46 protein-coding genes (2 of these 46 only partly in view) are annotated in these 57,318 nt (G+C 71.8%); 19 read left to right on the forward strand and 27 right to left on the reverse strand.

Annotated features, from left to right (window positions below):
• From atpD to ACSRUE_RS25950, 5 genes are all read right to left on the reverse strand, one after another.
• A protein-coding gene (atpD, locus tag ACSRUE_RS25930) for a F0F1 ATP synthase subunit beta (RefSeq protein WP_437747860.1) crosses the window boundary here: on the reverse strand, positions 1 to 285 show its beginning. It extends 1,140 nt beyond the left edge of the window; 285 of the gene's 1,425 nt are visible here — the first part of the coding sequence; it begins with the start codon at positions 283 to 285; its stop codon lies off the left edge, out of view.
• Between the two features lie 242 nt (positions 286 to 527).
• Entirely contained in the window at positions 528 to 1,358 is an 831-nt protein-coding gene (gene rsmA / locus ACSRUE_RS25935; RefSeq protein WP_441285932.1) for a 16S rRNA (adenine(1518)-N(6)/adenine(1519)-N(6))-dimethyltransferase RsmA, read from the reverse strand.
• A 9-nt stretch (positions 1,359 to 1,367) separates the two neighbouring features.
• Entirely contained in the window at positions 1,368 to 3,038 is a 1,671-nt protein-coding gene (locus tag ACSRUE_RS25940) for a DUF58 domain-containing protein (protein ID WP_441285933.1), read from the reverse strand.
• Positions 3,039 to 3,044: 6 nt separating this feature from the next.
• Positions 3,045 to 4,022, reverse strand: a complete 978-nt coding sequence (locus ACSRUE_RS25945) for an AAA family ATPase (RefSeq protein WP_012237073.1) — start codon at positions 4,020 to 4,022, stop codon at positions 3,045 to 3,047.
• Positions 4,019 to 5,404: a DUF4350 domain-containing protein gene (locus ACSRUE_RS25950; protein ID WP_441285934.1), complete on the reverse strand. Its 1,386-nt coding sequence runs from the start codon at positions 5,402 to 5,404 to the stop codon at positions 4,019 to 4,021. The genes ACSRUE_RS25945 and ACSRUE_RS25950 overlap by 4 nt, the downstream gene beginning before the upstream one ends.
• Positions 5,405 to 5,731: 327 nt before the next feature.
• Here ACSRUE_RS25950 and ACSRUE_RS25955 point away from each other — a divergent pair, with 327 nt between their 5' ends.
• The 10 genes from ACSRUE_RS25955 to ACSRUE_RS26000 all read left to right on the forward strand — a co-directional run bounded on the left by ACSRUE_RS25955 (position 5,732) and on the right by ACSRUE_RS26000 (position 12,902).
• Entirely contained in the window at positions 5,732 to 5,914 is a 183-nt protein-coding gene (locus ACSRUE_RS25955) for a hypothetical protein (protein WP_157906850.1), read from the forward strand.
• 402 nt (positions 5,915 to 6,316) lie between these two features.
• On the forward strand, positions 6,317 to 6,583 hold the full coding sequence (gene rpsP, locus ACSRUE_RS25960) for a 30S ribosomal protein S16 (RefSeq protein ID WP_012237071.1): 267 nt from the start codon (positions 6,317 to 6,319) through the stop codon (positions 6,581 to 6,583).
• Between the two features lies 1 nt (position 6,584).
• Positions 6,585 to 6,836 (forward strand): KH domain-containing protein, encoded by a 252-nt coding sequence (locus ACSRUE_RS25965; protein ID WP_012237070.1) that lies wholly within the window; start codon positions 6,585 to 6,587, stop codon positions 6,834 to 6,836.
• A gap of 12 nt (positions 6,837 to 6,848) precedes the next feature.
• On the forward strand, positions 6,849 to 7,361 hold the full coding sequence (rimM, locus tag ACSRUE_RS25970) for a ribosome maturation factor RimM (protein ID WP_441285935.1): 513 nt from the start codon (positions 6,849 to 6,851) through the stop codon (positions 7,359 to 7,361).
• A gap of 40 nt (positions 7,362 to 7,401) precedes the next feature.
• The gene (gene trmD / locus ACSRUE_RS25975; RefSeq protein WP_441285936.1) at positions 7,402 to 8,196 is read left to right on the forward strand and encodes a tRNA (guanosine(37)-N1)-methyltransferase TrmD; all 795 of its coding nucleotides are present in this window, start codon (positions 7,402 to 7,404) and stop codon (positions 8,194 to 8,196) included.
• Positions 8,193 to 8,768, forward strand: a complete 576-nt coding sequence (locus ACSRUE_RS25980) for an RNA methyltransferase (protein WP_441285937.1) — start codon at positions 8,193 to 8,195, stop codon at positions 8,766 to 8,768. The genes trmD and ACSRUE_RS25980 overlap by 4 nt, the downstream gene beginning before the upstream one ends.
• A 71-nt stretch (positions 8,769 to 8,839) precedes the next feature.
• On the forward strand, positions 8,840 to 10,021 hold the full coding sequence (gene queG, locus ACSRUE_RS25985; protein WP_441285938.1) for a tRNA epoxyqueuosine(34) reductase QueG: 1,182 nt from the start codon (positions 8,840 to 8,842) through the stop codon (positions 10,019 to 10,021).
• Between the two features lie 72 nt (positions 10,022 to 10,093).
• A complete protein-coding gene (locus ACSRUE_RS25990; RefSeq protein WP_441285939.1) occupies positions 10,094 to 11,041 on the forward strand; it encodes a lysophospholipid acyltransferase family protein in 948 nt (315 codons plus the stop codon).
• An 89-nt stretch (positions 11,042 to 11,130) separates the two neighbouring features.
• Positions 11,131 to 11,856: a DUF72 domain-containing protein gene (locus ACSRUE_RS25995; protein ID WP_437766887.1), complete on the forward strand. Its 726-nt coding sequence runs from the start codon at positions 11,131 to 11,133 to the stop codon at positions 11,854 to 11,856.
• Positions 11,853 to 12,902: a hypothetical protein gene (locus ACSRUE_RS26000; RefSeq protein ID WP_441285940.1), complete on the forward strand. Its 1,050-nt coding sequence runs from the start codon at positions 11,853 to 11,855 to the stop codon at positions 12,900 to 12,902. Before ACSRUE_RS25995 ends, ACSRUE_RS26000 begins: the two co-directional genes overlap by 4 nt.
• A gap of 323 nt (positions 12,903 to 13,225) precedes the next feature.
• On the opposite strand, the gene rpmB is transcribed toward ACSRUE_RS26000, so the two are convergent.
• The 3 genes from rpmB to ACSRUE_RS26015 all read right to left on the reverse strand — a co-directional run bounded on the left by rpmB (position 13,226) and on the right by ACSRUE_RS26015 (position 15,724).
• Positions 13,226 to 13,450, reverse strand: coding sequence for a 50S ribosomal protein L28 (gene rpmB, locus ACSRUE_RS26005; protein WP_061608570.1), 225 nt, complete (start codon positions 13,448 to 13,450; stop codon positions 13,226 to 13,228).
• Between the two features lie 314 nt (positions 13,451 to 13,764).
• Positions 13,765 to 14,847, reverse strand: coding sequence for a hypothetical protein (locus ACSRUE_RS26010; protein ID WP_441285941.1), 1,083 nt, complete (start codon positions 14,845 to 14,847; stop codon positions 13,765 to 13,767).
• Positions 14,848 to 14,860: 13 nt separating this feature from the next.
• On the reverse strand, positions 14,861 to 15,724 hold the full coding sequence (locus ACSRUE_RS26015) for an N-formylglutamate amidohydrolase (RefSeq protein WP_441285942.1): 864 nt from the start codon (positions 15,722 to 15,724) through the stop codon (positions 14,861 to 14,863).
• Positions 15,725 to 15,882: 158 nt separating this feature from the next.
• On the opposite strand from ACSRUE_RS26015, the gene xerD reads away from it, so the two are divergent.
• On the forward strand, positions 15,883 to 16,773 hold the full coding sequence (xerD, locus tag ACSRUE_RS26020; protein WP_437766891.1) for a site-specific tyrosine recombinase XerD: 891 nt from the start codon (positions 15,883 to 15,885) through the stop codon (positions 16,771 to 16,773).
• Positions 16,774 to 16,788: 15 nt separating this feature from the next.
• Here the strand turns inward: xerD and ACSRUE_RS26025 are convergent, their stop codons facing one another.
• From ACSRUE_RS26025 to ACSRUE_RS26060, 8 genes are all read right to left on the reverse strand, one after another.
• Entirely contained in the window at positions 16,789 to 18,525 is a 1,737-nt protein-coding gene (locus ACSRUE_RS26025; RefSeq protein WP_441285943.1) for a serine/threonine protein kinase, read from the reverse strand.
• 4 nt (positions 18,526 to 18,529) lie between these two features.
• Entirely contained in the window at positions 18,530 to 19,159 is a 630-nt protein-coding gene (locus ACSRUE_RS26030) for a hypothetical protein (protein WP_441285944.1), read from the reverse strand.
• 163 nt (positions 19,160 to 19,322) lie between these two features.
• A complete protein-coding gene (locus ACSRUE_RS26035) occupies positions 19,323 to 20,366 on the reverse strand; it encodes a DUF4340 domain-containing protein (RefSeq protein WP_441285945.1) in 1,044 nt (347 codons plus the stop codon).
• On the reverse strand, positions 20,363 to 22,348 hold the full coding sequence (locus tag ACSRUE_RS26040) for a Gldg family protein (RefSeq protein WP_441285946.1): 1,986 nt from the start codon (positions 22,346 to 22,348) through the stop codon (positions 20,363 to 20,365). Before ACSRUE_RS26040 ends, ACSRUE_RS26035 begins: the two co-directional genes overlap by 4 nt.
• Positions 22,345 to 23,070 carry an ABC transporter permease gene (locus ACSRUE_RS26045; protein WP_441285947.1) on the reverse strand — a complete coding sequence of 242 codons (726 nt, stop codon included), beginning with the start codon at positions 23,068 to 23,070 and terminating at the stop codon, positions 22,345 to 22,347. The genes ACSRUE_RS26040 and ACSRUE_RS26045 overlap by 4 nt, the downstream gene beginning before the upstream one ends.
• Entirely contained in the window at positions 23,067 to 24,137 is a 1,071-nt protein-coding gene (locus ACSRUE_RS26050; protein ID WP_441285948.1) for an ABC transporter ATP-binding protein, read from the reverse strand. The genes ACSRUE_RS26045 and ACSRUE_RS26050 overlap by 4 nt, the downstream gene beginning before the upstream one ends.
• Before the next feature lie 260 nt (positions 24,138 to 24,397).
• Positions 24,398 to 25,288 carry a hypothetical protein gene (locus ACSRUE_RS26055; RefSeq protein ID WP_437766898.1) on the reverse strand — a complete coding sequence of 297 codons (891 nt, stop codon included), beginning with the start codon at positions 25,286 to 25,288 and terminating at the stop codon, positions 24,398 to 24,400.
• Between the two features lie 258 nt (positions 25,289 to 25,546).
• Positions 25,547 to 25,858: a cupin domain-containing protein gene (locus ACSRUE_RS26060; RefSeq protein WP_437766899.1), complete on the reverse strand. Its 312-nt coding sequence runs from the start codon at positions 25,856 to 25,858 to the stop codon at positions 25,547 to 25,549.
• Positions 25,859 to 26,168: 310 nt separating this feature from the next.
• Between ACSRUE_RS26060 and ACSRUE_RS26065 the strand changes: the two genes are divergently transcribed.
• Positions 26,169 to 27,227, forward strand: a complete 1,059-nt coding sequence (locus tag ACSRUE_RS26065) for a BMP family ABC transporter substrate-binding protein (RefSeq protein WP_441293129.1) — start codon at positions 26,169 to 26,171, stop codon at positions 27,225 to 27,227.
• Positions 27,228 to 27,421: 194 nt separating this feature from the next.
• Here the strand turns inward: ACSRUE_RS26065 and ACSRUE_RS26070 are convergent, their stop codons facing one another.
• From ACSRUE_RS26070 to ACSRUE_RS26090, 5 genes are all read right to left on the reverse strand, one after another.
• Complete coding sequence (locus tag ACSRUE_RS26070; protein WP_441285949.1) at positions 27,422 to 28,096, reverse strand: cysteine hydrolase family protein; 675 nt, start codon at positions 28,094 to 28,096, stop codon at positions 27,422 to 27,424.
• Entirely contained in the window at positions 28,093 to 29,682 is a 1,590-nt protein-coding gene (locus ACSRUE_RS26075; protein ID WP_441293130.1) for an ABC transporter ATP-binding protein, read from the reverse strand. The genes ACSRUE_RS26070 and ACSRUE_RS26075 overlap by 4 nt, the downstream gene beginning before the upstream one ends.
• A gap of 2 nt (positions 29,683 to 29,684) precedes the next feature.
• On the reverse strand, positions 29,685 to 30,380 hold the full coding sequence (biuH, locus tag ACSRUE_RS26080) for a biuret amidohydrolase (RefSeq protein ID WP_441285950.1): 696 nt from the start codon (positions 30,378 to 30,380) through the stop codon (positions 29,685 to 29,687).
• Between the two features lie 117 nt (positions 30,381 to 30,497).
• A complete protein-coding gene (locus ACSRUE_RS26085; RefSeq protein ID WP_441293131.1) occupies positions 30,498 to 31,427 on the reverse strand; it encodes an ABC transporter permease in 930 nt (309 codons plus the stop codon).
• Positions 31,427 to 32,527: an ABC transporter permease gene (locus tag ACSRUE_RS26090; RefSeq protein WP_441285951.1), complete on the reverse strand. Its 1,101-nt coding sequence runs from the start codon at positions 32,525 to 32,527 to the stop codon at positions 31,427 to 31,429. The genes ACSRUE_RS26085 and ACSRUE_RS26090 overlap by 1 nt, the downstream gene beginning before the upstream one ends.
• Positions 32,528 to 32,837: 310 nt before the next feature.
• Here ACSRUE_RS26090 and ACSRUE_RS26095 point away from each other — a divergent pair, with 310 nt between their 5' ends.
• From ACSRUE_RS26095 to pbpC, 4 genes are all read left to right on the forward strand, one after another.
• Complete coding sequence (locus ACSRUE_RS26095; protein WP_441285952.1) at positions 32,838 to 33,821, forward strand: hypothetical protein; 984 nt, start codon at positions 32,838 to 32,840, stop codon at positions 33,819 to 33,821.
• 276 nt (positions 33,822 to 34,097) lie between these two features.
• On the forward strand, positions 34,098 to 36,509 hold the full coding sequence (locus tag ACSRUE_RS26100; RefSeq protein WP_441285953.1) for a GH116 family glycosyl hydrolase: 2,412 nt from the start codon (positions 34,098 to 34,100) through the stop codon (positions 36,507 to 36,509).
• A 198-nt stretch (positions 36,510 to 36,707) separates the two neighbouring features.
• Positions 36,708 to 42,482, forward strand: a complete 5,775-nt coding sequence (locus ACSRUE_RS26105; RefSeq protein WP_441285954.1) for an MG2 domain-containing protein — start codon at positions 36,708 to 36,710, stop codon at positions 42,480 to 42,482.
• A gap of 3 nt (positions 42,483 to 42,485) precedes the next feature.
• Positions 42,486 to 45,071, forward strand: a complete 2,586-nt coding sequence (gene pbpC / locus ACSRUE_RS26110) for a penicillin-binding protein 1C (protein WP_441285955.1) — start codon at positions 42,486 to 42,488, stop codon at positions 45,069 to 45,071.
• Between the two features lie 109 nt (positions 45,072 to 45,180).
• On the opposite strand, the gene ACSRUE_RS26115 is transcribed toward pbpC, so the two are convergent.
• Both ACSRUE_RS26115 and ACSRUE_RS26120 read right to left on the reverse strand, forming a co-directional pair.
• The gene (locus ACSRUE_RS26115) at positions 45,181 to 46,455 is read right to left on the reverse strand and encodes a DUF1501 domain-containing protein (protein ID WP_441285956.1); all 1,275 of its coding nucleotides are present in this window, start codon (positions 46,453 to 46,455) and stop codon (positions 45,181 to 45,183) included.
• Positions 46,456 to 46,463: 8 nt separating this feature from the next.
• Complete coding sequence (locus ACSRUE_RS26120) at positions 46,464 to 48,806, reverse strand: DUF1588 domain-containing protein (protein ID WP_441285957.1); 2,343 nt, start codon at positions 48,804 to 48,806, stop codon at positions 46,464 to 46,466.
• Positions 48,807 to 49,243: 437 nt separating this feature from the next.
• Here ACSRUE_RS26120 and ACSRUE_RS26125 point away from each other — a divergent pair, with 437 nt between their 5' ends.
• Positions 49,244 to 50,545 carry a sigma 54-interacting transcriptional regulator gene (locus ACSRUE_RS26125; protein WP_437766909.1) on the forward strand — a complete coding sequence of 434 codons (1,302 nt, stop codon included), beginning with the start codon at positions 49,244 to 49,246 and terminating at the stop codon, positions 50,543 to 50,545.
• 64 nt (positions 50,546 to 50,609) lie between these two features.
• Here ACSRUE_RS26125 and ACSRUE_RS26130 read toward each other — a convergent pair whose 3' ends face one another.
• The 3 genes from ACSRUE_RS26130 to ACSRUE_RS26140 all read right to left on the reverse strand — a co-directional run bounded on the left by ACSRUE_RS26130 (position 50,610) and on the right by ACSRUE_RS26140 (position 53,636).
• On the reverse strand, positions 50,610 to 51,293 hold the full coding sequence (locus tag ACSRUE_RS26130; RefSeq protein WP_441285958.1) for a hypothetical protein: 684 nt from the start codon (positions 51,291 to 51,293) through the stop codon (positions 50,610 to 50,612).
• Between the two features lie 68 nt (positions 51,294 to 51,361).
• A complete protein-coding gene (locus tag ACSRUE_RS26135; protein WP_441285959.1) occupies positions 51,362 to 52,510 on the reverse strand; it encodes a GNAT family N-acetyltransferase in 1,149 nt (382 codons plus the stop codon).
• Complete coding sequence (locus ACSRUE_RS26140; protein WP_437766912.1) at positions 52,500 to 53,636, reverse strand: quinone-dependent dihydroorotate dehydrogenase; 1,137 nt, start codon at positions 53,634 to 53,636, stop codon at positions 52,500 to 52,502. Before ACSRUE_RS26140 ends, ACSRUE_RS26135 begins: the two co-directional genes overlap by 11 nt.
• Before the next feature lie 287 nt (positions 53,637 to 53,923).
• On the opposite strand from ACSRUE_RS26140, the gene ACSRUE_RS26145 reads away from it, so the two are divergent.
• A complete protein-coding gene (locus tag ACSRUE_RS26145) occupies positions 53,924 to 55,216 on the forward strand; it encodes a M18 family aminopeptidase (protein ID WP_441293132.1) in 1,293 nt (430 codons plus the stop codon).
• A gap of 9 nt (positions 55,217 to 55,225) precedes the next feature.
• On the opposite strand, the gene ACSRUE_RS26150 is transcribed toward ACSRUE_RS26145, so the two are convergent.
• Positions 55,226 to 56,278: an agmatinase family protein gene (locus ACSRUE_RS26150; RefSeq protein ID WP_437766913.1), complete on the reverse strand. Its 1,053-nt coding sequence runs from the start codon at positions 56,276 to 56,278 to the stop codon at positions 55,226 to 55,228.
• 419 nt (positions 56,279 to 56,697) lie between these two features.
• Here ACSRUE_RS26150 and ACSRUE_RS26155 point away from each other — a divergent pair, with 419 nt between their 5' ends.
• Positions 56,698 to 57,318 carry the 5' portion of a fatty acid desaturase family protein gene (locus ACSRUE_RS26155; protein WP_441285960.1) on the forward strand. It continues 324 nt past the right edge of the window, so 621 of the gene's 945 nt are visible here — the first part of the coding sequence; it begins with the start codon at positions 56,698 to 56,700; its stop codon lies off the right edge, out of view.

The raw sequence follows: 57,318 nt of genomic DNA on the forward strand, positions 1-57,318 counted from the left end.
GTTCAGGATCCGGCCGAGGCACTCGTTGCCGACCGGCACCATGATGGGCTTGCCCGTGTCGCGGACTTCCATGCCGCGCACGAGGCCGTCGGTGGAGTCCATCGCGATCGTGCGCACCGACGACTCGCCGAGGTGCTGGGCGACCTCGAGCACGAGGTTGTCTGGCTCGGCCGAGATGCTCGGGTTGCTCAGCTTGAGCGCGTTCAGAATCTTGGGCAGCTGGCCAGCCGGGAAATCGACATCGACGACCGGTCCGATGACCTGGGTGATCTTTCCAACAACCATGGAGCGGGAGTCCTCCTCGTGCGTGCTTTGACGAGTCGCGGGGCCCACTAGCACGGACCTGCGCGTCCGACTAGTGCCGTGTACCAGAAATTCTGCGGGATTCTTGACGGCTGCGTCGCTGCGGGCGCGCGGTAGTGGGCGTGTTTTCCGGGGGCTGGGCGCCACGCGGGACGTCCGGGGACGACGTCCATCTCGCATCCCTCTCCGGCTCCAGCGAGGGAGCGCCGGCGCGCGGCGGGCGCTCAGCGTCCTCTGGCGGCGGCGATCCGCGCAAACGCCTCCACGCTGAGCGTCTCGCCGCGAGCGTCGAGCGAGATGCCGGCGTCCTTCGCGTGCTGATCGAGCTCCTGGGAGGACCAGCCGTAGAGGTTCTTCCAGGCGTTCCGGAGCGTCTTGCGGCGCGCCGAGAACGCGGCGCGCACGGCCGCGCGGAAGGCGTCCGTCTCCTCGGCGCGCCGCGGGCGCCACGGCGTCAGCACGACGACCGCCGAGTCGACCTCGGGCCTCGGGTAGAACGCGCCGGCGCGCGCGATCAGGAGGCGGCGCACGTCGAACGCGGCCTGCACGAAGACCGAGAGTGCGCCGTAGTCGGCGCTGCCCGGGGCGGCGACCAGGCGATCCGCGACCTCGAGCTGCACCATGAACACCGCGCGATCGATCTGATGCGCGACGGTGGTCGCCTGCTCGAGGAGCCGGCCCGTGATGTGGTACGGGAGGTTGCCCGCCACCGCGTGCGGCCGCGCGTGGCCGGAGAGCGCGCCGACCCAGTCGACCTGCGCTGCGTCGGCCTCGAGCAGCGTCAAGCGGCCTTCCTCGAGAGGTCCAGCGAGCTGCTCGCGCAAGATCGGGACGAGGTCGCGATCGCGCTCGATCGCGACGACGTGCGTGGCGCGACCGAGGAGCGGCCGCGTGAGCGCGCCGAGCCCCGCTCCGATCTCGATCACCGCGCCGCCCTCCGTCGTCGTGGCCGCCTCGGCGATCCGGCGCGCCGCGTCGACGTCGACGAGGAAGTTCTGCCCGAACCCCTTCTTCGGGGAGAGACCGCGTGTGCGCAAGAGCTCTGCGATGGCCATGGCCCGTCCTCAGATCTGCGGTGGGTGCGCCCCGTCGTGGGCTATGTCTGCGGCTCTGCTGGGCGCGGCCGCCGCGCGCAGCCGCACCACGCGCACGCCGACCTTGCGGAGCGCGGCTTCGCGGCGGGTCTGAGCAACCCGCGCGCGGATGAGCACCGCCTCGGCCGCGATCGGCGCGAGCTCCTGGAATGCCTTGTTGGACGGCGTGGGGCCGCTCTGCCCCTCGTCGCCGTCGCTCTCCTGCGGTCGGGGCGCCTCCCAGGGAGGCCCGAGCCCTGGCTCGAGATCCGGGAGCGTCCACACCACGTGAACAGCCTTCCGCGAGAGCCGGCGCACGGCCTCAGAGAGCTGGCCCAGCTGTGCGTCGGCCGGAGGCGACGCGAGGACATAGACCATGCTCGCGCGCGGCTTGACGCGCGCGATGTGCGTGAGCGACTCGGCGACCGACACGGCGGGATCGCGCCGATCCGGCTCGGCGCGCGCGGGCGACTCGATGCCGTAGCTCGCGAGGTAGCGGCGCAGCGTCCGTTCGCGCTGCGAGCGCCCGAGCGGCGCCGGCACCGAGAACGGCGCACGCGTGCGCATCGACTCCGCGCGGGCCGCCAGCCGGTCGAGGTCGCCGCGGCGCAGGTCGTCGAGCCCGCGCGCGTCGAGCGGCCTGAGGTGCTCGATGACGCGCGCCGCGACGTCCGACTCGTCGAGCTCGCTCCGATCCGCGTCGTAGGTGCCGCACCCGACGGTGAGCGCTTGCGCGATCTTCTGGCCATGCCCTGGGCCGTGATCGGGCGCGATCGTCACGCGCGGGCCGGGGGCCAGCACGATGAGCCCGACGCGATCGCCGCGCCCGAGGTGCCTCGTCGCGATGGCCGCGGCCTCGTCGATCATGAGATCGAGCGGCGCGCGGCCGAGCGGGCCCGCCCAGAGCTCCACGGCCGCGTCGACGAGGACCCAGACCACATCCCGCTCCTCGCGCTCGAACTCCCGCACGAGCAGTGTGCCCCGGCGCGCGCTGGCCTTCCACGCGATCTTCCGGAACGGGTCCCCCGGCTGGTGCTCTCGCAGCTCGCGCAGGTCGTCTCCTTCGCCGCGTACGCGCCCGGGCTTGCCAGAGGCAGCGAGGAGGTGACTGCGTCCTCCGCGCGGCTGCGTCAGGTACGGCATGAAGGGCCGCGGGAGCACCTCGATGCCGTACGGGTTCGCGAAGGTCAGGGGCACCTCGAAGAGGCCCGGGGCGCCGTGCACCTCGAGCGCGAGCCCGTGGAGCCCGTGCTGGCCGACGCGCGGCGTTCGCACGATGACCTTCACCTTGAGCCGACCCGAGGCGGAGACTTCGCCGCGGTTCGGCTCGATGCGCACGTCGAGCTGCGACGAGGCGATGGTGCGCAGCTTGACGTAGCGAGCCGCGAGGGTGTCGCGGTTCCGAACCTCGGCCTCGATCTCCACGGTGCCTCCGCGCGCGGAACGGAGGATCCGCCGCGAGCCGCCCCAGAGCATCTCGAACCCAGCCGCGCGGATGCGCGCCACCGACACCAGCGTCACGCCGCGGGCGAGCGCGATCGCGACCAGGATCGCCCCGCCCCAGCCGACGATCGCCGGCTCGCGCGCGATGAGCCCGGCGCCCATGACCGCGACGCCGGCGATGGCCAGGTGGGCGGCGGTGCGCGTGGGGTAGAGCTGCATGCGGATCTACGCCGGCCGCGCCGCGCGCCGGTACCCCACGCGCTGAACCGCCTCGTCGACGATCGTGTCGCGCGCCTTGGGATCCACGTCGGCCTCGGGTACCAGCACCAGGCGATGGGCGAGCGTCGCTTGTGCCATGCCGCGCACGTCGTCCGGCGTGACGAACGGGCGCCCGCCGATCACCGCCGCCGCCTTGGCCGCCTGGACCAGCGCGAGCGTGGCCCGCGGCGATGCGCCGAGCAGCACGCGAGGGTGCGTGCGCGTGAACGCGGTGAGGTTCACCGCGTACTCGTACAGATCGTCCTCGACGTGGATCCTTCGCGCGACGCCCTGCAGCATGAGGAGGTCCTGGACGGAGAGCGTCGCCCGCGCTCGTGGCGCCTCGACGTTGTGCGCGCGGAGCATCGCCACCTCGTCCTTGTGCTGCGGGTAGCCGAGGCTCACGCGGATGAGGAACCTGTCGATCTGCGCCTCGGGCAGCGGGTAGGTCCCCTCGAGATCGATCGGGTTCTGCGTCGCAAGCACCATGAAGGGCGACGGCAGCTCGAAGCGATCGCCCTCGATCGTCACCTGTCGCTCCTGCATGGCCTCGAGGAGGGCCGACTGGGTCTTCGCCGGGGCGCGGTTGATCTCGTCGGCGAGCACGAGGTTCGCGAAGATCGGACCGGGGCGCAGCGTGAAGGTCCCCTCCTTGGGCGACAGGACATAGGTCCCCGTGATGTCGGCGGGCAGGAGGTCGGGCGTGAACTGGATCCGCCGGACCGACGCGCCCAGCGCGGCCGCGAACGCCTTGACCAGCGTGGTCTTCGCGACGCCGGGGACGCCCTCCAGCAGCACGTGCCCCTGCGCGAGCAGGGCGGTGAGCATCAGATCGATGGCGCGCGACGAGCCGATGTAAACGCGCGTGATCTCTCGCCGGACCGCCTCGATCCGCTCCTTGGCCGCGGAGATTTCGTCGACGGCGACGGCCTGAACCTGGTTCATCGAGCGCCTTTGTCTGAGTGGGGTGGTGCGAGCTTCACGTCTGTTGGCGACGGGGACGCCGTCGCAGGATCGGGGGGCGCGCCGGGGTGACGTCCGCGCGGTGGCTTCCGGCCGTCGGCGCCGCAGGCGGCGAGGGCATGCCGCACGACGTCGGCGGCGTGCAAGAGCGCGGGCCTGGACACGTTCGCCGGTCTGCCGGCGACGACGGACGCTTCGACTCGGTACATGGTGCCCAGAACATCCTTGAAGGCCGAGAGGGCTCGCTCGTCAAGAGATCCCTCTCGCGCCACGAGCCGCGCGACCGTCTCCTGCGCCGGATTCGCCTCCAGGCCGAACCGCAGGGACAGCGCCTCGAACAGGGCGCTCTTCAGCTCGAGGAACGCGAGGCCCCGCGGGGAAGAGGGGGCGGCGAGGACGGCGAAGCGCCCAGCTGCGCCTCCCTGAGCGACGAGCGGCGTCGGGCGGGCGTACCGGGGGAGCGGGCTCCGGTAGGGCCGTGCGGACGCGCGCGCGGTCCAGATCGCGAGGCCGAGACCGGCGAGCGCCGCGAGCGCGAGGAGGGCGCCGCCCGGAAGCCCATCGCGGCGGGCGTCCTCGACGGCGCTCGCGAGCGCCTTGACCTGCGCGTCGAAGTCCTTTCGGAGAGACGTCTCGCCGCCGAACGAGCTCTCTTCGTCGAACCGGTTCGCGACGATGTGGAGCCGCCCTCGGCGCGGCTGAGCCCCATCCTCGTCGACCAGGTAGCGCGTCAGGCCCGAGGCGAAGGCGCGGTTGCCCGGGTACCTGAGCATCATGTTCATCAGCGCGGACGGGTCGCCCATCGCGAAGAGCCGGCCCTTGCCGACCTGCCCGGCGACGGCGAGGATCACGTCCGGCTCGCTGACGGCGCGGATCCGCAGCACCGGCGAGAGGTTCGGATGCCGGAGGCCGGTCGCGTGGTTCGTGACGAGCCGCTCCACGTGGCTGACGACGGGGTGCCGGCCGACGGAGTGGCCCCCGACGGTGTCGGCGACCGGCTCCGCGATCGCGAGGGAGGGCCGGTTCCGGAGCGCGGCGAGCGGTCGGGCTGGCGTCGGGATGCGCTCGATCTGGAATCGCCGGAGCGTGTCGTCGCCGCGGCCGAAGTCGTCGATGATGGCGAGCCGCCCGCCGGCCTTCATGAACGAGGTCGTCTCGTCAGCGTCGAGCGTCTGCAGCGGGTGGAGGACCAGGATGCCGTCCTCGGGGCCGACCTGGCTCCAGTCGAGCACAGCGACGGGGTGGACCCTCGCGGCTCCCAGCTCCGCGCGCGCGATCTCGAGGAGCTCCGAGCAACCCTCCCAGCTCGGGTCGTTCACGTCGAAGGCGGCGCCCGCTGCTCGGGCGGGCGCGAGCAGCGTCATCAGTGCGATCAGCGCCGCCAGGAAGGAGCAGGATGTGACCTGCGAGCGCACCGGCCAGCGCCGATCTTCCCGAACAAGTTCGGAACCGGAACCGGAACCGGAACCGGAACCGGAACCGGACCTAGACCTAGAGCCTGAGGAGCATGCGTGCGCAAACCACGCGCCGTGCCGCGTCATGAGCGCTGCGAACATACCACTGTCGGCCCGACCGATAACCTTGACCCGCCATCCCACATTGCTAGATTCGCTTCTAAGAGCGGGGTGCTTTCTCGCAGACCTCGTTCCACCAATTCAGCCGAGCACTCTACGAGGTGGAGGGGTTAGTCGATGCTTCCTCCGTTCATCATCGAGCAAATACGGCAGCGCGAAGAAGAGAAGGATCGGTCTAGAAGAGAAGAAATTCGACCGCGCCTCGAGCTGCCGATCGAACGCTACCCCGCACCTCGTCGTCTTCCGGACTCGGAAGAGGACGATCCCAACCGGGGCGTCATCATCCTCGATCTGGGTTGACGCCACGTGTAGCACGCGCTCCCGCGTGAACCCCCTGGCAGCGTTGCTCCAGCACGTATCCTGGACGACGTGCCTCCGAGAATTGCCCCCCGTTTTCTCGCAAATTCCGCGAAGTTGGCGACCGTGCATGCAGGCGGATCTCGGCTCCGCGCACGCACCGGGCTCGTCCGGCGAGGAGGGTAGGCGACTGGGCGAGAGGGGCTTCGACCAGGCCGCGGGTGCTGAAAGTTGTCCTCCGCGGACGTGCTCTGCTCGTGCGGGGTTGACCCTCGGCAGGATCTTCGCCTAGGTTGCGCCCCCACTTCTGGCGTCGAGCGCTGAACGAGCTACGCTCCGGCGCCTCCAGAGCAGGCCGTGCACAACGTGGGCACGGGCTCTTCCATATCGATCGAGGTTCTACAGATGGCCGTTCATATTCGCCTCGCCCGCGCGGGCACCAAGAAGACGCCCTTCTACCGCATCGTCGTCGCCGACCAGCGCAGCCCGCGCGGCGGCAGGTTCATCGAGCGGCTGGGCACGTACGACCCGCGCAGGACCGAGATCCGCCTCGATGTTCCCCGCGTGAGGCACTGGATCTCGAACGGCGCTCAGCCGACGCACACGGTGGCGCTGCTCCTGAAGCACCCTGGGCTGGCCCAGGCGGCCGCTCCCGCGGACGCCGCGAAGTAGCATGGCCTCGTCGACGTCTCCGCTGGTCGATCTCGTCGCGCTCGTTGCCCGCGCGCTCGTCGATCAGCCGGACCGGGTCGTCGTGCGCGAGGTCGCGGGAGACCGCTTCCCCCGGATCGAGCTGACGGTCGCGCGCGAGGATATCGGCAAGGTGATCGGCAAGGACGGGCGCACAGCGCAGTCGATCAGGACGTTGCTGAGCGCCGCCGCGAGCAAGTCGGGGCGCCGCGCGCACCTCGACATCCTCGACTGAGACGAGCCAGACGTGGAGCGACGTTACGTTCCCGTCGCGGAGGTCGCCCGTCCGCACGGCGTTCAGGGGGAGCTGCGGTTGCGCCTCTACAACGAGGGGTCCGATCTGCTCCTCACGCGCCCTCCGATCAGGTTGCGCCTTCCCGACGGCTCTGCGCGCGACGCGAAGATCGTCGCGACGCGGCCCGTCGACAAGGCGCTGCTCGCGCGGATCGCCGGGATCGACGATCGGGACGCGGCCGAGGCCCTGCGCGGAGCGACGGTGTGCGTCCCTCGGGACGCGTTCGCGCCGCTCTCCGAGGGCGAGTTCTACGCCTGCGACGTGGAGGGGGCGCGCGTGATGACGCCCGATGGCGATCTGCTCGGGCACGTGAGGTCGCTCCAGTCGTACCCGACCTGCGATGTGCTCGTCGTGGAGAGGCAGGGCGCAGATTCCATCGAGATCCCGCTGACCGAGAGCTTCATCAGCAGCGTGGACGCGGAGCGGCAGGTCGTCCAGCTGGCGACGCTGGAAGGCCTCGTCTGAGCCGCCGTTCCACGCAAGGGAGCCCGCCTCGGCAAGTGCGATGCGCATCGACGTAGTCACCCTGTTTCCGGAGCTGTTCGAGGGGTTCCTGGCGATCGGCATGGTCGGGCGCGCGCTCGCGTCGGGTGCGCTCGCCGTGCGGACGCGCAGCCCGCGTGAGTTTGGCCTCGGCCGACACCGGAGCGTGGATGACACGCCTTACGGCGGTGGCTCCGGCATGGTGATGCGCGTCGATTGCATCGTCCGCTGCCTGGAGGCGCTCGACGAAGCCGCCGCCGGAGGCGATGCGTCGAGCGCGCCTCCCGGGGACGACGCGACGGCGTCCTCGGGGCCTCTGCCGCGCGCGCACCGGGTGCTGCTCACGCCGCAGGGGAAGCCTTTCCGTCAGGAGAAGGCCATCGAGCTCGCGGCGCGCCCTGCCGTTGCGCTCGTTTGCGGTCGCTACGAGGGGTTCGATGAGCGGGTGCGCGCTTTCGTCGACGAGGAGATCTCGCTCGGCGACTTCGTGATGACCGGCGGCGAGGTCGCGGCGATGGCGGTGATCGATGCGTGCGTGCGCCTGCTCCCAGGGGTGCTCGGGAACGCTGTGTCGGCGGAGCACGAGTCGCACAGCCCCGCGCTGTCAGGGCTCCTGGAGTACCCGCAGTACACCCGCCCCGTGGAGTTCCGCGGGCACAAGGTGCCCGACGTGCTGCAGCAAGGTAACCACGCGGCCATCGCGCGCTGGCGACGAGCGGAGGCCGAGCTGCGCACGGCCCAGCGCAGGCCCGACCTCTGGCGCAAGGCGCGGGGGGGAGAGCCGCCCCCGGACGAGAGCGGCAAGGCGCGGCGATGAGGCTGGCGCTCGCGCTCGTTCACTACCCCGTGCTCGACCGCTCCGGGGAGACGGTGACCACGGCGATCACGAACCTCGATCTGCACGACATGGCGCGGAGCGCGCGCACGTATGGCGCGGAGCGGCTCTTCGTCGTTCATCCGGTCGCCGCTCAGCGCGCGTTGGCCGAGCGGATCAAGGAGCACTGGGTGATCGGCTCCGGCAAGCGCCGGATCCCGGATCGCGCGGTCGCGCTCGATGTGCTGAGCGTGGTCCCCAGCCTGGACGACGTGTACTCCGCGCTGAGCGGCGCAGGTCGGCGCGGCGTCGAGGTCTGGACGACCGCGGCGGCCTCGCGAGGGCTCCCGGTGACGAGCTACGCAGCGACCCGCGCGCGCCTCGCGCAAGCGAGCGATCCGGTGGTGCTCCTGTTCGGCACAGGCTGGGGCCTCGCGCCAGAGGTCATCGCCGATGCCGACGTCCAGATCGAGCCGATCAGGGCGGAGGCGAGCACCGGCTACAACCACCTGAGCGTGCGCGCGGCGTGCGCGATCACGCTCGATCGGCTGCTCGGCGACCGGAACGCCGGGTGATCTCGCGTGGCGCGCGGTCGTCGAGCGTGGCGCCAGCACCGCCGCGCGGCCTTCCGGTCCATCCTCCTGAGATGAGCGAGCGCGATGCCGATCGTCCCGCCGGGGAGGCGAGCGCGGCGCGAACGACGCCCGACCGGCTGGTGCGCGAGCAGGCGCTCGCGCTCGGCTTCGACGTCGTGGGTGTCGCGCGGGCCGACGAGCCGCTCGGGGTCGAGCACGCGCGGTACCTGGAGTTCGTCACGCGCGGCATGCACGGGGAGATGGGTTACCTCGCGGAGTACGCGGAGCAGCGGCGCCGGCTGGACACCAGCGCGATCCTCGAAGGAGCACGCTCGGTCGTGTGCGTAGGCCGCAGGTATGCGCGGCCGAAGGAGAGCGAGCGGCGCGACCCGCCGCTCGCGCAGAGCGTCGCGCGCTACGCGCGCGGGCAGGACTACCACAACCACCTGAAGCGGCGGCTCCGGCGGCTCGCGGCGTTCATCCGCTCGCTCGCGCCGTCCGTGCTCGCGCGGCCGCTCTGCGACGTCGAGCCGGTGATGGAGCGCGTCTGGGCGGCGCGCTCTGGTATCGGTTTCGTCGGCAAGAACGGGCTGATCATCACGCCGGGGCAGGGGAGCTACCAGCTGCTCGGCGAGGTGGTCACCACGCTGGATCTCGTCGCCGACGTGCCCATCGCCGAGCGCTGCGGATCGTGCACGCGCTGCCTCGACGCGTGCCCGACGCAGGCGTTCGACGCGCCCTTCGTGCTCGATCCGCGGCGCTGCATCGCGTACCTGACGATCGAACAGAGGAGCGCGCCGGCCGAGGCGCTGCGGTCCGGCATGGGTGAGCACCTCTTCGGCTGCGACGTCTGCCAGGAGGTCTGCCCCTTCAACAGGACCGCGCCCCCGGCGCTCGAGCGCACCGCGCCGTTCCATCCTTTGGCCCGATGGGAAGCGCGGGACGTCGACGACCTCGTGGCGCTCGACGAGCAAGCGTTCGACGCGCTGACCGTCGGGACGCCGGTCCGGCGCGCGCGACGCGGCGGGCTCGCCCGAAACGCGACGATCGTCGCTGCGAACCGGCTGGCGAGCGGCGCAGAGGGCGCGGCGGCAGCGAGCGCGAGGCGCGCGCTCGTCGCGGCGCTCGCCCATGACGACGCCTCGGTGCGCGCCGTCGCCGCGTGGGGGGTGAGCCGCGCAGGGGGCGGCGAGCCGGCGGGCCCGGGCGCGCCGAGGCCTGACGGGTCGAACGAGGATCCCGGTGCAGGTTGAGGCGCGCCGCCCGCCGCGATCGAACGCGGCGCGGGAGCGCGGCGCTGCTCGGGCGCTCTTCGCGGGGGCCCGATGATCCGCTACGGTGTGCGCCGGCAAGGCGCCGCGCGCACGAGCACCAACGTGGATCTCCCCTCCAGGCTCCGAGCGCTCCTCGACGATCTACGCCGGCACGATTCCGTCCTCTGGCGGCGGGCAGTCGACGCTGGGGTGACCTACGGCCCGGACCTCCTCGTCCGGCACAGCCCTGCGTTGTTCGGGCTCGCCGTCGGGGCGGTGTTGCCGGAGCAGCGGAGGGCCGTGCGCAGGAACCTGCGGCTGGCGCTGGGCGAGCGGGGGACGCTCGACGAGTACCGCGACGTCGCCCGGGTGTTCATCAACTTCGCCAGCTGCCTCACGGACGCGTTCATCGCGGGCAGCAGCCGGCCCGACCGGCTCACCGGCCTGTGCGTGAACGACGAGCACTTCACGAGCGCGTTCCGGCGGGGCCTCGGCGTGATCGTCGTCACGGCGCATACCGGCGGCTGGCAGGCCGCCGCGCCGCTGCTGCGATCGGTGCACGCCGCCGACGTGCTCATCGTGATGCAGCGCGAGCGCGACGAGCGAGCGCAGGCCATCCAGGACGGCACGCGAGATCGGGTCGGCGTACGGATGCAGCACGTGGCCGACGATCCGCTCGCGGTGCTCCCGCTGCTCGCGCACCTCAGGCGGCAGGGCGTCGTGGCCATCCAGATCGATCGACTTCCGTCCGGGATGCGCGGGCGCGACGTCGAGCTCTTCGGGCGACCCTGGCGCGTCCCGGAGGGGCCGCTTCAGCTCGCGGCGGTCAGCGGCGCGCCGATCGTCCCTGTGTTCACGCGGCGGACCGGCTTCATGGAGTACGAGATCTGCATCGCGCCGCCCATCTCGCTCCCCCGCAGGCCAGGATCGTCCGAGCTCGACGTGGCAGCGCGGCAGATCACGGCGGAGATGGAGCGTTTCCTCCGGGACAACCCGACGCAGTGGTTCCACTTCGAATAAATCAAGGATTTTGCTCCCCAAATGAGAAATCGAGCCGCCGTCGGGCACGCGCTGCATCGGCGCGCAAGCTGGGTTAAGAGTCCGCGCTGATGGCCCGCCTCCTCGTCGGACTGCCCTCGCTCAAGGGCGATATCCAGAAGTACAAAGATCGCTTCGATCTGGTCGAGCTCCGCCCGCTCGATACGTCGCTGCCTCGCGCGACGACGCTGCGCAAATGGCGCAAGGCGGTGCCGCCGGGCTTCGTCTTCAGCGTGGTGCTGCCGCGCGTGGTCGGCGAGCTCGCCGGAGGGCGCGACCTCGACGAGGCGCTCTCGGCCTCGCTCGAGGTGGCGGCCGTGCTCGAGGCGCGGTGCGTCGTGCTCCAGACGCCGGCGTCGCTCCGGCCGACGGCGAGCAACCGCAAGAAGCTCGCGGCGCTCTTCGAGCGGCTGCCCGCCGAAGGGGTCGTGCGCTGCTGGGAGCCCTCCGGGATCTGGGAGCGCGACGACATCGTCGCGACCGCGCGCGCCGCGAAGGTCATCCCGGTGCTCGACGTGGCGCGCGACGCGCCGCCGCCCGGGCCGATCGTCTATACACGGCTGCGCGCGCTCGGGCGGTCCTCGTCGATGGGAGCGGCCGCGCTCGAGCGGGTCGCCGAGCGCCTGCGCGGACGGCGTGAGGTGTTCCTGGTCGTCGAGGGCGACCGCGCGCCGCAGATCAAGTCGCTGCTCGCGGCGGCGCTCGCCCGCACGCCCGATCGCTCGACGGCGTCGGCCGTGGTAAGGCCGACCATGCCCATGCCCAGCACCCTCGTCGCCGAGGACGAGGAGCAGTGATCCGCGGCGCGGCAGCCACCGCGAGCGATTCCTTTGCGGCTTCGGCCGCCCGGGCCGCGCTCGAGTCCTCCGGCAGCGCGATCGACGCGATCGTCGCCGGCTTCTTCGCTGCCGCCGGCGCGCAGCCCGACGTGCTGCTCGCGCCCGCCGTCGCGCTGGCGGCCGGCGTCGGCGTCGGCGCGAGGGCGTTCGATGGCCGGGCGATCCAGCCTGGGCGCGGCGCGCCGCGGCCGCGCGGGTTCGTCGACGGGCAGAGCGTCCCGGAGGCCGCGCACGTCGCTGTTCCGCGCTCGCTCGGCATGCTGGTCCTGCTGCATGGCTACCTCGGACGCGCGCGGCTCCGTGAGCTGGTTCGCTCCGGTGTGGTCGCGGCGGAGCGCGCGGGCGCGACCGGGCGCGCCGCGCTGCTCCGCGAGGTCGGCTCGCTCGGCGCGGTGGCGCTCCGGGCGCGCGATGTGGAGCGGGCGCTGCTGGCCGCCGGCGGGGCGGTCGCGGGGGGGACGCTGACCGCCGAAGACCTCGCTGAAGCGATACCCGCCGAGGTGGAAGCCGCGTCGACCACGATCGCGGAGGGGGCGACCGCGCTCCAGGCGCCGTGGCCGGTAGGCGATGTGCCGCGACCCACGGACGCCATCGTCGCCTGCGACGGCTGGGGCACGGTCGCAGCGCTCGCCTACACGCGCACCGACGATGGCATCACCGTGCCGGAGCTCGAGATCGTGCTCGGCCGCGACGCCGTCCCGGTGCGCCGCGGGATCACGCGCCTCGCCCCCGGCACGCCCCTGCCCGCAGCCGCGCCGATCGGGATCCTCCAGCGCGGCCCCTTCGCGGCCGCGATCGCGCTCGCAGGCAAGCCCACGATCGAGGTGAAGACCCTCACCGCGCTCCTCGGCGGCGCCGCGCTCGAAAGCGCCCTTCATGATGTCCGCACGCAGCAGGGCGCCAGCGCCGCCATCGCCGTTCAGCGCGATGAGCGCGACGCGCGCACGGCCAACCTCGCGGCCGGCTTCATGGCGGGGGCAGGGACGCAGCCGCCGGAGGGCTGAAGCGCAGCGGGCGTCGGTCGGCCGGGGCGGAGATCGGCCGGCCATGCGGCTCCCGTTGGCCGACGCGACGCGGGCCATCGAGGGCGCCGTGGAGGCGTGCTGAGGCGGCAGCGAGGTAGAGCGAGCCGCTGCGCAACGTGCGCTGCGGCCGGCGCCTGCCAGCTCGCACTGGCTGCACGCGCCGCGTGCCGTCACGCACGCGGCACTTCCAGGGCTGGGAGTGGATGGAGGTGAACCCCGAGAGGGGGAGAACAAAGCGCGGCGCGCATCCAGCCGCGAAGCGGCGGCCGACATGCAGGCCGGCCGGCGCGCTGACGCTGGGTCTAGAGCGCGACGCCGTGGCGCTTCGCGTAGGCGACGACGCCGATCTTGTCGATCGTGCGGATGTCGCGCGTCGTGAGGTTCAGCTTCACGAAGCGGTTGAGCTCGGGGACCCAGACGCGCCGGGTCTGGATGTTCACGAGCTGCCAGCGCTTCGTCTTGATGTTGGAGTGGGAGACATTCTGCGCCAGAAGCTTCCGCTTCCCAGTGATGTCGCTCTTCGCCATGACGTCCTCGGTTGGAAGGGACCCTGCCTCGGTGCCCCGACCGTAAATCGAACCAGCTGGCCGGGCGCACGCCCTGCGCGGGGGAGCAGGGGGGCTCGGGAGCGCGGGAAAGTGAAGGAAGCCGGGGGACATGTCAAGCGTCCTCCGGGGGGGCATTGCCGCAGCGGACGGGAAATCTCCATCGGCGAGGTCGATCGCGCGCTGACGCCGGCCCGACGCAGGAGGGGATAGGGGAGGGTTCGGGTCGCAACCCGGCCCGGACGAGCCTCTCCCCTCGGTGTCCTCGACGCCCTACGCGCCTCCCGACGCGCGGCCTAGGTCAGCCACTCGCCGCCCGAGGGCGGACGCCGATCGCGCCCGTCCTTGTCGTTCTCGGGGCGGCGCGAGTGCAGATCGATGCGCCGGGCGTCGGCTGCCAGGCGCCAGGCCAGGATCTGGAACAGGCCGAGGCTCGTGAGCGCGGACGTCGCCGCGAACGCAAGGCCCGCGGAGAGCACGATGACGATGTCCCGGGGCGAGAAGGTGTCGAGGTGCGCGAGCCTGCCGACGACGAGGTCGGCCGTGAAGGCGAGCACCACGGCGACGGCAAGGAACGACCCGGCGCCCGTCGTCTCCGCGCCCATGAACCCGGTAAGACTGGACAGGACCGCCAGGATCACCAGCAAGGCGCCGAGGTGGCCCAGGTGTGGATCGTGCAGAACCAGCTGTCCGACCGCGTGCCCGAACGACGGGAGCGTGACGAGGAAGGCGGCGACGAGCAGCCACCGCGCGCCGCTGTACGCCCTGTAGCGAGACCGGAAGACGAGCGCCGCCGGGAGCGCTATTGCCGCGACGGCCCGGGCGGTTCCCCAGCCGGCCGCGATCCCCGAGCTCTGGAGGCCGACGACGGTCGCGATCGCCCCGAGCACCACCATGGCGACGGCGCGCTGCCGGTAGCTCACCGACGTGAGCGCGGTGAAGAGCGCGACGATGCCCAGGACGAACGCTGGCGGCCCCGCGACAACGCCGTCCGGGCGGAGCCCAGCGATCGACAGGCCGCCGAGCAGAAGGAAGCCGGCGCCCACCGCGGCACACCAGATCCGCGCGGCGTCCTGCGCTGGACGCATCGGCGCCAGGTCCTCCATGAGCGCCTCGGACGCGAGCAGCGGCTTCGTGACGTGCTCGCGCGTGCTCGGGGGCGCCGCCTCGGCCGGGATGGCCGGGTTCGACTCGAGGCGCCGATCGACCGGAGCGACGCTGATCGACGCCGCAGCCGGTCCTTCCTCGGCGCGGTCGGCCGGGCTGTCGCCGGCTGGGGCGCCCTCCGGCTGGGCTGGTCCGGCCTTTTCCCGTTCGGCGATCGCGCGACGGCTCGCTGGCGGGCGGTCGCGGCTCGCCTCTCCGAAAGGCTTTTCCATTGATGGAGCTGGATCAGATCTCACTGGCGTCGAAGGGAGGGCTGCTGCGGAGCTGACCGAGCAGCTCGGCTGAGGTGAGCCGCGCAATCAGGGTGCGTCCGAAGTCTCGCACGGCAGGGAATCCTTGCCCATCCATGGCGAGGGATTGCTCGTCCATGTACAGCCGGCGTGCAATCTCGATTTGCACGGCGTGGACGGCACGGTGCGGTTGGCCGTAGTGCGCGGTGCTGAAGCCCCCTTTATAGGGGTCATCATGGCGCACCGAGAAGCCGCAGGCGCGCGCGTGCTGATCGACCGCGTCGATCACCGCGCTCGCGGCGGTCGTCCGCCCGCGCGTGCCGGGGACGATGTCGGCCCGACCGATCGCGCCCTCCGCGTGGCCGCGGCGGTTCTGGCTCGGCATCGAGTGCGCGCAGAGGAGGATCGCGAAGCCGAAGCGCTCGCGCTTGCGGGCGAGGAGCGCGCTGAGGGCGCAGTGATAGGGGCGATAGAAGCGGTCGAGCCGGCGCTCCACCTCCTGCCGCGGCAGCCGGGCGGCAAGGATGGGCTCGCCGTCCGTGGTCATGCGCCAGATGAGCCCCCGCGGGTAGGGCACCCGGCCGCCGCCCTCGACCGCGTCGCCGTCGCAGTCGGCCTCGCTCCGGTTGAGATCGACGACCAGCCGGCTCATCCGGGAGAACAGGAGCGTCGCCCCCTCGGCCGGAGCGTCCTGGAAGAGCGCGTCGACGTACAGGTCCGCGTCGCGCCCGAGGCTGCGCGCCGGCGCGATGGTCCAGGACAGCGACTCGGGATCCACGTAGACGCCCGCGTGCGGCACCTCGACGAGGACCGGGCTTTCCGCTCCGCGGGGCTCGATGACCTCGAAGGCTGACACCACAGGGCCCACTGTGACGCATTCCGCGTCCGGCTGGAACCAGGACGGGGAGGTGAAACGCCGGAAGGGAGAAAGACGTATCGCCGTTCGGGGCGTTCTTGGCCGATCCGCTCCAGCCCAGCTTTCTGGCGCGCTTCGCCGCTTTCGACGTACCGTTGGCCGTGGACCTTGCGACCTGGGTGGACGCCTACCTGGATCACCTCCGCGTCGAGCGGGCTCTGGCGCCCCTGACGCTCGAGGCCTACGGCCATGATCTCGCCAAGCTCGTCGCCCATGCCGAGGCGAGCGGGGTCACGACGGTCGACGGGCTCGACCAGGCGCTGATCGGCACCTACCTGGTCGCGCTCGGCCAGGCGGGCATCAGCGCCAGCTCGGCGGCGCGCCACCTCTCCGCGGTCCGCGGGTTCATCCGCTTCCTGCTCCGCGAGCGCCGCATCGAGCGGGATCCGTGCGCGCTGGTCGAGCGACCCAGGGTCGGGCGGCGGCTGCCCAAGGTGCTCTCGTTCGACGAGATCGCGCTCCTCATCGAGGCGCCCGAGCAAGGGACGTTCAAGGGGCTGCGCGATCGCGCGATGCTCCACGTGATGTACGCGGCCGGCCTGCGCGTCAGCGAGGTGGTGCGCCTCAAGCTCGCGGACATCGACCGGCGCAAAGGGATCGTGATGGCGCTCGGCAAGGGGGGGAAGCGGCGGCTCGTGCCGCTCGGCGAGCCGGCGCTCGCCGCCATCGACGCCTACCTGGAGCTGCGCGCGACGCACCCGCGCAGCGCGGCGACCCAGGTGCTGTTCCTCTCGCCGCGCGGCGGGGCGCTCACCAGGCAGGCGGTGTGGAAGCTCCTCGGCGGATATGCGCGCGCCGTGGGCATCGCCAAGCCGAGCTCGCCGCACAAGCTCCGCCACTCGTTCGCGACGCACCTGCTCGAGGGGGGCGCGGATCTCCGGAGCGTCCAGGCGCTCCTCGGTCATGCGAACGTCGTGACGACCGAGATCTACACGCACCTCGCCGACGACCACGTGCGGGCCGCGTACCGTCGGGCGCACCCCCGCGCGTGAGCGCGCGCACGATGGCTATTTGCAGCGCTTGAGGAACTTGCCGCAAGGCTTGCTCGGCGCCTGCCCCGCTCGCTGAGCCGGGGGGATCTCGGTGAGCTGGAACTCCTGCACGAGCGGTGTTCCGGCCTTGACGACCACGCTCAGGCTCCGCGGGAAGTAGCCGGTTCGCTTGACGCTCACCTTGTGCACCCCAGGGGGGAGCCCGAGCTCGACCTCCGGGGCCTGCGTCACCTTGCCGTCGATGGTGATCTCCTCGCAGGCGACGGGCTTGCAGGAGACCTTCACCGTCGCGTCGGTCGCCACGCCGGCGTCGGTCGAGGCGCCGGCGTCGATCGGGGGCTCGGCGGTCGGGGTCCCGGCGTCGGCGGCCGGCGCGCTGCCGGCTGGCTCGGGCGGAGCGGGCTCGGCCGAGGGCGCGGGGGGAGCCGCCGCGGAAGCGCTTGTCGAGGCGCTGGGGCTCGGCTGCGCCTCGTCCTTGCGGTCCAGGACGTACCACGCGGCGGCCGTGCCCCCGACGAGCAGCACCGCAGCGACGCCCACCATCACGGAGGCCGCCTTGCTCCACGGCGACCGGGGCGCGGTGCTGACCGCCGTCAGCGCGGGAATGCCGCTTCGATGGGATGTGCTCTGGCTCTGGGCCGAAGGCGACGGCGCCTGGCCGGAGGGCGCGTCGGCGGAGGGCTGCGGCGAGGGCGCCAGCGGCGGCGAGGGCGAAAACGGCGCGTACGACGGCTGCGGCGAGGGTGAAAACGGCGGGGGCACCAGCTGCGTGGCGTCGCCGGGCGGCAAGGGCGCGGGCGCGCTCGCCGCGGTGACGGCGACGGCCGGCGGCGCGGGCGCGACCGCCTCGTTCACCGACGGAGACAGAGCGAGCGTCGAGCCCACCTCGATCGCGGCCGCCGAGAAGCCGCTGAGCATGGCCGCGAGCTCGCTCGCCGAGCGGAAGCGCTCGCGCGGATCGTGCGCCAGCGCGCGCGCGAAGGCGCCGTCGAGCACAGGGCTCAGCGGGACGCCGAGCTCCGCGGCCCGCACGGACGCGGCGAGGCGCGGCGCCATGAGCTCGCGCTGCCAGCCCTGGACGTCGACCTGACCCTGGCAGGAACGCCAGTACGAGCGGCCCGTGAGCGCGAAGAAGGAGACCAGCGCAGCGGAGAAGATGTCGGCGGCGGGTCCCGCCTGGCCGCCCGGCTGGAGCTGTTCGGGCGCCAGCCACGGCGCGGTGAGGAGGTACCCCTCCTGCGTCGGCACCATGCTCCGCGCGAGGGACGGCCCGAAGTCGGTGAGCTTCACGCTGCCCGGAGCGCTCGGGTCGATGAACAGGTTCGTCGGCTTGAGGCCGAGGTGGGGGACCTCGCGGGCGTGGGCCGCGTCGAGCACCGCCGCGAGAGAGCGGAGCATCGAGCCGACCTCCTCGAAGCCCATCGGCCGGCGACGCGCGAGCTCGGCGAGCGACGGGAACGGGATCATGTCCGTCACCGTGAAGGGCGCGGCCGTCGCCGGGTCGTAGCCGGCCTCGAGGATGTGCGCGGCGAGCTCCGGCGGCAGCCTGTTCGTCTCGGCCACGTACCGCTGGAGGTGCTGCATCGCGTCCGCGCGCTGGCCGACGACGGGCGAGTACAGCTTGAGGGCGACGTCGCGCGCTTGCGCCGTCACCGCGCGGAAGGTGGCCGTCGCGCCCCCGTGGCCGAGGAGCGAGCGGACCGAGAACCTCCCCGCGATGACGCTGCCGGGCGCGACGTTCGGTGCCGTCACGAGATCACTCCGCCGCGACCGAGATCGACTCGATCGATTGCAGGATGGTCTCGTCGGCGCCGGAGCTGTCGTCCTCGGGGACGAAGCCGAGCCCCAGCACGATCTCCCCGTCCTTCCCGGTGTCGCCGAAGATCAGCAGCGGGCCCTTCCTGGCGCCGCGGGTCGCGCCCTCCCTCTGCCACAGGCCGATCTTCCGCCCGGCGACGTCCTTGATGTCGTCGGGCTTCTTCCAGTTCACCTTCTTCTTCGGCAAGGTCACGTCGATCTCGCGCGCCAGCGCCTCGAGCGCGGCGTCGCGCTTCTCGATCGCCTGCTTGCCCTCGCCCGCGTCGATCTGCGCCGTCGCGAAGGCCGGGCCCTCGTCCGCGGCCTGCGCGATCGTGGCGCTCTCCGCCTGGGCGTAGGTCCAGCCCTTCGCGGGCGTGAACACGAGCGAGCTCTGGGCGATCTTCGCCCGGGTCGACGCCTCTGCCTGGCACTGCTCATCGAGCGCCTTGCAGGGCTTCGGAGCAGGGGGAGGCGGTGGCGGTGGCGCCGCCGTCACGGTCGGCGGCGGCGCAACGGGTTGCGGTGGAGGCGGCGAGCTACACGCCGCGGCGAGCGCCGCCGCAGCGCCCAGCGCTAGGGTAGGCAATCGTCGGAAGAACATTGCGCCCGAGCGTTGCAGGACCGGACCCGGTACGGCAAGTAAAGAGCGACTTGGGGGGAGACAGCTTGCGCCGAAGGGCGCGGCCGGCGCCGAACGGAAGGCCGACCGCGCCGGGCGGCTGCTCCGGCGCGGTCGCGAGGCGCAAGGGCTACTTGACGACGGCGCCGACGTCCTGTTCGACCTGCTCCGCGACGCCTACCGGCACCTTGCCGTAAAGGCGGGTGCGCTCCGTGACCAGGAAATAGTCGGGCTTGCCGCTCGCCCCGGGGGGCCCCTTCACGAGCTCGGCGAAGCCGATGTCGCCAGAGCTGCCGGTGTACTCGATCCGCACCACGACCTCCTTCTGCTCCGGGGCAACGGCCACGTACTCGGTGGGACGGAGGCGGTCGAGCTTGCTCATCCAGTTGCCGACCGTCTCGTCGTTCTGCTCGGGGCTCGCCGGATCGGCCCAGAACTTCTTGCCCTGGTCGCCGCCGCGCACGACTTCGCGGCGCTTGTCCCCGGCGATGACGCGCGCCCGGGCGAGATCGACGTCCTTCCACTCGTGCAGATCCCGCTCCAGGAGCCGCGACTCGGCGGTGTCGAGATCGCGGTAGATGTCGCCCTTGATGGCGTACACCTCGCCGGTGGCCTCGTCGCGCGCGTACCGGTCCGCGCCGCCGGGCGTCGCGCCGCCGAGGACCAGCTTTCGCTCGGCGCCGCGCAGCTTGACGGTGAGCGTGCCCTCGGGCTCGGCCAGCCCGAACTCGGCCGCGCGATCGTCCGCGATGCGGCCGATCGAGCGCAGCGCCTTCAGCGGCGCGATCGCCTCGGCGAGCTTGTTGCCGGCGGCCACCGAGACGAACGTCGTCGTCTTGATCGTCGGCTCGGGCTCCGCGGGCGGCTCGTCGTCCTGCGCCCCGTCGTCGGGGTTGTGCGGGTCCTTCGGCTTCTCGGCCGGGGGCGTCGTCTTGCGCTCCGCCGTGCCGACGAAGTAGCGGCCCTCCTTGTCCTTCTTCGCCTCGAGCACGACCGTCTTCGATTTCCCCTCGAAGGCGATGCGCTCGACGTCGTCGGCGCGGCCGGCCCAGACGGTCACGTCCGCGACCGAGAGCGCGGCCGCCTTCTCGTCGCGCGTCCAGACGAGGACCGCGAACAAGGCCGCGGCCACAAGAAGGCCGAGGTGCACGAAAAAGCTGCGTTCCAACCTCATGCGCGCCTCCCGCTCGCGCGCCGCCCGCGGCGCGTGATGAAGAGCCCGAGACCCAGCACCATGGCCGGCGCCACGAGGATCGTGGCCCAGAACCACACCTGGTCCTTCTCCTTCGTGTGCTCGATCCGGACGTCCTCGCTCGTCGTGATCTCCCCGGCGTAGCTCTCCTCGCCGCCGAGCCACCGGAGCGCGTCGAGCGCGAGCACGATGTTGGGTTCGTTCCTGAACGCCGCGTCGCTGAACACGTCGGCGTCGGCGACCACGAACGCGCGCAGCTCCTTCTTCTCCTTGTCGTCCCCGCCATGCGCGAGCTCCTTCGAGACCGCCGCCGCGAGGTTGTAGGCGCTGCGCTTCTCGCCGTCGGCGTCGAACTTGAAGTTGCCGTTCGCGTCGGCGAACGTCTCGCCCAGCGAGCGGACGACGAAGTCGATCTTCAGGCCATCGCCCTCGCGCTTGTCGAGCGACGACGCCCCCGGGAAGATCGTCGGCGCCTGCTGCGCGTGGCGGCTCAGCGTCGACACCGAGGCGTGCGAGGAGTACCGCGTCGTGACCAGCATCGCCTGGTCCGAGTCGTTGTAGCGCCGCCGCACGTACACCCGATCGTTCGCCAGGACCTCGGGCTTCCACGTGAGCCCGACGGCGCCGGCGAGCGGATCCAGATCGATCTTGGCGTCCGGATCGAGCGCGAGCAGGAGGTGCCCGCCCTCGTCGGCGTGCCGCTTGAGCGCCGCGACCTCCTCCGGGAGGAACGCCTTCTGCGGGCCGAGCACGATGACGACGCTCGCGTCCTTCGGGATCTCGCTGCCGAGCCCCTGGGCGAGCCCGAGGTCCTTGACGACGTAGTTCTGGGACTCGAGCAGCTTGCGGAGGTTCTTGGCCGTCCGCCCCTCGGGGGCGCTGGCAGACTCGTTCAGCTCGCCGTGGCCGACCGTCAGGTAGGCGGTGCGCTGCGGCCGGATCACCTTGAGCAGCACCTTCTGGAAGTCGGCGTCGAGGCTCTTCAGCTTGGCGCCCGCGCTCTTGATGTCGGAGCCGACGGTGAGCGTCTCGCGCGAGCCGTCGCGCGAGAGCACGATGACGCCGTCCTGCGTGACCTTCGCCTCCTTGGCGAGCGCGGGGACGAGCAGGCGATCCTGCACCTCCACGGTGATCTGCGGCGACGCCGCCTTCACCTCGCGCAGGTAGCCCTCCACCTCGGCGCCGACCTCGTTCTGCTGCGGGTAGAAGGCCGTGATCTTGAGCGGCGCGGTCAGGCTCTCGGCGACGCGCTTCGTGGAGTCGCCCGGGCGGGCGGTGCGGTAGTACGAGAAGTCCACCTTGAGATCGAGCTGGCTCGCGGCGAACACGAAGAGCGCCGAGTAGACCGCGGCGAACCCGAGCGTCAGGCCCGAGAGCGTCGCGGCGCGCACCCGCCGGCCCTCGATGCGCTCGGCGCGCCGCATCGGCGCGAGCGCCGCCTCGCCGAAGAACAGCGGCACCGTCGCCATGACGAGCAGCGCGACCCAGGTGACCGTCGTGGCCGCGTCGATGCGCCCGCGCAGCTCGGGCGCGGCGCGCGAGACGCCGAGCGTGGCCTGCCCCGCGTCGGTCGTGGTGAAGTAGGCCGCCACCGCGACGACGCCGAGCGCCGACAGGATCGCGAGCGCGCGCTCGACCGCGCGGCGCTCGCCCGTCTCGCGCACCGCGGTCGCGAAGCGCAGCGCGGTGACGAGGACCAGGGTCAAGAACCCGAGCCCCGAGAGGGCATAGCGGAGCCACTCGATCGTGGGCACCACGCGCTCGCCGAGGAAGAGGGCGAGGAGCGCGCCCGCGTACGCCGGGACCATCCAGCCCCCGGCGCGGAGCGCGGGCGCCTCGCGCGGCGCGGCGGGCGCCGGATCGCCGGCCGGCGGGGCCCCTCGCCCGGCGTCCGGCGGGGGCGCGGAGCCCGCTCCCTCGCCGCGGATCTCGGCCCCGTCGGCCTGAGCTTGCTTGTCGTTCACCGCCACCTCCGCGCCTTCAGGGTGTGGGTCGCGGCGAGCAGGAAGAAGTACGCGACCGCGACGTAGTACACGACGTTCTCCAGCCGGAGCACGCCGTTCAGGAACGGCTTCTGGTTGAGCGGGTAGAGGTTCAGCGCGCTCACGAAGTCGTTGAGCGGCGGCTCCGTCACGCGGGCGACGAGGAACAGGAAGCCGAGCGTGCCGATGATCGCCGCCCCGAGGATGACCGCGATGACCTGGCTCACCGCGAGCGTCGAGGCGAAGAGCCCGATCGCGAGCGACGCGGCGCCGAGCAGCAGCACCCCGGAGTAGCCGACCAGGATGTGCCCGACGGACACCTTGCCGTTCACGAAGATGAGCAGCGGCATGTAGATCGTGATCGCCGTCATCAACGAGACCAGCGCGAGCGCGGCGAGGAACTTGCCGGCGATGATCTCGCCGTCGCGCACGGGCGCGGTCTTGAGCAGGATGAGCGTCCCGCTCTCGCGCTCGCCGGCGATGAGCCGCATCGAGAGGATGAGCGCCGCGACCATCGTGATGAACGCCGTGCCGTCGAAGAACTTGAGCAGCACCTCCGCCGACAGCCGCGCGCCCGAGCCGAGCGCCGCGACCTGGAAGTAGATGCCGTCGATGAGCAGCGCAGCGGCAGCGACGACGTACCCGAGCGGTGATCTCAGGTACGCGGACAGCTCCCGCCGCGCGACGAGCAATGTCCCTCTCATGTCTCGCCCTCGCCTTCCTCCGCCTGCTCCTCCGCAGGGGCCTTCCTTGCGTCGCCGCCGGCGCTCGCGCTGCCGGCCGCGGCGGACCTGTCCTTCGCCCCGGGCGCTCTGCGCGTGGCGAGCCGCAGGAACACCGACTCGAGCTCGCGCTCGCTCCGCTTCACCTCGAGGATGCCGATGCCCGCCTGCACGAGCTCGGCGCACAGCGCCGCGCGCACGTCGCGGTCGGCCTCGACCGCGAAGCTCACGACGTCGCTCCCCGGCTCGGTCGTGGTGAGCTGCTCGACGGACGTGACACCCTCGACCGCGCGCGCGATGTCGAGTGCCCCCGCCGCCTCGCCGCGGCTCGCGCCCCCGGCCGCGGGGCCGCGCACCGTGAGCTCGATCCGGACGCCGTGGAGCAGCTTGGCCGAGAGCTCCTGCTCGGTCCCCTGCGCGCCGATCGCGCCGTCCCGGATCACGAGGATGCGATCGCACGTCTCGCTGATCTCGGAGAGGATGTGGCTGGAGAGCAGGATGGTGTGCTTGCCGCGCAGGCTCCGGAGCAGGGCGCGCATCTCGACGATCTGCACGGGATCCAGGCCGCTGATCGGCTCGTCCAGGACGAGCAGCCGCGGCTTGTGCACGATCGCCTGCGCGATGCCGACGCGCTGCTTGAAGCCGTGGGACAGCGAGCTGATGGGATCCGCCGCCACGTCGTCGAGCTGCGTCACCGCGAGCGCCTCGGCCACCCGCGCGTCGGCCGCGCCGGCGTCGACGCCGCGAAGGCGCGCCGCGAAGTGGAGGAAGGCGCGCACGCTCATCTCGTCGTAGAGCGGCGGCCTGTCGGGGAGGTATCCGATGCGGGACCGCACCTCGTGGGGGTGGTCGACGACATCCAGTCCGTCCACGAGGACACGGCCCGCGGACGGGAGCAGATCGCAGGCGAGGATCCTGAGCGTCGTCGTCTTGCCCGCGCCGTTCAGGCCGAGCAGACCGACGATCTCTCCCGCCTCGATCGAGAACGACAGGGGCCCGATGGCCTTCCGGTCGCCGTAGTACTTGTATAGGTCGCTGATTTCGATCACGGCCGTGCACCCCTCCGCGAAGGGAAGAAGCTCTCCGCGCCGGCGATTCGGACACCGCAGAGCGCGGCGGCCCAGGCGCCAGCGGCCCCTTACAACAGCGGGAGGCGGAAATCATTCCCGACGCGGCGCGCGCGGGGGGCTCTCCCTCCAGACGCATCGAGCGGGACACTCGGTGAAGCGGTGAGCGAAGCGACCAGGACGTGATGGATCTCAGCCTGCAGCGCGGTGGGATCGTCGATCCGGCCGCGCTCGCCCCGCCGTCAGCAGTGCTCGGCGATGATCGCCCAGCAGGCGTCCGCGAACTCGCGGTACGTCGATCGGTCGAGCGTCGCCTGCGTCACGGGCATCACGTCCTGGTGCTCGGCGAGCATCGGGCGCAGCGCGCCCTCGATGTCCGCGCTCGTCTCGATCCACAGGAACTCTTCGATGCCGTCGGTGATCTGGCCGCGGATGAGCTTCGGCACCTCGCTCAGGCGGACCTTCTTCGGGCTCCGCCGCGCGATCGACGAGGCGATCTGCTCGGCGTGCGCCGGCCACCGCTTGAGCGCGTTGTGGAACGTGGAGCCGACGAGCCGGAGGATCTGCTGCGCGAGCCTCGCCACGCGCGGGCGCTGCACGCGCTCCTCGTTCTCCGCCACCATCGCCAGGTAGTCGTCGCTCAGGAGCTTGCGCAGGTCGCTCGAGAGGATCTGCTGCGACTCCGGCGTCATCCGCAGATCCGCGACGTGCGCGAGGAAGATGTCCCGCAGCATGGTCAGCCGCGCCGTGACCGAGCCGGTCGGGGTCGTGTCGAGGATCTCGGCGAGCGGGTCGATCAGCCGGCGCCCGAAGGTGGTGAGGATGTGATCGAGGATCCGCTTCTGGTGCTGCTTGTGGCCGAGCACGGACAGCGCGCGCGCGATGTGCGCCTTGCTCGGCGCGTCGACGAGGATCTCCAGCGGCTGGTCCTGCGGCTTCCCCTCGTACATGCGCAGCGACGCGAACATCTCGCGGAACGCGTCCGCCGCGGCCGCCCCCTCGCCCGACTCGCCGTAGACCCGGATGACGAGCCCCGAGTCGGGACCGGCGTCGAACAGCCGCCGGAGCTCTTCCCGGATGTCCTCGTCCGTGACGAGCGGCCCCGGAGGGAGCGATTTCCCGCGTGGATCCATGAGCGTCCAGCCTACGGCAAAGCGCAGCGTACCTGAACCTCTGTGCCCCGAGAAAGCGAGCGCCGGGGGCACGCTGCGTGGGCGGAGGTAGGATGTCCAGATGAGCGGCCTGGATGTCCAGATGAGCGGCCTGGATGTCCAGATGAGCGGCCTGGATGTCCAGATGAGCGGCCTGGATGTCCAGATGAGGGGTCTGGATGTCCAGATGAGCGGCCTGGATGTCCAGACGAAGGGCCGGCGCCCGCGAGCCCCGTCCGATCAGATGAAGACGACGGGTTGCTCCCAGATCGCGAGGACGATGCAGCCCTCGGCGCTCGAGACGCTGTGGCGGCTGCCCGGGATGTTCACCACGAGCGTACCGGCGCGGTGGTGCCCGCGCTCGTCCGACTGCGATCCCGCGAGCACGAGGATGTGCTCATGGCCGCGATGGACGTGCTGCGGCACGGATGCGCCCGGCGCGTAGCGCAGGAGCGCTGCCGAGGCGCCCGCCTCGACGTTGCCGTGGAGGCGGTGAATATCGACGCCGTCCCGGAAGCGCCGCCAGGGGACCGACTCCGGTTGAGCGATCATGGCCGCCACATTCGCAATGATGAACGGCAACTGCACAGGCATCGAATCTCGCGCAGATGCTGGAATGGTAGATGTCATCGCGAATCTCCAGTGTTGATGGAACCATGCCACGGCGCGCCGTGCGCACTCAACAGGTATCAATCGACGCGCGAAAAATTCACGCGTGGGAAAAGTTCCAGAAATGAGGAGTCGCGTACACATTGAGAGCGTGAAGAGCACCTCGAGAAATCCTCTGTTCCCTTCGGCCGATGCGCCGCGCGGGCAGCGCTTCCTCGCCGTCTTCCGCCCACTGCTCCTCTCGTTCTCGCTCCTGCCATCGGCCGGCTGCAGCAAGGAGGGGTCGAGCGATCAGCCGCTCACGGTGGGCTTCATCTACGTCGGCCCCAGGGACGACTACGGCTACAACCAGGCGCACGCCGAGGGGGCCGCCGCGCTCGCCAAGCTGGCCGGCGTGAAGACCCGTGAGGAGGAGAACGTCCCCGAGACGGTCGCCGTGCAGAAGACGCTAGAGAGCATGATCAACCTCGATGGCGCGACGGTGATCTTTCCGACGTCCTTCGGCTACTTCGATCCGCACATCCTCAAGGTGGCGGAGAAGTTCCCGGACAAGATCTTCCTCCATTGCGGCGGCCTCTACGACGGGTCGAAGCACCCGAGCAACGTCGGCAGCTATTTCGGTTACATCGACGAAGCCGAGTACGTGTCCGGCATCGTCGCGGGGATGACGACGAAGAGCGGCAAGCTCGGGTTCATCGCGGCGAAGCCGATCCCGCAGGTGCTCCGCAACATCAACGCCTTCACGCTGGGCGCCCGGAGCGTGAACCCGAGCGTGACGACGGCCGTGATCTTCACCGGCGACTGGTCGATGCCCGTCAAGGAGGCGGAGGCGGCCAACAGCCTCATCGATCAGGGCGTCGACGTCCTGACAGCCCACGTGGACTCGCCGAAGGTGATCATCGAGCTCGCGGAGCGGCGCGGCGCGTTCAGCACCGGCTACCACACGAACCAGGCGACGCTCGCCCCGAAGGGGTACCTGACCGGCGCCGAGTGGAACTGGTCCAAGGTCTACACCGACTACATGACGTTCATCCGCGAGGGGAAGCCGTATCCGCACCTCCTGCGCGGCGGCTTCGCGGAGGGGTACATCAAGATCTCACCCTATGGCCCCGCCGTCTCCGAGGAGGCGAAGAAGAAGGCCGAGGAGGCGAAGGCGAAGCTCACGGAGGGCACGCTCACCATCTTCCAGGGGCCCATCATGAACAATGAGGGCAAGGTGGTGATCGCCGATTCGGTCGCGCAGCGGCAGACCGACATCGCGCTCGAGAGCATGGACTACCTCGTAGCGGGCGCCATCGGCTCCACCCGCTAGAAGAGCGATCACGTTGATCAAGCGAGAGACAAACCGCCAAGACGCCAAGGACGCCAAGCTAAGATTCTCTTCTTGGCGTCCTTGGTGTCTTGGCGGTTCGAAATTCTGCGCTTCCCAGGCAGTTTCAACCCGTTTCTCGCCCTAGAGCAGTGGCCGCCCGCTTCGGGTGACCACCGCTCTGGAATGGGCGTCGATCAGAGCGCTTCGAGGACGGCGGCGGCGGGGGCGGTCCAGCCGACGATCGCGCCCTGGGCGCGGACCATCTCCAGCGTCGCCGCCTTGAACTCGGGGAAATAGCTCTCGGTGGCGTCCTCGATCAACAGGCACTCGTAGCCGCGATCGTTCGCCTCGCGCATCGTGGTCTGGACGCAGACCTCGGTGGTCACGCCGGCGATGATCAGGTGGGAAACGCCGAGCGCCGCCAGCCTGGCGTCGAGGCCCGTCCGGTAAAAGGCGCCTTTTCCGGGCTTCGGTACGATGAGCTCCCCGGGCGCCGGCGCGAGCTCGGGCACGAAGTCGTTGCCCGGCTCGCCAAAGACCAGGATGCGCCCCATCGGCCCGACATCGCCGATGCGCATCCCAGGAGCGCCCCGGCCCCGCTTCGCGGGGGGGCAGTCCGAGAGATCCAGCCTGTGACCCTCCTTCGTGTGGATGATGGGCAGGCCGTGGTCGCGGAACGCGTCGAGCACGCGCCGGACCGTCGGCACGATGCGCTGGAGCCGCTCGACGTCGTTCCCGAGCGCCGCGCCGAAGCCGCCGGGGTCGAGGAAGTCGCGCTGCATGTCGATGACGAGCAGCGCCACGGCGTCCCGATCGGCGGCGCGGAAGGGGTACGGCCTCGCCGCGATCTCTAGAGGCCGCGCCGTCATCGGTGCCCCGCCATCGCGCGGCCGATCTCCGCGACGTCGGCCGAAGCGATCGGCGACTCGTGGACGATGCGGCCTTCGCTCATCACGAGGACACGGTCGGCCATGGCGAAGATCTCGTCGAGATCCGCGCTCACGAGCAGGACGGCGGTCCCGCGGTCGCGCGCCTTCAGGATGCGGGCGCGGATCTCGGCCACGGCCGCGAAGTCGAGCCCGAAGCAGGGGTTTGCGGCGACGAGGAGCTCGATGTCCTCGTCCATGCCGAGCTCGCGCGCGAGGACGGCGCGCTGCACGTTGCCGCCGGAGAGCTTGCCTATCGGGGCGTCGACCGAGGGCGCCTTGACGGCGTACTCCGCGGCGAGGCGCTCGGCCGACCGCCTCAGGGCCGTGCGGCTCACGCCCCAGCGGAGCCTCGTGAAGGGCGGCCTGTCGAAGACGCGGAACCCGATGTTCTCGGCGACCGACATCGCGGGGACGCAGGCGTTGCGCAGCGGCTCCTCGGGCAGGCACCGCACCCGGTGCCGCTGGATCTGCGCGCGCCCGGCGCCGTACGGCTCGCCATGGACGAGCACGTTGCCTGCCCGCGCGGGCCGCTGCCCGGCGAGCACCTCGACGAGCTCCTCCTGCCCGTTGCCGGAGACGCCGGCGATGCCGACGATCTCGCCGCGACGGACCGTGAGCGTCACGCCGTCGAGCGCCGGCCGCCCGCGATCGTCGCTCGCGGCGAGCCCCTCGATGCGCAGGATCGGCTCGCCGGCGGGCGCGTCGCCGCGCGCCGCGGAGACCTGCGCCGGCTGCGCGCCGACCATCATCTCGGCCATCGCCGCCGGCGTGAGGTCCTTGACCTTGCCCCGGCCGGCGACCCGGCCGCGCCGCAGCACCGTGACCTCGTCGGCGAACGCCGTCACCTCGCGGAACTTGTGCGAGATCATGAGCACGCTGATCCGCTGCTCGTCGGCCATGCACCGGAGCATCCCGAGCACCTCGTCGGCCTCCCCGGGCGTGAGGACCGAGGTCGGCTCGTCGAGGATGACGATCCTGCTGCCGAGGTAGAGCTGCTTCAGGATCTCGAGCTTCTGCTTCTCGCCCGCGGCGAGCGCGCGGACGGTCCGCTCCGGATCGAGCCGGAAGGGCATGCGCTCCATGAACGCGCGGATCGCCTCGCGCTCCCTGCGCCAGTCGATCACGAGGGGGAGCGACGCGCGCGCGAGCACGAGGTTCTCGGCGACCGTCATGTTCATCACGAGGGTGAAGTGCTGGTAGACCATGCCGATCCCCAGCGCCTGGGCGTCGCGCGGGCTCCTGATGGACAGGGCCGCGTCGCCGACCCTCACCTCGCCGGCGTCGGCCTGGTGATAGCCCATGATGCACTTGACCAGCGTGCTCTTGCCGGCGCCGTTCTCGCCGAGGAGCGCGTGGAAGCTCCCGGGCGCGAGGCGCAGCGAGACGTCGTCGAGCGCGAGCAGCGGCCCGAACCGCTTCGTGAGCCCCGCGGCGGAGAGCGCCGGCGGCGGCGTGGCGGGGCCGTGCTCCCGGGCGGCGGCGCGGGGCGGCCTCGCCGCGGGGCTGGAGAAGACGCGCGGGTCCATGGTCACGGGAGCGCCTCCAGCAGCGCGGCGGAGGTCGAGACCGCGCCGAACACGCCGTTCTGCATCTTGATCATCTTCAGCGCGGCGGCGTGGTTGCCAGGATCCGTGGCCGCGCAGCAGTCGGAGAGCAGCAGGCACTCGTACCCGCGGTCGTTCGCCTCGCGCATGGTGGTGTGCACGCAGACGTCCGTCGTGATCCCCGCGAGGATCAGGTTCTCGATGCGGCGCTGGCGGAGGATGAGATCGAGATCCGTCGCGCAGAACGAGCCCTTGCCCGGCTTGTCGATGATCGGCTCGCCGGGCAGGGGCGCGAGCTCCGGGAGGATCTCCCACCCGGGCTCTCCGCGGACGAGCACCCGCCCGCACGGCCCGGGATCGCCGATGCCCACGCCCGTGCCGCGCCCGCCGTCGGTCCGGCGGGAGCGCCACCGCTTGTTCGCCGGGAGATCGGAGAGGTCCGGCCGGTGCCCCTCGCGCGTGTGCAGGACGTGATAGCCGCGGCGGCGCAGCTCCGCGAGCGTGCGCTGGATCGGCGCGATGCACGCCCGCGTCAGGGAGATGTCGTAGCCGAGCAGGTCGATGTACCCGCCCTTCCCGCAGAAGTCGGTCTGCATGTCGATGACGATCAGGGCCGTCGTCTCGGGGCGGAGCGCGCCGTTGTAAGGCCAGGCGTAGGGATCAGCGGCCACGTAGGGCATGGGTCGAGTCCTCCTGTCATTCAGCGTTTCGCTCGTCTCGTGCGTTTCGCTCGTCTCGCGGGGCTCGCTCCTTTCGCTCGTCTGTTACGGTTCACGCGGTTCGTCCGGCGCGCGCTATCAACGCGCGAGCGCGAGCTCGGCGGGCTGATCGCGCAGGGTCTGGGTCGCGGAGCTCGCGGCGATCATGATGGCCAGCGTCACGAGGTACGGCGCGGCGTTGAAGAGGTGGTATCCCCAGGTGATCCCCACGGACTGGAGCGCCGGCCCGAGGGCGCTCGCGCCACCGAAGAGCAGCGAAGCGAAGAGGCAGCGCACCGGGTTCCAGCGCGCGAAGATGACGAGGGCGACGGCCATGAGCCCCTGTCCGCTCGAGAGCCCCTCGTTCCAGCTGCCAGGGTAGAAGAGCGAGAGGAACGAGCCGCCGACGCCGGCGAGGAAGCCGCCGGCCATGGTCGCGCGCCGCCGGACCAGGTTCACGTCGACCCCCATCGCGCGGGCGCTGTCGGCGCTCTCGCCCACGGTGCGGAGCACGAGCCCGAAGCGGGTGCGGTCGAGCGCCCAGCGCAGGAGCGGGGCGAGCGCGGCCCCGATGAGGAAGAGCGCGTTCACCTGGAGCGCGGAGCGGACCTGGGGGAGATCGCTGAAGAAGCCGAGCGATATCGCGGGCAGGCGGGGCGCCGTCGGCTGGATGAGCGGCTTGCCGAGGAAGAAGGCGAGGCCGACGCCGAAGAGCATGAGCGCGATGCCGACGGCGATGTCGTTGACGCGCGGCTTCGAGCACAGCCACGCGTGCAGCGCACCGAGGGCGGCGCCGATGGCGCCGGCGGCGAGCACGCCGAGCCAGGCAGAGCCGGTGAGGTACGAGACGCCATAACCTCCCATCGCGCCCATGACGAGCGTGCCCTCCAGGCCGAGGTTCACGCGGCCGCTCTTCTCGGTGAGGCACTCGCCGAGGCTCACGAAGAGAAATGGCGTGCTGATGCGGATGGCCCCGGCGGCGACCGCGAGGGGGATGCCCCAGAGACCGAGCGCAGCTGCGTCGTTCATCATGCCACCGAGGGCGCCGGAGCCGCCTGACGGACCTTGGGCTCGCGGGCAATGAGGGAACGGCCGTAAAGCGTCTCGCTGGCGAGGATCGCGATGAACAGGATCCCCTGGAGCACGCTCACCGTCGCGTCGGGGAGCCGCGCCGTCCGCTGCAGCAGGCCGCCGCTCGCGCCGATGCCGCCGAGCAGGAGGGCGACCGGCATGATCGCGAGCGGGTTGTGGCGCGCGATGAACGCGACGAGGATGCCGGTGTAGCCATAGCCGCTGATCAGCGAGGCGTTGGCCCGGCCGTGGACCGCCGCGACCTCCACCATGCCGGCGAGCCCGGCGCACGCTCCGGCGAGCGCGCAGGTGAGCACGACGAGGCGCTTGACCGGCAGTCCGGCGAGGAGCGCCGCGCGGACGTTGCCGCCGCTCATCGCCGCGCCGAAGCCGAACGTCGTCCGGTGCATCAGCACATAACAGAGCGCGCAGGCGAGCACCCCGTAGGCGAGGCCCCAGTGGACCTCGAGGCCGGGCAGGCTCCCGAGCGCGTTCTCGGCGCCGATGGAGGCGGTCGAGGGCTTGTTGAGGCTCGCCGGGTCGCGCAGCGCGCCCTCGACGAGGTGGTTCAGGATCGCGATCCCGATGTAGTTGAGGAGGAGGCTGCTGATCGTCTCGCTCACGCCGCGGTAGACGCGCAGCGCGCCGGCGAGGCCGATCCAGAGCGCCCCGGCGGCGAGCCCGGAGACGAGCATCGCGGCGAGCACGGCGGCGGGCGGCGCGCCCCACGCCCGTGCGGCCAGCGCCGCCGACGCGGCCGAGAGCCCGCCCATGGCGAGCGCGCCCTCGCCGCCGATGACGATCAGGCCGAGGCGCGCCGGCAGCGCCGTGCAGAGCGCGGTCAGCATGAGCGGCGCGGCCCGAAGGAGGGTGTTCTGGAGCGAGAACCACGTGCCGAAGGCGCCGCGGACCATGTCGTGATAGACGCTCAAGGGGTTCACCCCCTGGGCGGCCACGAACGCGCCGAACACGAGGAGCGAGGCCGCGAGGGCCCCGAGGGGGATGGCGATCGCTTCGGTCGTCTCACGCCCGAGCAGCCCGTGCGAGATGACTTTCACGCTGCCGAGGATAAGGCCTCCATTATTTCCACCGGTTTTCGGGGAGCTTGCTTGTCGTGACAGGACGGACAGGGCGGGCGCCTCGCGCCGGGACGACCCGCTCCGGCCTGCGAGCGACGCGCCGTTGTCATGACGTGCGACACCCTGGGGGCTCACCGGGTCGAGTGACGCCGTGGTGTGGTGGCCGCGCTGCGATGTGGCGATAGCGCTGCGATGTGGTGGCCGCGGCGACCGCGAACGGTTCGCACAGCGCGGCGGTCTCCGCCTTGCACTCGCCGTCCGCAAACCCCTGACTGGAGGTAACGCTGTCATGCGGTTCGAACGAACGATCTTGTTCCTGCTCGGCGCCGGTGTCCTCGCGGCGTCCCGCCCCGCGGCTTCGGCGGAGCTGACCTGCTCGTCGAGCGCGACCCTGGAGGCGCTCGTGACGTGCATTCGCGATCAGATGCCCGGCAGGGACTCAGGCATCTTCGTCACCCCGAGCTCGACGCAGCTGGCCGCGTGGCGGAGCGTCGTTCGCACCATGATGGGCGGCAGCTGCAAGCTCGTGCTGCCGTCCAGCCTGTCGTCTTCTGCGCGGATCCGGCTCCTCCGCGACGTCAACAATGGACGAAGATACTGTGTGCTCATGGAGGTCGGCGATCGGAACAGCGACGGAACCGTCGATCTCGGGCTGGGCACGTTCATCGTGGACGCGGCCGCGGAGCGAGAGCTCGCTCATTCGGCGCCGCATGCCACAGCGGACCTGGAGACGGAGATCCAGGCCGTCAGCCTCTTCAAGGCGACGAGATCCCGCAGCTTCCTGATGGCCGGCGCTCACCGCGATGCGAGCTTCACGGACAGCGTTTGCCAGAGCTCGACCATGGTCTCGGACGTGGCTCACAACGTGGCGAACGCGTTTCACGCGACGTACCTGGAGCTCGCGGCCTTTTATGGAGCGAGGCCCTGGTGGGGCATTCAGTGGCATGGCATGGCGAGAGATACGTGCGCGGAGGACGTGTTCGCCTCGCACGGCATGGATGTCGCCCCCGTCTCGGGTGACAAGATACTGGAGCTCAAGCGCAACTTGCTGGCCAGCCAGCCCACCTGGCGGGTCGGCGTCCCCGGCAGCAGCGATTGTTCGCTGAACGCGACGACCAACGTTCAAGGCAGGCTCCTCAACTTCGTCTCGGCGAGCCAGGTCTGTGGTCGCTCCGCCACGAGCTGCAGCGGACGCTTCGTGCACATCGAGCAAGATCCCGCCTTCCGCCTCGCGGACACCTGGATCAATGCGGTCAAGGCGACCTGGCCATGAGCGCCGCTCCTCGGCCGCGCGCTGCGGAGCGAGCCTGGCAATGAGATGAGGAACGCATCGATCTCGTTCGCGCGCTCGCGCGCTCGCGCGCTCGAGTCGTGCGCGTCGTGGAAGATGTGCTGGAGATTTCGCATCGCGTTAAGGCCGCCCGGGTGAACAGCGACGCGCGAATTCATGTTTCGCCTCGGAAACAGCGGAATGTTTCAGCGGTAACGAAGTAAATGCATTGCCATTGGTACGGTGACGTGTGCGCACGATCTGCATATGCTCGCCGTCATGACATTGCCCCGTGTCCCGCTACGCTCTCTGGGTGTCGTCGCTGCCGGTGCCGTCCTCGTCGTGGCGACAGCCGCGTCGTGCGGTGGAGGTGGCTCGAGCGCGTCCTCGTCGGACGGCGGATCGGGGCCTGGCGGCGCCGGTGCCGGAACAGGAGCAGGAGCAGGAGCCGGAGCAAGCCAGGGCCCTGCGAGCAGCTCGTCGTCAGGGGCGGGCACCGGCGGCGCGCCACCCGCGGTCGGCTCCGGCGGCAGCGAAGGCGGCGGCCCGCCGGCGCACGTGCCGGGCGAGCCGATCTCCATCCCGGCTCAGGCGTGGAGCAGGGGTATCACGGACGGCGTCTACGAGGACGGCGCGCCCATCGGCGGCTTCGGGGCCGGGACGATCACCTGGCGGTTCGACGGCAGGTTCTACAAGGGGCGCCTCGATATCGGGAGCAATGACCAGAACGTCGACAGCAACGCGGGCTTCTTCATGTACCAGAAGGCCGAAGGGGGCGACGCGCAGACGAAGCGACTCGACAAGGACGGCCTGGGCCAGGGGCAGGCGACGTACTCCTCGCTCTTTCCACGCTCGTGGGTCGATTACCACGGCGCGGCATTCCCCTGCAAAGCGAAGGTCGAACAATACAGCCCCATCATCCCGGGCGACTACAAGAAGACCAGCTATCCGGTCGGCGTCTATCGGTGGGAGATCACGAATCCGACCGGCGCGCCTTGCGACGTCGCCGTGATGCTGACCTGGAAGAACGATCACGGCGGCAATGGCGCCATGGTGCAGACCTCCGGCGACGACGTCGGCCTGGTCCTCACGCGCGGCGGAGGGGCGGCGAGCTCCGAGGGGCACGGGGAGTTCACGCTCGCCAGCCGGAACGCGCCGGGCGTGGTCGTCTCGTACCAGTCCGCCGACAGCGTCGCCGCCCTGCAGAGCGAGCTCGCCAACGACGGCGCGCTCGCCAACACGACGGGAGGGCACGCGCTCGGGGCGATCGCGTTCAAGGCCACGGTGGAGCCGGGGAAGAGCGTCACTGTGCCGATCGTGCTCGCGTGGGATATCCCGGTCACGCAGGCGGGCTCGGGGGACAGGTGGTACCGCGCGTACACGCGCCACTTCGGGCGGACGGGGAACGCCTCGTGGACGATCGCGGCGGAGGCGCTCGCCGAGCACGAGCCGTGGCTCTGGGCGATCCAGGACTGGCAGGCGAGCGTGCTCGACGATCCGAAGTACCCGGAGTGGCTCAAGGGCGCTCTGTTCAACGAGCTCTACTACTACGCCATCGCGGGCACGTACTGGGAGGCCGGCGCGGCGTCCGGCCAGCCGGACGACCCGGACGAGGACATGTTCACCAGCCTCGAGTCGTACATCTACCCGTTCTACGGGACCTCGGACGTGCGCTTTTACGGTTCATGGGCCCTGTTCTCGCTCTGGCCGGACATCGACAAGCAGGAGGTGCGGCAGTTCTGCGACAGCGTGACGACCACGCGCTCCGACAGGCCGCGCCCGCTCGGGACCACCGCGCACGATTTCGGAGACACCGACACTGTCTTCCGCAAGTGGAACGCGTACACGTACCGCGACTCGACCAACTGGAAGGATCTCAACTCCAAGCTGGTCCTGATGGTCTATCGCGACTGGGCGCTCACCGGGAAGACCGACAAGGAGTTCCTCGATTACTGCTGGCCCGCCGTGAAGATGGCGATGCAGAAGGTGAAGGGCCAGGACGGCGACGGGGACGGGCTGCCGGAGAGCAACGGCATCGATCAGACGTACGACGACATGGATCTTCACGGCAACACCGCGTACTGCGGGGGCCTCTTCCTCGCCGCCAGCGAGGCCGCGAAGGAGCTGGCGACCGCGGTCGGTGATACCTCGCTCGCGGGCACCTACCAGACATGGTTCGATCAGGCCAAGGGCGGCTTCGAGTCGAAGCTCTGGACGGGGGCGTATTACAAGATCGACACGGGGAGCCGGGACACGAGCCGGATCATGTCGGACCAGCTCGCTGGCCAGTGGTACGCGCGCGCCCTCGGGCTGCCGCCGATCGTCGACCCGAGCCACGCCGTGTCGGCGTTCACCAAGATCTACGAGAACAACTTCAAGCGGTTCGACGGCGGGACCCGCGGCGTCGTCAACGTCATGACCGCCAGTGGCTCGGTCGACGGGACGAGCAACCAGACGCGGGAGTGCTGGGTGGGCACGTCCTGGGGCGTGGTGGCCGGCATGATCCAGGAGGGGCTCGCCGCGCAGGCCGGCGAGATCGGCGCGAGCCTGGTCGACACGATCTGGAAGACCGACGGCCTGTGGTTCCGCACGCCGGAGGCATGGGAGGGCAACGGCAGCATCCGCGCGCCCTACTACATGCGGGCCACGACGCTGTGGGCGGCGAAGCACGCGTACGACATCGCGCCGTAGACACGCGATATCGCCCTCGCGAACACGACGTCGCTCCCGGCGCCGCCGCCCATGGAGCGGCGGCGGTCGCGGCCGGAGCCCGGGCGCCCGCGCGTCACCGGCGCTCGTCGGGTGTGTCTTGTCTGCCACATCACCCGCCCGGATTCCGCCGCGGCTCGCCTCTTGCGCCCGCGGCATCCCCATTGCTGAGTCGCGGCCATGCCCGTCGCTCCGCGCCTCCGATCTGCGCCCGCCGTTCTCGCGGTCATCGCCCTCAGCCTGGCGTGCGTTCAGGGCGCGCGCGCCCCCAACGTCCCGCCCCGAGGGACGCTCGCGCCCGGAGCGCTCGATGCGGGCGGAAAGGCCGCGGCAGGGCCGTTCGCGGTGGTGTTCGGCGCGCCCCGCGGGCAGACCACGAGCCCCGCCGAGATCAGCCTCGTCTTCAACCGGCCGATGCGGTCGCTCGACCTCGCGGGCAGCGAGGCCGCGGCGCCCGCGGTCCTGAAGCCGTCCGCGCCTGGACGCTGGCGCTGGGTCGGCACGAGCGGCCTCACGTTCGTCCCCGAAGGGCGCCTGCCGCGCGGCACGGAGTTCACCGTCGAGGTCCCGGCGGGCACCCGCGCGCTCGACGGCAGCGCGCTCGCCGAGCCGTACTCCTTCACCTTCCGCACCGAGCGGCCCGCGGTCGCGCGCGTCGAGCCCTGGTCGGGCAAGGACGACCTCAAGCCGGAGGCCCGGTTCGAGCTGCGGTTCAACCAGCCGGTCGACACAGCGGAGATCGCGCGGCGCGCGTCCCTCACGGCGGGCGATCGAAAAGACAAGGTGGCGTTCGAGGTGCGGCGCCCCGACGCGAAGAACGAGATGCTCGCCGAGCTCGTCCCCCGCGCGCCGCTGCCGCGCGACAGCGAGATCGAGATCGCCGTGGACGAGGGCCTCCGCGGCCGCGAAGGGCCGCTGCCGGCCGGTGAGGAGCAGCGGTTCACGTACCGCACCTACGGGCCGCTCCGGGCGCTGCGCCCCCAGTGCGATCGCGACACGCCGCAGGGGCGCTGCGCGGCCGACGGCGGGTTCACGCTCGCCTTCTCGAACCCCATCAAGCTCGCGGACGCGAAGCGGGCGATCTCGGTGGAGCCCGCCGTCAAGCTGCTGTGGCCGTCGTGGATCGAGGACGACGAGCCCACGAGCCACATCCCCCTCGGCGGCGCCTTCGCCCCGGGTCGCAGCTACCGGGTGCGCGTGGCCGCCGGGCTGCGCGACGTGCACGGGCAGGCGCTGGCCGGCGTCGTCACCGAGGAGATCGCCTTCGACGATCGCTGGCCCGAGGCGCAGATCGGCCTCGTCGGGAGCGTGTTCGAGCCGGCCCAGCGCCGCGAGATCCCGGTCGTGTCCGTGAACGTGCGCGAGCTCTCGCTCGCGGTCGGCGCGATGACCGAGGAGATGATCCTCGCGCTCCAGGGCGATCCGCACAGCCCGGGGCGCAGCCCGAAGATGGGCGAGATCGCGGCGCTGCCCTCCGGCAAGCAGACGGTCCTGCGCCCGGCCGCCGCGGCCAACACGCCGGCGACCCACCTCGTGCGCGCCGCCGAGGTGCTGGGCGGCGAGGGCAAGCGCGGGCCGCTCGCGATAGGGATCAGCTACACCGCCCGGCCCGGGACGCGGCACGCGCGCACCGCGTCCGCCGCGGTGATCGCGCAGGTGACCGACCTCGGGATCAGCGCGAAGGTCTCGCCGAGCGGCTCGCTCGTCTGGGTGACGCGCCTGTCGACGGGCGCGCCGGTGCCCGGGGCGCGCGTGTGGATCCGGGCCCCGGGCGCGCCCGCGCCTGCCGCGGTGTCCACCGACGCCGAGGGGTTCGCGGTGGTCCCCGCGACGGCGCGCGGTCCGGAGGCCACGACGACGCTCGGGCGCAGCGTGGTCTTCGCGCGCGCGGGCGACGACTGGACGTACCGGAGCGTCGCCGACGCGCTCGACGGGTGGCGCTTCGGCGCGTCGTCCGACTTCAGCGAGGCGCGCCCGTTCGGGATGATGTTCTCCGATCGCGGCATCTACCGGCCGGGCGACACGGTGCGCGTGAAGGGGATCTTCCGCGAGGAGGGCGCGCGCGGGGCGAGGACGCCGGCCGGCAAGAGCGTCGCGCTCAAGGTCGAGGGGCCGGACGGCGAGGCGCTCGTCTCCCTCTCCCCGACGCTCGGCGCCTTCGGCACGTTCTCGGCCGACGTGAAGATCCCCGAGAGCGCGCGGCTCGGCACGTACAGCCTCGCCGCCACGGTCCAGGGCGGCGAGGCGGGGTGGCCGGACGTGACGGGCAGCGTCGAGGTCGCCGAGTACCGCCCCGCCGAGTTCAAGGTCGGCGTCGAGAGCGACAGGCCGAGCTACGTCCGCGGCGACAAGGCGCGCTGGACCGCGCGCGGCGATTACCTGTTCGGGGCGCCGATGACGAACGCGGAGGCATCGCTCTCCGTGACGCGCGCGCCGGCGTCGTTCTCGCCGCCGGGGATCGAGGGGTTCACGGTCCGCGAGGACGAGCTCACCTACGCGCTGCGGGACCAGGCGCCGCGCGAGTTCGAGGTGCAGAGCGCGCGCGAGAAGCTCGACGCGGCCGGGCAGGCGGCGATCGGCGCGGCGCTCTCGATGCCCGGGCAGCGCGGCACGGAGCTCGTCACGTGCGAGGCGTCGGTCACCGACGTGTCGCGGCAGACGATCGCCGGGAGCTCGACGGCGCTCGTGCACCCGGCCGAGTTCTACGTCGCCCTCAAGGAGCCCGAGCTCTTCGCGAAGGCGGGCGACGTGCTGCGGCCGGAGATCCTCGCGGTCGATCCGAAGGGCGCGCGCGTCGCGCAGGTCGCGGTCCGGGTCGAGCTCGTGCACCGGACGTGGACGCTCGCGCGGGAGGAGAGCGGCAGCGCGTACCGCAGCGTGAGCGCGCCGGTCGACAAGGTCGTCGCGCGGTGCGGCGTCACGACGGCGGCGGCGCCGCGGAGCTGCGAGCTCACGGTCCCGTCGGGGGGCTATTACCTCCTGCACGCGACGGCCAGGGACCGCCGCGGCAACCCCGTCGGCGCCGCCGCCGGCGTCTACGCGCTCGGCGAGGGCGGCGGGGGCTTCGGCGACAGCGACGAGCTCAAGGTCGACCTCGTTCCCGACCGCGACAGCTACGAGATCGGACAGACGGCGCGCATCATCGTGAAGTCGCCGTTCGCGTCCGCCGACGCGCTGGTCACGGTCGAGCGCGCCGGCATCTCCACGCACCGGAAGGTGACGCTGTCGGGCGCCATGCCCGTGATCGACGTCCCGATCACGGAGGACCTCCGGCCGAACGCCTTCGTCTCGGTGCTGCTCCTGCGCGGGCGGACGAAGCCGCAGCCCGCGCCGGGGAAGGGCGGGGCGCCTGGGCCCGACGTCGGGGCGCCGGCGTTCCGCCTCGGCTACGCGCCGCTCCGCGTGAACCCGGAGGCGCAGCGGCTCGCGGTGCGCGTCCGCGCCGACAAGGCGGACGCGCGCCCCGGCGATCCGATCCGCGTGGACGTCGACGTCCGCGATCGCGCCGGCCAGCCCGCCCGCGCGGAGGTCACCCTCTACGCCGTGGACGAGGGCGTGCTGTCGCTGACGGGCTACGCGACGCCGGATCCGATCCCCGTGTTCGGCGCGCCGCGCCCCTTGAAGGTGGCGACGATCGAGACGCGCGAGGCGCTCGCCCGCGTGCGCAACCCGTTCGCCGACCTCGGCGCCGACAAGGGGCGCGCGGGCGGCGGCGGCGCCGAGGGCGGCACGGGCGTGCGCCGCGATTTTCGCCAGAGCGCCTACTACAACCCCGCGCTCGTCACCGACGCCTCCGGGCAGGTGCACGCGAGCTTCAAGCTGCCGGACTCGCTCACGACGTACCGGGTCATGGCGGTCGTGGCCGCCGAGGACGATCGCTTCGGCTACGGCGAGTCCCGGGTGACGACGAGCCGCCCGCTCATGGCCCGGCCCGCGCTGCCCCGCTTCCTCCGCGCGGGCGACGCGATCGACGCGGGGGTGGTCGTGACCTCGAAGGGGCTCGGGAAGCCGGCGACGGTCGAGGTGGAGGTCACCGCGTCGGGGCTGACGCTCGCGGGCAGCGCCAAGCGCGCGGTGGAGCTCGCGCCGGGCGGGTCGGCCGAGGTCCGCTTCGCGCTCTCGGCGCCGCGGGCCGGCCCCGCGACGCTGCGCTTCCGCGCGACCGGCGGCGGCGCGTCGGACGTGGTCGAGGTGAACCGCGAGATCAAGGCGCCCATGGCGCCGGAGGCCGTCGCGCTCTACGGCGACACCACCACGGCGAGCGCGGAGCGGCTCGGGGACCTGTCGGCGATCCGCGACGACACGGGCGGGCTCACGGTGAGCCTCGCGCCGACCGCGCTCGTGGGCCTCGGCGGCGGCGTGGAGCAGCTCCTCGAGTACCCGTACGGCTGCACCGAGCAGCTGACGAGCCGGATGGTCCCGCTCCTGTCGCTGCGCGACCTCGCGAAGGCCTACGGGATCGCGCTGCCGAAGGACCTCACGGCCGTCATCGGCAAGACGGTCCGGGAGATCCTCTCGCACCAGCGCGGGGACGGGGGCTTCGGCTTCTTCGCCGAGTCGGACAGCGCGGACCTGTGGACCACGGCGTACGCGCTGTGGGGCCTCACCGAGGCCAGGCGCTACGGGGTCGCGGTGCCGCCCGACGCGGTGGAGCGCGCGACGTCGTACCTGCGCCAGGAGCTCAACCGGATCGGCGCCGACCCGCTCCTCCGGGCGACGGCGCCGTTCCTCGTCGACGTCCTCGCGGCGAGCGGCGCCCCCGACCCCGGGCGCGCGAGCCAGCTGTTCGACGAGCGCGACAAGCTGCCGCTCTTCTCGAAGGCGCTCCTCGCGCACGCGATGGTGATCGGCAAGAGCGACAGGGCGTCCGTGGATCAGCTCGTCCGCGAGCTCGAGGGCGCGCTGCGCCTCGACGGTCCGGTCGCGCGGGCCGTCCACAACCACGGCGACGCGTACGCGGTCCTCATGGACTCCGAGGCCCGCACCTCGGCGCTCGTGCTGCGGGCGCTGCTCGCGGCGCGGCCGGCGCACCCGCTCGCGCCGCGGCTCGCGGCGGGGCTGCTCGCGGATCGCCGCGGGGGCACGTGGCGCAGCACGCAGGAGACGGCCTGGGCGCTGCTCGCGCTCGATCAGTACCGGAAGGCGCAGGAGAAGGCGGCGCCGGACTTCGACGCGCGGGTGTTCCTGGGGCAGGCGGAGCTGTTCTCCGCGCCGTTCCACGGCCCCACGACGGAGCAGGTCAAGACGTCGATCCCCGCGGCGAGGCTCGCGAGCGCCGGGGGCGCGCCGCTCGCGTTCGCGGTCGACGGGCGCGGCCGCCTGTTCTACGAGGCGCGGCTCCGGTACGCGCGCAAGCAGCTCCCGGCGGGGGCGCTCGACCGCGGCTTCTTCATCGAGAAGTCGCTCCGCGCGCTCGCGCCCGAGGACCTCGCCGCCGTCGTCGGCGGCGCGTCCATGTCGAGCGAGCGCGCGGCCCCCCCGTCGGTCGCGTTCGCCGGCGGCGATCTCGTGCTCGGCGAGATCGTCGTGGTGACGCCGTCTCCGCGCGACTTCGTGGTCATCGACGATCCGCTGCCGGCCGGCCTCGAGGCGGTCGACGCGCGGCTCGCGACGTCCGCGCGCTCGCTCGACGTCGACGCGGCGGAGGCCCAGGCCCAGGCCGAGGCGGACGACGCCGACGCCGATCGGGACGACCTCCGCGCGACCGGCCGCCTCTACGACCCGAGCCGCTTCGTCCGCGAGATCCGCGACGATCGCGTCCTCTTCTTCGTCGACCACATGGCCGCCGGGATGTACCGGTACCGGTACCTCGCGCGCGCCACGACGCTCGGCTCGTTCGTGGTCCCGCCCGCGCGCGCGGAGGAGATGTACAGCCCCGAGGTCTTCGGCCGGACGGGCGCCGTCACGGTCCAGGTCTCCAGCCGAGGGCCGGACGCGGCGCCGCGTCCGCGCTGAGCCGTGCGCGCGCGCTCCCCGGAAGGGCCCGGCCGCGCAGGGCGGTGGCTTGCGCGCCCCGGCCCGCGCGCGCGGCGGATCCTCCGCCGCGCGGCGCAGATCGCGGTCGCCCTCGCCGTCGCGCCGTGGCTCCTGCTCGCCGCCCTCGCGGCGCTCACGCCGCTTCCGCCGGAGCTCGGGGCGCTCGAGGACCACGCCGTGTCCACGGTCCTGCTCGATCGCCACGGCACGGTGCTCCGCGAGCTCCGCGCTGGAGACGGCGCGCGCGCGCGCTGGCTTCCGCTCTCCGAGGCCGGCGATCGCATCCAGCGCGCGCTCCTGGCCGCGGAGGACAAGCGGTTCGCGCGCCACCCCGGCGTCGATCCGATCGCGATCGCGCGCGCCGTCGGCCAGCTCGCGGCGGAGCGGCGCGTCGTCTCGGGCGGGTCCACGATCACGCAGCAGCTCGCGCGCACGCTCGTCCCGCGCCCCCGCACCGCGCGCGGCAAGCTCGGCGAGGCGGCGCTCGCGCTGCGCATCGAGGCGTCGCTCTCGAAGCGCGAGATCCTCGAGCAGTACCTGAACCGCGTCGCGTTCGGCCCGGGCCTGCGCGGGGTCGAGGCGGCGAGCCGCTTCTACTTCGACAAGCCCACGCGCGACCTGTCGCTCGCGGAGGCCGCCGCGCTCGCCAGCATGCCGCGCGGCCCGGCGCTGTACGATCCGCGCCGCGGCACCGGGCCGCTCGAGCGCCGCAGGAACCGCGTCCTCGATCGCATGCTCGCGGCCGGCCTCGCCGGCGAGGCCGAGGTGGCCCGCGCCCGCGCGGAGCCCATCGCGCTCGCCCCCAAGGGGGGCGGCCTCGGCGCGCCGCACCTCGTCCGCGCCGTGCTCGGCGGCGCGCTGGGCCCGGGCGCGGGCCTCCCCGCCGAGGGCCTCGGCGCGGCGTCGCGGATCGTAGAGCGCCGGCCGACCTCGATCACGCTGACGATCGACCGCGGCCTCCAGCGCGAGATCGAGGTCCTCGCGCAGCAGACCGTCCGCGGCCTCTCGGATCGCGACGTCGGCGCGGCGGCGGTGGTGGTGATCGAGAACGCGACCGGCGAGATCCTCGCGTACGTCGGCTCGCACGACATCGACGACGCCGCCGGGCTCGGCCACAACGACGGCGTCCTCGCGCTGCGCCAGCCCGGCTCTGCGCTGAAGCCGTTCGTCTACGAGCTCGCCATGGAGCAGCTCGGGTTCACCGCCGCGACCGTCCTTCCCGACGTCGAGCTCTCGTTCCCGACGGCGGACGGCAACTACGCGCCGCGGAACTACGACGGCCGGTTCCACGGCCCCGTCCGCCTGCGGGACGCGCTCGCCAACTCGTACAACGTCCCTGCGGTCTGGGCGGCGGCCGCGCTCGGCCCCGAGCGCGTCCTCGCGCGGCTCCGGGAGCTCGGCCTCCGCTCGCTCGATCGCGAGCCGTCGCGCTACGGCGTCGCCATCGCGCTCGGCGACGGCGAGGTCCGCCTTGTCGACCTCGCCAACGCTTACGCCACGCTCGCGCGGGGGGGCCTTTACCTGCCGGTGCGCGCGGTGCGCTCGTTCGCCCCCTCGTCGCCTCCGTCGACCTCACCGCAAGCGGCCTCCTCCGTGCCGTCCGCGCGCCGCGGTCACGACGCGCCCGCGGCGCCCCCCGAGCGCGGCGCCCGCGTCCTCGACGCCGCGCGCACCCGGGTGATCGTCGACATCCTCGCCGACGATCGGGCGCGGCTCGCGTCGTTCGGCGAGGGCAACGCGCTCGATCTCCCGTTCCCTGTGGCCGCGAAGACGGGCACGTCCAAGGGCTTCCGCGACAACATCGCGGTCGGCTTCACGCCCGACGTCACCGTCGCCGTCTGGGTCGGCAACTTCGACGGCTCGCCCATGGGCGGCGTCAGCGGCATCACCGGCGCGGGCCCGCTGTTCCGCGACGCCATGCTCGCCGCCGCGCGCGTCCGGCCGCCGCGCCCCTTCGATCCGCCCGATCCCGAGCGGCTCGCCGAGGTCGAGGTCTGCGCCCTGTCCGGCATGAGGCCGGCCGCCGCGTGCCCGCACCGCCGCCGCGAGCTCCTCCCGCGCGGCGACGCCGCGGCGCTCTCGCCGTGCGACATGCACGAGGCCGTGCGCATCGATCGCCGCAACGGCCTGCGCGCCGGGGCCTGCCCCGACGCGGCGGTCGAGGAGCGCGTCTTCGAGCGCTACGACGCGGAGCTCACCGCGTGGGCGCGCGCCGCCGGCCGCCCCCTCGCGCCCGACGCGGCGTCGCCCCTCTGCGGCGCGCTCGCCGGGCTCGACGGCGCGCCCGGCGCCGCTCTGGCCGGCGCCGGCGCGCGCGTCCGCGTCGCGTACCCGCCCGACGGCGCCCGGTTCGTCCTCGACCCCTCGATCAACTCGCTGCAGGCGATCCGGCTGCGCGCCGACGTCCCTCCGGGCGTGCCCCGCGTGCGCTTCGTGCTCGACGGGCGCCCCATCGAGGTCGGCCCGCCGTTCGCGCTCGACTGGCCGCTCGTCGCCGGCGCGCACCGGCTCCGCGTCGACGCGGACGGAGCGGCCGCCGGCGAGGAGATCGCGTTCTCGGTGCGGTGAGCGGCGGGCGAGGCGACATCCCGTCTCGTCGCCCGCCGGCTCCGATGAAGTCACCCGCGCCGCGGTCGCTGGCGTCGATGGTGGGGCGGCGCGCAGCCCGCGGGCCACATCACCCGAAGATGGGCAGGTCTTCTTCCTCGGAGAGCGGGAATCGCTCCACGAGCGGATCGTCCGCGATCCCCGCCAGCTTGCGCAGCGCCTTGTGGATGTGCCCCGGCTTGAGCCGGACGCCGCCCTCCTTGGGCTCGAGCGTGACCGGATCGACGTCGAGCGGGTTGTGCCGGTCGTCCGTCGCGCCGATCACCCGGTTCCCCGCGATGCCTGCGCCGGCCAGGATCATGCTGGTGATGTTCCAGTGGTCCTTGCCGTTGCCCTCGTTGTAGCCCGGAGTGCGCCCGAAGTCCGAGCCCACGACGAGGACGATCCGGTCCGCGATGCCCTGCTCCTCCGCGGCGGTCAGGATGAAGTCGATCCCGTCGCAGATCTGGTCGAGCCGCGGGATGTGGTTGTCGTCGTGGTTCCCGTGCGTGTCGAACCCGCCCACCGACAGGTTGGCGCTCACGCAGATGCCGGCGCGGTAGGCCGCGAGCGCGACCTGCGCTTGCCGCCGCAGCGAGGCGCTCTCGAACTCCGCGGGCAGGTACTGGATGAGCTGCTTGAGCTCGTTCTGCCCGACGCGCGACGTGAAGAGCGTGCTCATCGCCTGCTTGACGTGGGGCAGCCGCTGCTGCTCGAGCTTCGCCGCGTGCCGCGCCTGCCGCGCCTCCAGGATCCGCGTCATCGTGGCGTCGGTGTGGTACTGCTCGCGGTTCTCTTCGTTCCCCGGATCGATCCTGTTCGGATAGGCGAGCCGCTGAAGGAGGCCGGTGTCGGGTATGCGGGTGACGGCCACGACGTTCGCCGTCGTGTCGTAGCCGCCGTTGCTGATGAACCCCATCGGCAGCGCGCCGCCGTGGACGCCGGCCACGAGCGCCGCGAAGGCGGGTTTGCCCTCGCGGAGCGTGCCGCACCACGTGTTGCGGACGCCGGCGTCGTGGCTGTTCGTCCCGGTGTCGATGCCGTTGATGACGAGCAGCTTGCTGTAATGCTTCTTGAAGAACGCGTCGTTGCCGCCGACCGGCGCGTACTTGAGGTTGCCGGCGGTCCCGATCGCCTCGCGCAGGTAGCTGCGGTTCATCGCTTGCCGCGTCTTCTGCTCCTCTTCGTCCATCGCGCCCTTGGGATCGCAGAGGCTCGTCGGGTCCCAGCCGCCGCTCGCGTGGATGTGGACCCAGAGCGGGCCCGCGTAGGGGCCGGCCGCGGCGGCGTCCCTCGACAGCACGCCCGCTGCGACGACGCCGAGGCCCGCCATAGATGCCAGTTTGAGGAAATCTCGACGTTCCATGGCTGCTCCTACTGGTAAAGAAACCTGAAGTCCGAAAGGAGATAGGTCATGACGCTCATCCACGCGCGGATCGTGTAGTTCTCGTCGCGCGTGAGCTTCTCTTCGTCGGGGAGCCCCTCTCGAGTCCAGTAGTCGTTGTGCACCTGGCAGGGGCCGGGCAGCGACCTCGAGAGCCGGCCCTCCTCGCCCTCCGGCTTCGCCATGCCCGCCTTGCCCTCCTCCCACGTCTCGAGGAAGACCTTGTACGTCCGCTCGATCTCGGGATCGCCGAGCTCGAGCGACTCGCCGAGCACCCGCTTGTGCAGGTACTGGATGTTCTGCTTGATCCCCTCGACGGCCGGCAGCACGTCGAAATCGTTCGTGTCCCGCGGCTCGAACGTCGTCTCGACGTACGGGAAGAGGAGCCGCTCCTCCTGCGGAAGGTAGAGGTCGCGCGGCACCGAGATGCACGCCATCTCGTTCGCCATCCGGTCGGCGATGTTGGCCATGATCCCGTTCGGCTCCGAGATCCGCTGGATCACGTCCTGCGAGTCGATGCCTCCGTAGAGCATGCGGTAGGCGTCGCGCCGGAGCAGGAAGTCGTAGCGATTGCCGTCGTCCTCGAACGCCCGCGGGCGCCACGGATACCCCGTCACCGCCCAGATCTTCCGGTGCAGCTGCTCGGGCCCGAGGAACCGCGTGCCGCCGAGCTGCGTGAGCGCCTCCCCCCGAGACGCCTGCGCCACGTTGCGCGCCCGGAAATAGGGGCTCTTGACGATGGCCTTGACGACCGTCTTCAGGTTGTAGCCGCTGTCGGCGAAGTCGTGCGCCATCGTGTTGAACGCGTGGTACTGGGCGAGGTACGCCCGGAACTTGGCGTTGAACTCCGGATCCTCGTTCGTCGGCGCGGCGAGCGGCTGTTGCCCGGTGAGGCCGGTGTACATCGTATAGACCGCCGAGAGCGCGAAGCGCGGGTCGTCGGCGACGCGCTTCGCCACCCACGAGAGCGCGGTCGGGAACTCGCTGAACGGCACCGACTCCGCGCCGAAGCCCGGCGGCCGCATGTCCTCGTACCAGGTGTCGTCCTCCCTGTACCGGCCCGCGGAGTCGAAGCTGTGGAACCCGCCTGACAGCGGGTCCAGGGCGGCGTGGCAGACGGTGCACGCCGCGTTGTTCATCGTCGGGTTGAAGTCGGTGATCTTCGTCTGATCGAGCGGCTGCTCGGCCGTCTTCAGGATGTCGGTGCCGAGGAAGAACTGATAGACCATCCTCGCGCGGTGGCGGTTCCTGTTGGTGTTCGTCGTCGGGTGCCTGGACAGGAAGACGGGGGAGGTGAGCACGCCGGCGAGCGGGATCGGATCGCGCTTCGCCGGGACGAACTCGTCCGGATCCGCGTCGTTCTCGAACTCGGCCGTCACGCCGTACGCCCTGGCGGAGAAGGGGCTCACGACCGTGTAGTCGGCGGTGAGGACCTCCTTGAAGGACCTGTCGTTCCGCACGATGTACGCGATGAGCTCGAGCGGCTCCCTCCCGACGGCCCGGTTCGTCCAGCTCTTCAGCTTGTTGGCGACGTCCTCCAGGTCCCGCGCGCCGTATTTCGCGACCAGCGCCGGATCCTGCGGGAGGCTGTTGTACCACTTCGGATCGTACGCGTCGCCCCGCAGCAGATCGACGGCCTCCTCGCCGTTCAGGTAACGGTCGGTGAGGAAGAGATCGTTGTAGATCTCCTTCAGCCGCACATAGAACGTCTCCTCCGTGAGCATCTGGTCCAGGATCGGATCCAGCGCGGCCACGCCGCTCTCTGCGACGGCCTCCTCCTCGGCCTCGGTCGGCAGGCGCCCGGCGAGCTCGAGGCTCGCCGTGCGGAGCGTCTCCTCGGGCCCGCTCATCACCACGCCGGCGAAGGACGCGTTGACGTCCGTCTCGCAGGACGACGGCTCCTTCGTGCGCTCCACCATCGCCCGGAGCGCCTCGACCTCGGCGCTGTCCGAGGCGAGGACCTGGCCGCCGCCGTGCTCGATGGCCTTCGTCGGCTTGAGGAGGACGTACGACTCGCCGCCGAGCTCGAGCCCGGCGAGCGACTTGAACGTCGCGAGGTTCTTGTCGAGGAACCCCGCCTCGCTGCTCCCGGCGAGGATCAGCTTGGATTCCGCCGCCTGCCCCTGCGGGTTATGGCAGCCGATGCACTTCGTCGAGAGGATGGGGACCCACACCTTCTCGGCGAAGAATTGCTCGTCGGAGATGCACGGGCCGTCGGCCTCGCTGCTGCAACCGGCGGACACGGAGGCGAGCGCGCTCGCGCCCGCGGAGAGCCCCAGGAGCCCCAGGGCCGTCGCGGCGCGCTTCCGGAGTGACCATCCTATTCTCGGCATAAGCATCCTCGCCGGGAGCGCTCACGCGACTCCCACGTTGAGGGGACCGGGAGAGCGGAGCCCCCAATCGCGTTGAAAGAACCAACCCACCGACAGCCCTATCGCAGGGCGCCTCCGCCCCGCGATGGTCGGGTCCTCGTTCATCGACCATCGACACCCGATGAGGCGAGCTGGACGAACGCCCGCTTCATCGCTTGCGTAGACCAGGTACTCTAGCCTCTCGAGGGCCTCTCCCGCTATGCGCTCAGCACATTGCTTGATCAGAATTTCTCGTCGATCACGTCCATTCCTCTAGTGGCTGTGAAGTTTTTCGACAGGAGGCTGTGGCTCCTCCGGAAGCCACGTACCCGGTGCGCCCAGGTGGGCGCTCGCACCCGTGGGCGCGCGGGGCGTGCGTGGATGTGGTCAAGACCAGGGAAATCGAATAACCGTTGGATATGAGCTCGACGAGGGATGCGACCCGCGCTCGCGCGGTTCAGTGGTTTGTTCGCGGCGGCACGCTGCGGTCGGCGGGCCGGGATCCCGTCAAGATCGGCATCGCGCCGATCGTGGTGGGGCGCGATCCGAGCTGCGGTGTGGTGGTCGACGATCCGGAGGTCAGCTCGACGCATTGCGATCTTCGCGCGGAGGGGCCGGGCGTGCTCGTCCGCGATCTCGGCAGCAAGAATGGGACGTTCGTGTCGACGGTCCGCATCCGCGAGGCGATCTTGACGGCCGCGTGCGCCATCCAGGTCGGCGGCTCGGTGCTGAGCTTCGAGCCGCTCGACAAGGAGCGCGTCGACGTCGGCTTCGACGAGAGCTTCGGCCCGCTGATCGGCGCCTCGCCGCGGATGCGCCACCTGTTCCGCCTGCTGCGCGAGGTGGCCTCGACGGAGCTCTCGCTGCTCATCACCGGGGAGACGGGCACGGGCAAGGAGCTCGCGGCGCAGGCCATCCATGACGTCTCGAGCCGGCGCGGCGGCCCGTTCGTCGTCGTCGACTGCGCCTCGCTGCCGGGCGCGCTCGCCGAGAGCTTCCTCTTCGGGCACGAGCGCGGCGCCTTCCCCGGGGCGAACGAGCGGAGGAGCGGCGCCTTCCACGAGGCGAACGGCGGGACGATCTTCCTCGACGAGCTGGGCGAGCTGCCGCCCGATCTCCAGCCGAAGCTGCTGCGCGCGCTCACCGAGCAGAAGGTGAAGCGCGTCGGGTCGCGGATCTACGAGCCCGTCGACGTGCGGATCATCGCAGCGACGCGCCGCGACCTCGGCCGCAGCATGAACACCGGGCGCTTCCGGAGCGACCTCTTCTTCCGGATCGCCCAGATGCGCATCGAGCTGCCGCCGCTCCGCGAGCGGCGGGAGGACATCCCGCTGCTCGTCGAGCGCGTCTGCGAGCGCCTGGGGTGCCCCGAGCGCGCCGTGGAGATGGTCAATCTCATCACCACGACGCTCGGCCAGCACGATTTCCCTGGCAATGTCCGCGAGCTCATGAACGTCACCAGCGTGGCCGCGAGCCTGCCGCCCGGGGCCGAGGCGATCGCCTCGATCCTGCCGCTCGAGGGCGGCGGCGACGTGGTCGTGCCGACGTCGGCGTTCGGCGAGGCGAAGCGGGGCGCCGTCGCGGCGTTCGAGCAGCGTTACTTCAGCGAGCTGATCCGCGCCACAGGCGGCAACGTCAGCGAGATGGCGCGCCGCGCGGGCATGGAGCGCCACCACGTGCGGATGTTCTTGAGGAAGCACGGGCTCACCGCGAAGCAGTGAGGGCTCGGCGCGGCGAGGGCGCGGAGCGGCGAGGGCGCGGAGCGGCGAGGGCGTCGAGCGTGTCCTAGGCGCCGCCTGCGCCGCCGCTGCCGCCCGCGCCGCCGCTGCCGGTCGGGTCGCCGCCCGCGCCGCCGCTGCCGGTCGGGCCGCCGCCCGCGCCGCCGCCGCCGGTCGGGTCGCCGCCCGCGCCGCTGCTCGTCGTGGCCGCGGCCGTGGTCGTGGCCGGGTCCCCGCCGCAGCGCTCCACGCCGCGGCAATCCGCGCAGGAGCACCCCTCGAAGTACTCGGCGCACGAGCCGTTGTCCGTGCAGTGATCCGTGCACCGCGGGGTGCCCGTGCAGTCGGGGCAGGTGCAGTCCTCGTTGGCGTTGCACCCCTCGCTGTCGTTGCACCCGCGCCTCGGGCTGCAGGCCGCGACGGTGCCCGCGCAGTCCTGGCAGGTGCAATCCTCGCCGTCGGGGGCGTCTGGCCGCATGTCGCAGGCGCCGTCGTCGTTGCAGCGGCCGAGGCAGCTCGCCGTGTCGGAGCAGTCGGGGCAGCTGCAGCTCTCGGGGACCTGGGCGAGGATCGTACACCGCCCATCCGGGCTGCCGCCGAAGCAGCCGAAGCCGAGCGAGCCGCCGGCGCCGGCGACCGTGGCCGCCGTCGTCGTCGAGGTCGTGTCGGTCGCTTCATTGCTCGAGCAGCCGCCGCTCGCGGCGAGCCCGAAGACGATGGAGGAGGCGAGGAGTGCAAGAAAGGCGCGCATGTCTGGCAGCATCCCTCTCCAGCGCGCGTCACGTCAACACCGCACGTCGCGCCGCGGCAGGGAGGCGCTCAGCGGAATGCCACGCTCCTGTCCGCCGTCTTCGCGCGGACGGCCGCGCGCTCGCGCGCGAGGAACTCGCGCACCGCGGCGTCCAGGCGTGGATGCGCGATGTGGTGCGCGCTGTGGGTGACGCTCGGTGCGAAGCCGCGAACGAGCTTGTGCGACCCTCCCGCGCCCGGCTCGAAGCGGCGCAGTCCCCGGGCGATGCAGTCCTCGACCGGGTGATAATAGCAGACGTTGAAATGCAGGAAGGGGCGCTCCTCCGAGGCGCCCCAGTAGCGGCCATAGAGCGTCGTGGGGCCGGCGAGGTTGAGCGCGCCCGCGATGGGGCGTTTGCCTTCCCGCGCGAGGACGATCTCGACGCCTCCCTGGGCCCCGCCGCCGCGCAGCCGGGCCGCGATCTCCTCGAAGAAGGCGCGGTTCAGGTACTGCCGGCCCCAGGCGAACTTCTCCACGGTGGAGACGTAGAAGCCGAACATGGCATCGACGATCTCCGGCGTGATCTCCGCGCCGCGCAGCGTGTCGATCGACAGCCCCTGCCTCGTGGACTCGCGCATCTCGCGCCGGATCTGGTGCCGCCGCTTCGCGTTGAAGCGGGCGAGGAAGTCGTCGAGCGTCCGATACCCCTCGTTCTCGAACTGGAACTGGACGCCGCAGCGGTGCGCCATGGCGGCGTCGGAGAGGGCGGCGGCCTCTTCCTCTGTCGGGAACAGGACGTGGGCGCTCGAGATGCGGCTCCGCGCGACCAGCTTGCGGAGCGTCTCGGCGAGGACGGGCAGCAGCGCCGGGCGGTCCTCCGGCCGCCGCACGAGCAGCCGCGGCGTCGTCGCGGGGGTGAACGGCACCGCGACGACGAGCTTCGGGTAGTAGGGCGCGCCGATCTGGTGGGACGCAGAGGCCCAGCCGTGATCGAAGACGAACTCTCCCTCGCTGTTGTCCTTGAGGTAGGCGGGCGCCGCGGCGAGCAGCGCCCCCTCGGCCCGGAGCGTGATGTGGTGGGGCAGCCAGCCCGCCGCCTCGCCCACGCACCCCGTCCGCTCGAGCGCGTCGAACCACGCCCAGGTGAGGAACGGCGCCTCGCTCACCCCGTCGAGCGCGTCCCACTCGCTCTCCGGGATGTCGCGGATGGTGTCGTGGACGTGCGCTTCAAGCTCCATGGCCGATCCTAGCAGCGCGCGTCGCGCCGCCTGGCCGGCTCACGAGGTCCTGGATCGAGCGCGCGCCGGAGCGGGCCACGAGGTCCGACAGCCCGCGCGCGATCGCGGCGGGGAGGAGGGGGCCGCCGTAGATGAAGCCCGTGTAGAGCTGCACGAGGTCGGCGCCCGCCTGGAGCTGGTCCATCGCGTGCTCCGCCGACTCGATGCCCCCGGCGCCGATCACCGTGACGTCGCTCCCGAGGCGCGCGCGGATGCGCCGCACCATCGCGAGCGAGCGCTGCCGGAGGGGCGGGCCGCTCAGCCCGCCCGCGCCCATCGCCTCGACGGCCGCCGGGCTCGTCGCGAGCCCGTCGCGCCGCACGGTCGTGTTGGTCGCGATGACGCCGGCGAGGCCGACCTCCTCGACCACGGCGAGCAGCGCCTCGAGCTCCTCGTCGCCGAGGTCCGGGGCGACCTTGATGAGCAGCGGCAGCGGCGCCCTGGCGGCGCGGTTCTCCCGCGCGATCGCGGAGAGCAGCGCCCGCGCGATCGCCGGCCCCTGCATCGCGCGGAGGTCCTTCGTGTTCGGCGACGACACGTTGATCACGACGAAGTCGGCCGCGCGCCGCGCCTCCCGGAAGCTCGCGAGGTAGTCGTCGATCGCGGGCTCGATGGGATCGAGCGGCGCGACCCTGGACTTGCCGATCGAGATGCCCACCGGCACGCCCACGGCCGCCGCGCCGCCGCGGTCGAGGAGCCGCTCCGTGACGCGGGCCGCGCCCTGGTTCGGGAACCCGAGCCGGTTGATGAGCGCCCGGTCGGCCGGCAGCCGGAAGAGGTTCGGCGGCGGGTTCGCGGCCTGGGGCTGCGCCGTGACGGTGCCGAGCTCGACGAAGCCGAACCCGAGGGCGGCGAGCGCGCGGGCCCTGCGGGCGTCCTTGTCGAAGCCGCCCGCCACGCCGAGCGGGGAAGGGAAGTCGAGCCCCATGGTGCGCACGGCGATGCGCCCGTCCCGGGGCGCGAGGCGGGCGTGCACGAGGGCGCGGAGCGGCGCTGCGTGCTCGAGCGGGGCGAGCGCGAGCATGCCGAGCTCGTGCGCAAGGCTGGGCGGCAGCGCGAAGAGGAGCGGTCGGACGAGGCGGTACATCGGGGCGCGTCTCCGTTGCGGGTTGCGGCGCGCGGCGTCGGAGGAGGTCCTGCGAGCGGCGCGGTGGTGGCGGATACCATGGCGCACCGGCCGCGTGGGCCGCCATCGCGGCGTTGGCGGGCGCGCGCTTCCGCGCGCTCGGAGGCGCGCGCCGGCGCGCAAGGCGAGGCTCGGCGGCTCTGCTAGACTCCGCGCCCTCCATGACGTCCCCCGAGATCCTCGATCGCACAGGCGATCCCAGGCCACTGACCGACCTTGGCGAGCGCTTCGCGAGGAGCGCGGACGAGATGGCGGCGCTGCGCGAGCGCGGCGTCGCGGCCGCCCGCGACCTCTGCGCCTTCATCGATCGCTCGCCGACGCCGTTCCACGCCGTGCGCGAGGTCGCCTCGCGGCTCGTGGCGGCCGGCTTCTCGGAGCTCGGGGAGCGCGACGCGTGGGCCGTCGCTCCGGGCGATCGCCGCTTCGTCATCCGGGGCGGGTCGACGATCGTCGCGTTCGTGGCCGGGGCCGAGCACCCGGCGCTCGGCGGCTTTCGCGTGATCGGCGCGCACACCGACTCGCCGAACCTTCGGGTGAAGCCGAGCGCCGAGCTCTCGCGGAGCGGCTACCAGCAGCTCGGGGTCGAGGTCTACGGCGGCGTCCTGTACTCGACCTGGCTCGACCGCGATCTCAGCGTGGCCGGCCGCGTCCACGTGCGCAGGGACGGGCGGATCGAGCGCCTCCTCGTCGACCTGGGCCGCCCGGTCGCCCGCGTCCCGAACCTCGCGATCCACCTGAACCGCGGGGTCAACTCCGAGGGGCTCGTGCTGAACGCGCAGAAGCACCTCGTCCCCGTGATCGGCCTCGGAAGGGAGGCCGATCTCGGCGCCCTGCTCGCGCGCGCTGTCGACGCGCCGCGCGACGCCATCCTCGGCTTCGATCTCTGCCTGTACGACACGCTCAAGGCGTCGCTCGGCGGCCTCTCCGACGAGTTCATCTTCGCGTCCCGCCTGGACAACCTCGCGAGCTGCCACGCCGCGACGGCCGCGCTGATCGGCGCCGCTCCTTCCGCGGCGACGCGGGTCATCGCGCTCTACGACCACGAGGAGTGCGGCAGCCGGAGCGCCGTGGGGGCGGCGGGGAGCGTGCTCCGCGACGTGCTCGCGCGGATCGTCGACGTCTACCCGGGGCGCGAGCCGCAGGCGTTCGCCCGCGCGATGGCCGGGTCGCTGCTCGTCTCGGCGGACATGGCCCACGCGGTGCACCCGAACTACGCCGATCAGCACGAGCCGCGCCACGCCCCGCAGATCAACCGCGGGCTCGTGATCAAGTCGAACGTGAACCAGTCCTACGCCACGGACGGCGCGACGGCCGCCGCGCTCGAGGCGCTCTGTCACGACGTGGGCTACGCCCCCCAGCGCTTCGTCGTGCGCAGCGATCTCCCTTGCGGCAGCACGATCGGCCCGATCACGGCGGCCGCGCTCGGGATCGCCACGGCCGACGTCGGCGCGCCGATGCTCAGCATGCACTCCTGCCGCGAGATGGCCGGCACGCTCGACGTCCACCTCGCGATAGAAACCTACCGCCGCGCCCTCGCCTGACCGCTGCGCCTAGCGGGTGCGCGTGTCGTGGGAGAGGAGGGTGAAGCCGATGAGCTTGTACAGGAGGCGGGCGCCGACGTTGCCGTCCCAGTCGTCGGCGTCGTCCTTGGGCGCGACCTCGTTCAGGTCGAAGCCGACGATGCGCCGGCCGCTCTTCTGGATGCGGCCGATCAGGGCGACGGCTTGCTGGAACGTCAGCCCGCCGGGGACAGGCGTGCCGGTGCTCGGACACAGCGTCGGATCGAGGCCGTCGATGTCGAAGCTCACATAGACGTCGTCGGGGAGATCCTCCACGATCGAGTCGGCGATCAGGTGGAACGGCTCCCCCTCGAAGAGCCGATCGGCGATCGAGGCGTCGATGTGGGCGACGATGCGCCCGTTCGACTCGCGGATGAACCGGAGCTCGTCTTCGCTCATGTCGCGCAGCCCGACCTGGACGATCCGCGGGATCTTCGGGTGGTTCGTCGCGACGTTGTGCATGATCGAAGCGTGGGAGTCGGTGAATCCCTCGTACGCGTTGCGGAGATCGGCGTGCGCGTCGATGTGCAGGATCCCCATTCCCGGGTAACGCGCGGCGTGCGCCGCGATCGCGCCGTAGGGGGCGGAGTGATCACCGCCGATGACGCCGACGAGCTTGCCCCGCTCCATCCAGCGCATGGCGATCTCCGTGACACGCTCGTTCAGCCGGCGGGACAGCGCGTTGACCGCCGCGAGGCGCGCCTCCAGGTCGCGGTCGCCAGCGACCTCCCCGTGCGCCGCGATCACCGGCTCGGCCGCGGCGCACGCCTCCGCGTTCCAGCGCACGATGTCCGGATCGACGTCGAGCATCGCGATGCCCTGCTCGTACGGTCTGCCCGTGTGCAGGTCGAAGAGGTCGACCTGCCGGCTGGCCCGCAGGATCGCCCCCGGGCCCTTGGCGGCGCCGCGGCGGTAGGACACCGTCGGCTCCCACGGCACCGGGACGAGGACCACCCGGGCGTCCTCGGCAGTGTGTGGCAGCCCGTAAATCCCGTTTCCGATGGCGGGACCGTTCGGATCGAAGCCGAGAGGGGATGAGCTCACGCGGCCACGTTGGCGGTTCGCGACCAGGTCGTCAAGCGCGAGCCGCCTCCGGCCCAGCGTACGCCGGAGCGCGCCGGAGCGCGCCGGAGCGCTCCGCCGCACGCGCCGCCGAGCACCGGCGGAGCGGCTTCCTCACCGGCACACCGGCGGAGCGGCTCCCACGCCTGCACACCGGCGCGCGGTGCGTAGAGACGATCGCACCCGCACCGCGCGCGAGACATCGGCGTGAAACACGGATGTCGGGTGGGGATGGCGCGGAGCGCTCGTCGGAATGCAACTTCGGGCTTCCAGCTGCGACGAAATGCGCTAGGAAGAGCGCGGAGAAGATGGGCCGCTGCGCCCGTCCGGGCCGGTCAGCGCTGCTCGGCGCTGCCGGTCGGTTCGGCGCGTGGTCCTGGTAGTAGCCGCGAAGAACAGCCATGCTCCGGTACCGCGCCGATATCAAGACACTCCTCTTCGTCGCGACGTATTTCGTGCTCGTGGCGGTGCAATGGGCCTACGCGCCGCGCGCGCTATGGCTCGCGATTCCGCTCCTCGCCACGACGTGCGTGTTCTCGTTCCTCGGAGCGGTCGCGACCCACAACGCGGTCCATTGCCCCGTGTTCCGGCGGCGATGGATGAACCGCGCGTTCCAGATCGCGCTCACGCTCACCTACGGGCACCCCGTCAGCGCCTACGTCCCGGGCCACAACCTCAGCCATCACAAGTACACGCAGTCCCGGCGTGACGTGATGCGGACGACGAAGGTGCGCTATCGGTGGAACCTGCTGAACGGCCTCTTTTTCATGAGCCGCGTGGTGCGGGACATCCTGCCCGCCGACATGCGCTACTTCAAGGCGATGTACCGGCGGAACCCGCCGTGGTTCCGTCAGATGCTCCTCGAGTCGGCGGTGTTCCTCGGCGCGATGGGGGCCCTGCTCGCGCTCGACTGGCAGAAGTTCCTCCTCTACGTCCTGATCCCGCACCAGTACGCCGCGTGGGGGATCGTGACCATGAACTACCTCCAGCACGACGGCTGCGACGAGGACAGCGAGTACAAC

It is taken from the genome of Sorangium sp. KYC3313 (assembly GCF_052075895.1).
Taxonomy (GTDB): Bacteria; Myxococcota_A; Polyangia; order Polyangiales; family Polyangiaceae; genus Sorangium; species Sorangium cellulosum_B.

Excerpts from the sequence above, each read along its gene's own strand:
- rsmA (WP_441285932.1), bottom strand. The coding sequence starts at position 1,358 with ATGGCCATCGCAGAGCTCTTGCGCACACGCGGTCTCTCCCCGAAGAAG.
- ACSRUE_RS26105 (WP_441285954.1), top strand. The coding sequence starts at position 36,708 with ATGCCCGTCGCTCCGCGCCTCCGATCTGCGCCCGCCGTTCTCGCGGTC.
- ACSRUE_RS25995 (WP_437766887.1), top strand. The coding sequence starts at position 11,131 with ATGGCCCGCCTCCTCGTCGGACTGCCCTCGCTCAAGGGCGATATCCAG.
- rpmB (WP_061608570.1), bottom strand. The coding sequence starts at position 13,450 with ATGGCGAAGAGCGACATCACTGGGAAGCGGAAGCTTCTGGCGCAGAAT.
- ACSRUE_RS26115 (WP_441285956.1), bottom strand. The coding sequence starts at position 46,455 with ATGGAACGTCGAGATTTCCTCAAACTGGCATCTATGGCGGGCCTCGGC.
- biuH (WP_441285950.1), bottom strand. The coding sequence starts at position 30,380 with ATGCCCTACGTGGCCGCTGATCCCTACGCCTGGCCTTACAACGGCGCG.
- ACSRUE_RS26130 (WP_441285958.1), bottom strand. The coding sequence starts at position 51,293 with ATGCGCGCCTTTCTTGCACTCCTCGCCTCCTCCATCGTCTTCGGGCTC.
- ACSRUE_RS26075 (WP_441293130.1), bottom strand. The coding sequence starts at position 29,682 with ATGGACCCGCGCGTCTTCTCCAGCCCCGCGGCGAGGCCGCCCCGCGCC.
- ACSRUE_RS25940 (WP_441285933.1), bottom strand. The coding sequence starts at position 3,038 with ATGCAGCTCTACCCCACGCGCACCGCCGCCCACCTGGCCATCGCCGGC.
- ACSRUE_RS26085 (WP_441293131.1), bottom strand. The coding sequence starts at position 31,427 with ATGAACGACGCAGCTGCGCTCGGTCTCTGGGGCATCCCCCTCGCGGTC.
- ACSRUE_RS26055 (WP_437766898.1), bottom strand. The coding sequence starts at position 25,288 with ATGGATCCACGCGGGAAATCGCTCCCTCCGGGGCCGCTCGTCACGGAC.
- ACSRUE_RS26060 (WP_437766899.1), bottom strand. The coding sequence starts at position 25,858 with ATGATCGCTCAACCGGAGTCGGTCCCCTGGCGGCGCTTCCGGGACGGC.
- ACSRUE_RS26010 (WP_441285941.1), bottom strand. The coding sequence starts at position 14,847 with ATGGAAAAGCCTTTCGGAGAGGCGAGCCGCGACCGCCCGCCAGCGAGC.
- ACSRUE_RS25955 (WP_157906850.1), top strand. The coding sequence starts at position 5,732 with ATGCTTCCTCCGTTCATCATCGAGCAAATACGGCAGCGCGAAGAAGAG.
- ACSRUE_RS25965 (WP_012237070.1), top strand. The coding sequence starts at position 6,585 with ATGGCCTCGTCGACGTCTCCGCTGGTCGATCTCGTCGCGCTCGTTGCC.
- ACSRUE_RS25980 (WP_441285937.1), top strand. The coding sequence starts at position 8,193 with ATGAGGCTGGCGCTCGCGCTCGTTCACTACCCCGTGCTCGACCGCTCC.
- ACSRUE_RS26045 (WP_441285947.1), bottom strand. The coding sequence starts at position 23,070 with ATGAGAGGGACATTGCTCGTCGCGCGGCGGGAGCTGTCCGCGTACCTG.
- ACSRUE_RS26135 (WP_441285959.1), bottom strand. The coding sequence starts at position 52,510 with ATGGAGCTTGAAGCGCACGTCCACGACACCATCCGCGACATCCCGGAG.
- ACSRUE_RS26145 (WP_441293132.1), top strand. The coding sequence starts at position 53,924 with ATGGCGGCGCTGCGCGAGCGCGGCGTCGCGGCCGCCCGCGACCTCTGC.
- rpsP (WP_012237071.1), top strand. The coding sequence starts at position 6,317 with ATGGCCGTTCATATTCGCCTCGCCCGCGCGGGCACCAAGAAGACGCCC.
- ACSRUE_RS26100 (WP_441285953.1), top strand. The coding sequence starts at position 34,098 with ATGACATTGCCCCGTGTCCCGCTACGCTCTCTGGGTGTCGTCGCTGCC.
- ACSRUE_RS26120 (WP_441285957.1), bottom strand. The coding sequence starts at position 48,806 with ATGCCGAGAATAGGATGGTCACTCCGGAAGCGCGCCGCGACGGCCCTG.
- queG (WP_441285938.1), top strand. The coding sequence starts at position 8,840 with ATGAGCGAGCGCGATGCCGATCGTCCCGCCGGGGAGGCGAGCGCGGCG.
- ACSRUE_RS25945 (WP_012237073.1), bottom strand. The coding sequence starts at position 4,022 with ATGAACCAGGTTCAGGCCGTCGCCGTCGACGAAATCTCCGCGGCCAAG.
- ACSRUE_RS26035 (WP_441285945.1), bottom strand. The coding sequence starts at position 20,366 with ATGAGGTTGGAACGCAGCTTTTTCGTGCACCTCGGCCTTCTTGTGGCC.
- ACSRUE_RS26140 (WP_437766912.1), bottom strand. The coding sequence starts at position 53,636 with ATGTACCGCCTCGTCCGACCGCTCCTCTTCGCGCTGCCGCCCAGCCTT.
- ACSRUE_RS25950 (WP_441285934.1), bottom strand. The coding sequence starts at position 5,404 with ATGACGCTGCTCGCGCCCGCCCGAGCAGCGGGCGCCGCCTTCGACGTG.
- ACSRUE_RS26095 (WP_441285952.1), top strand. The coding sequence starts at position 32,838 with ATGCGGTTCGAACGAACGATCTTGTTCCTGCTCGGCGCCGGTGTCCTC.
- ACSRUE_RS26125 (WP_437766909.1), top strand. The coding sequence starts at position 49,244 with ATGAGCTCGACGAGGGATGCGACCCGCGCTCGCGCGGTTCAGTGGTTT.
- trmD (WP_441285936.1), top strand. The coding sequence starts at position 7,402 with ATGCGCATCGACGTAGTCACCCTGTTTCCGGAGCTGTTCGAGGGGTTC.
- ACSRUE_RS25990 (WP_441285939.1), top strand. The coding sequence starts at position 10,094 with ATGATCCGCTACGGTGTGCGCCGGCAAGGCGCCGCGCGCACGAGCACC.
- ACSRUE_RS26070 (WP_441285949.1), bottom strand. The coding sequence starts at position 28,096 with ATGACGGCGCGGCCTCTAGAGATCGCGGCGAGGCCGTACCCCTTCCGC.